The sequence below is a fragment of the Virgibacillus salexigens genome (genome assembly GCF_000723585.1).
Lineage (GTDB): Bacteria > Bacillota > Bacilli > Bacillales > Amphibacillaceae > Virgibacillus > Virgibacillus salexigens.
This window is the reverse complement of record NZ_CCDP010000001.1, coordinates 230,687-288,357: the sequence shown is the minus strand read 5'-3', so window position 1 is coordinate 288,357 and position 57,671 is coordinate 230,687. Positions and strand designations below refer to the sequence as shown.

General features: G+C 40.0%; 57 protein-coding genes and 1 pseudogene (2 of these 58 running past the window's edge). 31 read left to right on the top strand and 27 right to left on the bottom strand.

Translation table 11 applies throughout. The annotated features are described in order from the left end of the window. The 15 genes from BN990_RS01380 to BN990_RS01310 all read left to right on the top strand — a co-directional run. Positions 1-8: the 3' portion of a class I SAM-dependent methyltransferase gene (locus tag BN990_RS01380; protein WP_021290103.1), read on the top strand. The gene continues 640 nt to the left of window position 1, outside the view; only the last 8 of its 648 coding nucleotides appear in the window; the start codon falls outside the window, past its left edge; the stop codon is at positions 6-8. A 273-nt stretch (positions 9-281) separates the two neighbouring features. Next, on the top strand, positions 282-1,091 hold the full coding sequence (locus BN990_RS01375) for an AraC family transcriptional regulator (RefSeq protein ID WP_021290104.1): 810 nt from the start codon (positions 282-284) through the stop codon (positions 1,089-1,091). Positions 1,092-1,203: 112 nt separating this feature from the next. Then, positions 1,204-2,355, top strand: a complete 1,152-nt coding sequence (locus BN990_RS01370) for a Gfo/Idh/MocA family protein (protein WP_021290105.1) — start codon at positions 1,204-1,206, stop codon at positions 2,353-2,355. Between the two features lie 15 nt (positions 2,356-2,370). Continuing rightward, entirely contained in the window at positions 2,371-3,555 is a 1,185-nt protein-coding gene (locus BN990_RS01365; RefSeq protein WP_021290106.1) for a dihydrodipicolinate synthase family protein, read from the top strand. Beyond that, positions 3,552-4,373 (top strand): sugar phosphate isomerase/epimerase family protein, encoded by an 822-nt coding sequence (locus tag BN990_RS01360; protein WP_021290107.1) that lies wholly within the window; start codon positions 3,552-3,554, stop codon positions 4,371-4,373. The genes BN990_RS01365 and BN990_RS01360 overlap by 4 nt, the downstream gene beginning before the upstream one ends. A gap of 64 nt (positions 4,374-4,437) precedes the next feature. Next, positions 4,438-5,541 carry a Gfo/Idh/MocA family protein gene (locus BN990_RS01355; RefSeq protein ID WP_021290108.1) on the top strand — a complete coding sequence of 368 codons (1,104 nt, stop codon included), beginning with the start codon at positions 4,438-4,440 and terminating at the stop codon, positions 5,539-5,541. Next, a complete protein-coding gene (locus BN990_RS01350) occupies positions 5,538-6,728 on the top strand; it encodes a Gfo/Idh/MocA family protein (protein ID WP_038241829.1) in 1,191 nt (396 codons plus the stop codon). Before BN990_RS01355 ends, BN990_RS01350 begins: the two co-directional genes overlap by 4 nt. Before the next feature lie 631 nt (positions 6,729-7,359). Continuing rightward, positions 7,360-9,177 (top strand): rhamnogalacturonan lyase, encoded by a 1,818-nt coding sequence (locus BN990_RS01345; RefSeq protein WP_051170052.1) that lies wholly within the window; start codon positions 7,360-7,362, stop codon positions 9,175-9,177. Positions 9,178-9,229: 52 nt separating this feature from the next. After that, a complete protein-coding gene (locus BN990_RS01340; protein ID WP_021290112.1) occupies positions 9,230-9,862 on the top strand; it encodes a YesL family protein in 633 nt (210 codons plus the stop codon). A gap of 10 nt (positions 9,863-9,872) precedes the next feature. Then, positions 9,873-11,195 carry an ABC transporter substrate-binding protein gene (locus tag BN990_RS01335; RefSeq protein WP_038241826.1) on the top strand — a complete coding sequence of 441 codons (1,323 nt, stop codon included), beginning with the start codon at positions 9,873-9,875 and terminating at the stop codon, positions 11,193-11,195. A gap of 91 nt (positions 11,196-11,286) precedes the next feature. Further along, complete coding sequence (locus BN990_RS01330; RefSeq protein WP_031335258.1) at positions 11,287-12,168, top strand: carbohydrate ABC transporter permease; 882 nt, start codon at positions 11,287-11,289, stop codon at positions 12,166-12,168. After that, positions 12,165-12,992 (top strand): carbohydrate ABC transporter permease, encoded by an 828-nt coding sequence (locus BN990_RS01325; RefSeq protein ID WP_021290115.1) that lies wholly within the window; start codon positions 12,165-12,167, stop codon positions 12,990-12,992. Before BN990_RS01330 ends, BN990_RS01325 begins: the two co-directional genes overlap by 4 nt. 188 nt (positions 12,993-13,180) lie before the next feature. Further along, on the top strand, positions 13,181-14,215 hold the full coding sequence (locus BN990_RS01320; RefSeq protein WP_021290116.1) for a TRAP transporter substrate-binding protein: 1,035 nt from the start codon (positions 13,181-13,183) through the stop codon (positions 14,213-14,215). Positions 14,216-14,237: 22 nt separating this feature from the next. Then, a complete protein-coding gene (locus tag BN990_RS01315; protein ID WP_021290117.1) occupies positions 14,238-14,744 on the top strand; it encodes a TRAP transporter small permease in 507 nt (168 codons plus the stop codon). Continuing rightward, positions 14,735-16,042 (top strand): TRAP transporter large permease, encoded by a 1,308-nt coding sequence (locus BN990_RS01310; protein ID WP_021290118.1) that lies wholly within the window; start codon positions 14,735-14,737, stop codon positions 16,040-16,042. The genes BN990_RS01315 and BN990_RS01310 overlap by 10 nt, the downstream gene beginning before the upstream one ends. Positions 16,043-16,188: 146 nt before the next feature. Here BN990_RS01310 and BN990_RS01305 read toward each other — a convergent pair whose 3' ends face one another. The 4 genes from BN990_RS01305 to BN990_RS01290 form a co-directional block, all read right to left on the bottom strand. Next, the gene (locus tag BN990_RS01305; RefSeq protein WP_038244724.1) at positions 16,189-16,674 is read right to left on the bottom strand and encodes a methylated-DNA--[protein]-cysteine S-methyltransferase; all 486 of its coding nucleotides are present in this window, start codon (positions 16,672-16,674) and stop codon (positions 16,189-16,191) included. After that, complete coding sequence (locus BN990_RS01300) at positions 16,661-17,575, bottom strand: DNA-3-methyladenine glycosylase family protein (RefSeq protein WP_021290120.1); 915 nt, start codon at positions 17,573-17,575, stop codon at positions 16,661-16,663. The genes BN990_RS01305 and BN990_RS01300 overlap by 14 nt, the downstream gene beginning before the upstream one ends. After that, on the bottom strand, positions 17,572-18,150 hold the full coding sequence (locus BN990_RS01295) for a bifunctional transcriptional activator/DNA repair enzyme AdaA (protein ID WP_021290121.1): 579 nt from the start codon (positions 18,148-18,150) through the stop codon (positions 17,572-17,574). Before BN990_RS01295 ends, BN990_RS01300 begins: the two co-directional genes overlap by 4 nt. A 212-nt stretch (positions 18,151-18,362) precedes the next feature. Then, positions 18,363-18,923 (bottom strand): HAD-IA family hydrolase, encoded by a 561-nt coding sequence (locus BN990_RS01290; protein ID WP_021290122.1) that lies wholly within the window; start codon positions 18,921-18,923, stop codon positions 18,363-18,365. Between the two features lie 177 nt (positions 18,924-19,100). Between BN990_RS01290 and bioA the strand changes: the two genes are divergently transcribed. Genes bioA through bioB form a run of 4 tightly spaced genes read left to right on the top strand, consistent with a single transcriptional unit; the run spans position 19,101 to position 22,862 of the window. After that, positions 19,101-20,477: an adenosylmethionine--8-amino-7-oxononanoate transaminase gene (gene bioA / locus BN990_RS01285; protein WP_021290123.1), complete on the top strand. Its 1,377-nt coding sequence runs from the start codon at positions 19,101-19,103 to the stop codon at positions 20,475-20,477. A 17-nt stretch (positions 20,478-20,494) separates the two neighbouring features. Continuing rightward, positions 20,495-21,217 carry a dethiobiotin synthase gene (gene bioD / locus BN990_RS01280; protein ID WP_021290124.1) on the top strand — a complete coding sequence of 241 codons (723 nt, stop codon included), beginning with the start codon at positions 20,495-20,497 and terminating at the stop codon, positions 21,215-21,217. After that, on the top strand, positions 21,214-21,825 hold the full coding sequence (locus tag BN990_RS01275) for a biotin transporter BioY (protein WP_051170027.1): 612 nt from the start codon (positions 21,214-21,216) through the stop codon (positions 21,823-21,825). Before bioD ends, BN990_RS01275 begins: the two co-directional genes overlap by 4 nt. 44 nt (positions 21,826-21,869) lie before the next feature. Continuing rightward, positions 21,870-22,862: a biotin synthase BioB gene (gene bioB, locus BN990_RS01270; protein WP_038241823.1), complete on the top strand. Its 993-nt coding sequence runs from the start codon at positions 21,870-21,872 to the stop codon at positions 22,860-22,862. A gap of 91 nt (positions 22,863-22,953) precedes the next feature. Here bioB and BN990_RS01265 read toward each other — a convergent pair whose 3' ends face one another. The 7 genes from BN990_RS01265 to BN990_RS23075 all read right to left on the bottom strand — a co-directional run bounded on the left by BN990_RS01265 (position 22,954) and on the right by BN990_RS23075 (position 27,772). Beyond that, positions 22,954-23,916 (bottom strand): D-2-hydroxyacid dehydrogenase, encoded by a 963-nt coding sequence (locus BN990_RS01265; protein ID WP_038241821.1) that lies wholly within the window; start codon positions 23,914-23,916, stop codon positions 22,954-22,956. A 31-nt stretch (positions 23,917-23,947) separates the two neighbouring features. Further along, positions 23,948-24,319, bottom strand: coding sequence for an SLAP domain-containing protein (locus tag BN990_RS01260; RefSeq protein WP_038241819.1), 372 nt, complete (start codon positions 24,317-24,319; stop codon positions 23,948-23,950). A 90-nt stretch (positions 24,320-24,409) separates the two neighbouring features. Further along, the gene (locus BN990_RS01255) at positions 24,410-25,894 is read right to left on the bottom strand and encodes a glycine betaine uptake BCCT transporter (RefSeq protein WP_021290129.1); all 1,485 of its coding nucleotides are present in this window, start codon (positions 25,892-25,894) and stop codon (positions 24,410-24,412) included. 165 nt (positions 25,895-26,059) lie between these two features. Further along, on the bottom strand, positions 26,060-26,404 hold the full coding sequence (locus BN990_RS01250; RefSeq protein WP_021290130.1) for a hypothetical protein: 345 nt from the start codon (positions 26,402-26,404) through the stop codon (positions 26,060-26,062). 21 nt (positions 26,405-26,425) lie between these two features. Further along, positions 26,426-26,971 carry a carboxylesterase family protein gene (locus tag BN990_RS23085; RefSeq protein ID WP_337588254.1) on the bottom strand — a complete coding sequence of 182 codons (546 nt, stop codon included), beginning with the start codon at positions 26,969-26,971 and terminating at the stop codon, positions 26,426-26,428. Further along, complete coding sequence (locus tag BN990_RS23080) at positions 26,899-27,069, bottom strand: hypothetical protein (protein WP_021290131.1); 171 nt, start codon at positions 27,067-27,069, stop codon at positions 26,899-26,901. The genes BN990_RS23085 and BN990_RS23080 overlap by 73 nt, the downstream gene beginning before the upstream one ends. 121 nt (positions 27,070-27,190) lie before the next feature. Next, a complete protein-coding gene (locus BN990_RS23075) occupies positions 27,191-27,772 on the bottom strand; it encodes a carboxylesterase family protein (RefSeq protein ID WP_051738992.1) in 582 nt (193 codons plus the stop codon). 136 nt (positions 27,773-27,908) lie between these two features. Between BN990_RS23075 and BN990_RS01240 the strand changes: the two genes are divergently transcribed. Continuing rightward, positions 27,909-28,538, top strand: coding sequence for a LysE family transporter (locus tag BN990_RS01240; RefSeq protein WP_038241816.1), 630 nt, complete (start codon positions 27,909-27,911; stop codon positions 28,536-28,538). 79 nt (positions 28,539-28,617) lie between these two features. Then, positions 28,618-29,376, top strand: coding sequence for a YqcI/YcgG family protein (locus BN990_RS01235; RefSeq protein WP_021290135.1), 759 nt, complete (start codon positions 28,618-28,620; stop codon positions 29,374-29,376). Here BN990_RS01235 and BN990_RS01230 read toward each other — a convergent pair. Together BN990_RS01230 and BN990_RS01225 are read right to left on the bottom strand one after the other, a co-directional pair. After that, entirely contained in the window at positions 29,369-30,676 is a 1,308-nt protein-coding gene (locus tag BN990_RS01230; RefSeq protein ID WP_021290136.1) for an amino acid permease, read from the bottom strand. The genes BN990_RS01235 and BN990_RS01230 overlap by 8 nt on opposite strands. A 14-nt stretch (positions 30,677-30,690) precedes the next feature. Next, positions 30,691-31,632: an arginine deiminase family protein gene (locus BN990_RS01225; protein ID WP_038241814.1), complete on the bottom strand. Its 942-nt coding sequence runs from the start codon at positions 31,630-31,632 to the stop codon at positions 30,691-30,693. A 156-nt stretch (positions 31,633-31,788) separates the two neighbouring features. On the opposite strand from BN990_RS01225, the gene BN990_RS01220 reads away from it, so the two are divergent. Then, positions 31,789-32,418 carry a spore coat protein gene (locus tag BN990_RS01220; RefSeq protein ID WP_021290138.1) on the top strand — a complete coding sequence of 210 codons (630 nt, stop codon included), beginning with the start codon at positions 31,789-31,791 and terminating at the stop codon, positions 32,416-32,418. A 231-nt stretch (positions 32,419-32,649) separates the two neighbouring features. After that, positions 32,650-32,850, top strand: a complete 201-nt coding sequence (locus tag BN990_RS01215) for a cold-shock protein (protein WP_021290139.1) — start codon at positions 32,650-32,652, stop codon at positions 32,848-32,850. Between the two features lie 84 nt (positions 32,851-32,934). Here BN990_RS01215 and BN990_RS01210 read toward each other — a convergent pair whose 3' ends face one another. Both BN990_RS01210 and BN990_RS01205 read right to left on the bottom strand, forming a co-directional pair. Further along, positions 32,935-33,462, bottom strand: coding sequence for a VanZ family protein (locus BN990_RS01210; protein ID WP_021290140.1), 528 nt, complete (start codon positions 33,460-33,462; stop codon positions 32,935-32,937). A gap of 80 nt (positions 33,463-33,542) precedes the next feature. After that, complete coding sequence (locus BN990_RS01205) at positions 33,543-36,707, bottom strand: DEAD/DEAH box helicase (protein WP_021290141.1); 3,165 nt, start codon at positions 36,705-36,707, stop codon at positions 33,543-33,545. Between the two features lie 289 nt (positions 36,708-36,996). On the opposite strand from BN990_RS01205, the gene BN990_RS01200 reads away from it, so the two are divergent. From BN990_RS01200 to BN990_RS01185, 4 genes are read left to right on the top strand one after another with little or no spacing between them, the layout of a single operon-like run. Beyond that, the gene (locus BN990_RS01200) at positions 36,997-37,353 is read left to right on the top strand and encodes a PadR family transcriptional regulator (RefSeq protein ID WP_021290142.1); all 357 of its coding nucleotides are present in this window, start codon (positions 36,997-36,999) and stop codon (positions 37,351-37,353) included. Continuing rightward, complete coding sequence (locus BN990_RS01195; RefSeq protein ID WP_021290143.1) at positions 37,346-38,068, top strand: pentapeptide repeat-containing protein; 723 nt, start codon at positions 37,346-37,348, stop codon at positions 38,066-38,068. Before BN990_RS01200 ends, BN990_RS01195 begins: the two co-directional genes overlap by 8 nt. Positions 38,069-38,096: 28 nt before the next feature. Continuing rightward, on the top strand, positions 38,097-39,050 hold the full coding sequence (locus BN990_RS01190; RefSeq protein WP_021290144.1) for a daunorubicin resistance protein DrrA family ABC transporter ATP-binding protein: 954 nt from the start codon (positions 38,097-38,099) through the stop codon (positions 39,048-39,050). Next, entirely contained in the window at positions 39,044-39,811 is a 768-nt protein-coding gene (locus BN990_RS01185) for an ABC transporter permease (protein WP_021290145.1), read from the top strand. The genes BN990_RS01190 and BN990_RS01185 overlap by 7 nt, the downstream gene beginning before the upstream one ends. Positions 39,812-40,746: 935 nt before the next feature. On the opposite strand, the gene BN990_RS01180 is transcribed toward BN990_RS01185, so the two are convergent. From BN990_RS01180 to BN990_RS01165, 4 genes are all read right to left on the bottom strand, one after another. After that, positions 40,747-40,953, bottom strand: coding sequence for a hypothetical protein (locus tag BN990_RS01180; RefSeq protein WP_148530673.1), 207 nt, complete (start codon positions 40,951-40,953; stop codon positions 40,747-40,749). A gap of 231 nt (positions 40,954-41,184) precedes the next feature. Continuing rightward, on the bottom strand, positions 41,185-41,607 hold the full coding sequence (locus BN990_RS01175; protein WP_021290147.1) for an SMI1/KNR4 family protein: 423 nt from the start codon (positions 41,605-41,607) through the stop codon (positions 41,185-41,187). Between the two features lie 11 nt (positions 41,608-41,618). After that, positions 41,619-43,718, bottom strand: a complete 2,100-nt coding sequence (locus BN990_RS22185; protein WP_081856094.1) for a T7SS effector LXG polymorphic toxin — start codon at positions 43,716-43,718, stop codon at positions 41,619-41,621. Between the two features lie 105 nt (positions 43,719-43,823). Beyond that, on the bottom strand, positions 43,824-44,708 hold the full coding sequence (locus BN990_RS01165) for a plastocyanin/azurin family copper-binding protein (RefSeq protein WP_021290149.1): 885 nt from the start codon (positions 44,706-44,708) through the stop codon (positions 43,824-43,826). A gap of 162 nt (positions 44,709-44,870) precedes the next feature. Here BN990_RS01165 and BN990_RS01160 point away from each other — a divergent pair, with 162 nt between their 5' ends. After that, on the top strand, positions 44,871-46,406 hold the full coding sequence (locus BN990_RS01160; RefSeq protein ID WP_038241807.1) for a multicopper oxidase family protein: 1,536 nt from the start codon (positions 44,871-44,873) through the stop codon (positions 46,404-46,406). A gap of 368 nt (positions 46,407-46,774) precedes the next feature. Here BN990_RS01160 and BN990_RS01155 read toward each other — a convergent pair whose 3' ends face one another. The 4 genes from BN990_RS01155 to BN990_RS01140 all read right to left on the bottom strand — a co-directional run bounded on the left by BN990_RS01155 (position 46,775) and on the right by BN990_RS01140 (position 50,637). Further along, positions 46,775-47,323, bottom strand: a complete 549-nt coding sequence (locus BN990_RS01155) for a GNAT family N-acetyltransferase (protein WP_038241804.1) — start codon at positions 47,321-47,323, stop codon at positions 46,775-46,777. Between the two features lie 169 nt (positions 47,324-47,492). Next, a complete protein-coding gene (locus tag BN990_RS01150) occupies positions 47,493-48,572 on the bottom strand; it encodes a hypothetical protein (protein ID WP_038241803.1) in 1,080 nt (359 codons plus the stop codon). Between the two features lie 210 nt (positions 48,573-48,782). Next, a complete protein-coding gene (locus BN990_RS01145; RefSeq protein ID WP_038241801.1) occupies positions 48,783-49,409 on the bottom strand; it encodes a flavodoxin family protein in 627 nt (208 codons plus the stop codon). Positions 49,410-49,530: 121 nt separating this feature from the next. Next, positions 49,531-50,637 carry a YkvI family membrane protein gene (locus tag BN990_RS01140; RefSeq protein ID WP_038241791.1) on the bottom strand — a complete coding sequence of 369 codons (1,107 nt, stop codon included), beginning with the start codon at positions 50,635-50,637 and terminating at the stop codon, positions 49,531-49,533. Between the two features lie 129 nt (positions 50,638-50,766). On the opposite strand from BN990_RS01140, the gene BN990_RS01135 reads away from it, so the two are divergent. From BN990_RS01135 to alr, 3 genes and pseudogenes are all read left to right on the top strand, one after another. Continuing rightward, a complete protein-coding gene (locus BN990_RS01135; RefSeq protein ID WP_038241788.1) occupies positions 50,767-52,011 on the top strand; it encodes a PucR family transcriptional regulator in 1,245 nt (414 codons plus the stop codon). A 112-nt stretch (positions 52,012-52,123) separates the two neighbouring features. Then, positions 52,124-53,245 carry an alanine dehydrogenase gene (gene ald, locus BN990_RS01130; RefSeq protein WP_038241786.1) on the top strand — a complete coding sequence of 374 codons (1,122 nt, stop codon included), beginning with the start codon at positions 52,124-52,126 and terminating at the stop codon, positions 53,243-53,245. A 105-nt stretch (positions 53,246-53,350) separates the two neighbouring features. Continuing rightward, a pseudogene (gene alr, locus BN990_RS01125) lies at positions 53,351-54,532 on the top strand (alanine racemase). Between the two features lie 189 nt (positions 54,533-54,721). Here the strand turns inward: alr and BN990_RS01120 are convergent. From BN990_RS01120 to BN990_RS01105, 4 genes are all read right to left on the bottom strand, one after another. After that, entirely contained in the window at positions 54,722-55,738 is a 1,017-nt protein-coding gene (locus BN990_RS01120) for an oxidoreductase (protein WP_038241784.1), read from the bottom strand. Between the two features lie 130 nt (positions 55,739-55,868). After that, positions 55,869-56,780, bottom strand: a complete 912-nt coding sequence (locus tag BN990_RS01115) for a PTS system mannose/fructose/sorbose family transporter subunit IID (protein WP_021290159.1) — start codon at positions 56,778-56,780, stop codon at positions 55,869-55,871. Positions 56,781-56,797: 17 nt separating this feature from the next. After that, positions 56,798-57,598: a PTS mannose/fructose/sorbose transporter subunit IIC gene (locus BN990_RS01110; RefSeq protein ID WP_286191272.1), complete on the bottom strand. Its 801-nt coding sequence runs from the start codon at positions 57,596-57,598 to the stop codon at positions 56,798-56,800. Between the two features lie 42 nt (positions 57,599-57,640). Then, positions 57,641-57,671 carry the final stretch of a mannose/fructose/sorbose PTS transporter subunit IIA gene (locus BN990_RS01105; protein ID WP_038241781.1) on the bottom strand. The gene runs 938 nt beyond the window's last position, so the window shows 31 of its 969 coding nt (coding positions 939-969); the start codon falls outside the window, past its right edge; its stop codon occupies positions 57,641-57,643.

The window sequence follows — 57,671 nt, the reverse complement described above, 5'->3', positions numbered from 1 at the left end:
AGATTTGATCGGCTAAATTTGAATAATCGATTCATTCGTTACACCACAACCTGAAATATCGCATACTTCCAATAGAGAGATTCAGAACTGTGTTGTTCTCGGCGGAGTCATGCTATTTCAGCTGTTTGGTTTCATGGACAAGCCTATCCATTCATGTCTTATCTAAAATCTTGACAAAATTTATCCAAAACAAATAAAAAGACTAATAATTAAAAACAAACAAAAACATGATATACTTCAATTAAAGACAAATAAAGATTATTTGGATGGGGGTATTCTTCTTGAAGGCGAATGGCGAGCGTCAAACATTTATCTCTTTATATGAAAGTAAACATAATGAAAAAGGAATGGTCCAATCTCATTATCATGAAACCTATCAACTATTATACACACTGGAGGGAAAAGGAATTTGTACTTTAAATCATCAAGCGTATTCAATTGTACAAGATAGTTTTATTATTATTCCTCCATTAACGGAACACTCCATTGCTGCAACATCAAAAATGACTGTCTTAGTGCTTGAATTCGAAACAACCGTATTAAGTCCTGATGTCCGAATCGAACTGATACCTGAAGTATTTCGAACAGCACGTGTACAAAAACTCAGTGCATTTGATAGTAGCGAGATTCGTCAACTACTTCGAAAAATGCTTTATGAACAATCCCATGGGGATAGATTATGGGAGACAGGCCTCAAAATCTATATGGCAGAATTATTTTTTACCATTGCGCGTTCTACCCATGAATCTACCCAAACGGATATAAACACATTGCGTGTCGAGCAACTAAAGCACTATATTGATACACGTTATTTTGATATAAAACATGCGGAAGATATTGCCGATCGAATGGGTATCAGCAAACGATATATTCAAAGTATTTTCAAAGATTATTACAATAGTACACCAATGCAATACCTGACAGAAGTACGACTAGGATTAGTAAAACAAATGCTAGCAGAAACAGACAAAGACATTGTGTCCATCTGTTTTGAAGTAGGATTTGAATCTCTATCTACCTTTTACCGATTATTTAAGAGAAACGTTGGTATACCACCAAATATGTATCGGCTAACGCAAAGAAAACATTGATGTTTATAGTAATGAATTGAGTTCCAAAATTGAGAATCTGTTTCCCCTTCTAATAAGACACTTCATTACCATTATGTTTACACTTAACGTAATGAGCTTAGGAGGGAAACGAATGAGTACAAAAAAGATTGGTATCATTATGAATGGTGTCACCGGGCGTATGGGAACAAGGCAACATTTAATACGATCAATTATTGCAATTAGAGAACAAGGAGGAGTCCCACTAGCAAACGGGGATTATCTCATGCCAGACCCTATACTTGTAGGTCGTAATAAAAACAAACTGAAAGCGCTTGCCGAAAATTATAACATCGATCGGTGGACGACCAACCTTGATGATGCTTTGACCGATGAAAACAACATCATTTACTTCGATTCTCAAACGACTTCACTTCGGGAAAAAGCGATTAAGCAGGCTATTGAAGCAAATAAGCATATTTATTGTGAAAAGCCAACATCCACTTCCTTGGAAGGGTCGTTAAAACTTGCAAAACTTGCGAAAGAAGCTGGCGTTAAAAATGGCGTCGTACAAGATAAATTGTTTCTTCCAGGTGTTATGAAGCTAAAGCGACTAATAGATGCTGGATTCTTTGGAAATATTCTCTCTGTTCGTATGGAGTTTGGTTATTGGGTATTCGAAGGAGACTGGCAGGAATGTCAACGACCTTCTTGGAATTACAAAAAAGAAGAAGGTGGAGGAATTATCGTTGACATGTTCCCCCATTGGCGGTATGTATTAGACCATTTATTTGGTTCTGTGCAAGCACTGTCTGCAGTGGCTACAACACATATTACTGAACGTATGGATGAAGCAGGAAATACGTACAAGGCGACGGCTGATGATGCTGCATATGCAACCTTTGAATTAGAAAATGGCGTTATTGCCAGTGTCAATTCCTCTTGGGCGGTCCGTGTAAATCGCGATGATTTATTAACGATACAGGTAGATGGAACGGAAGGAAGTGCGGTAGCCGGCTTACGTGACTGTAAAACCCAGCATCGCGTGAATACGCCAAAACCTGTTTGGAATCCGGATATAGAAAATACCATCGATTTTCAGGATCAATGGGAAGAAGTACCAGATAACCAACTATTTGAGAATGCATTCAAAATTCAATGGGAAATGTTTTTAAAGCATGTATATCAAAACGACTCTTTTCCATGGGATTTGTTAGAAGGTGCTAAAGGGACGCAGCTTGCAGATCTTGGCCTTCAATCTTCGGAAGAACGCCGTTGGCTTGAAGTACCAAGCTTGAATGTCTAAGGGGAGGAAACGATGATGAATCAACTTATCTATTTACCTCATACTGATGGATCCATCTACCCATATGAATTATCTCATAGCGAAGCTTTATCCCAACCTTCAAAGGGTTCCTTTCATTCCCGTGTTGCCTATTCAGCTGCACATGTGGTAGCTCATCCATTTGGCAGTAGTGATCCAGTACGGGAACCTGCAATAGATTGGGATCTCACTATGCAATACCGTCATTATCTTTGGTCACTTGGTATGTCCGTGGCCGAAGCAATGGACACTGCACAACGCGGGATGGGTCTCGATTGGGAACACGCGAAAGAATTAATTACTCGTTCTGTAAAGGAAGCGAAAAGTGTTGGTGGAAATATTGCCAGTGGTGCCGGCACTGACCACCTTCCCCCGAGTCCATATGTTAGTTTAGAAGATGTGATAAACGCTTATGAAGAACAAGTATCGTATGTCGAAGGAGCAGGTAGTAAAGTTATTCTTATGGCTAGTCGTGCTCTCGCGGCATGTGCTACATCTGCAGCAGATTATGAATATGTTTACGATCGAATTCTTAGCCAGGTCTCGCAACCCGTTATCCTACATTGGTTAGGCGATATGTTTGATCCTAATTTAACAGGGTATTGGGGGCATGAGAATTTAGATGAAGCGATGGAAGTATGTCTTCGAATTATCCATTCTCACGCAGACAAGATTGAAGGTATCAAGCTCTCGTTATTAGATGACCAAAAAGAAATTACCATGCGGAGACAATTGCCAGACAATGTACGAATGTACACAGGAGACGACTTTAACTATACTTCACTCATTGAGGGAGATAACCAGGGATACAGTGATGCGTTGTTAGGTATTTTTGATGCTATTGCTCCGGCTGCCGCATCTGCTTTCCAAGATTTAGATCAAGGCAATCTCAATGCCTATCGAGATAAATTAAACCGGACGACGCCTTTAGCTCGCCATATCTTTCAAAAACCAACATTTGCCTATAAAACTGGCATCGTCTTTCTAGCTTATCTTAATGGACATCAACCTCATTTTCGTATGATAGCCGGAGCAGAAAGCGCACGGTCTATTTTGCACTTCACCAAGCTATTCGAGCTGGCAGATCAAGCGAATGTGCTCACAGATCCGGAACTTGCAATTACCCGTATGCGACCGATGCTAGATTTAGCTGGGGTACAGCAAATGGAGGCGAGAACATGAGTAAAAAATTGGATATACAGCGTTTAAGTCTTAACCAAATAACAACAGAAAACTGGTCCTTGCAGGAAGCAATTCAAGGTTGTACGGATCATCAAATACCTGTAATTTCAGTATGGCGTCATAAGATTGCTGAAGTAGGACTACTCGAAGCCAAAAAGCTAATTGCCGCATCAGGATTAGAGGTATCCAGTGTTTGTCGAGGGGGAATGTTTCCTGCGCTTACTGCTTCCGAGCGAAAGGAACGGATTGATGATAATAAATACGCGATTGAAGAAGCAGCAGAATTAGGGGCGGATGTTCTTGTACTTGTTTGTGGCCCATCACCGCATAAGGATTTAGCTGAGAGCAGAAAATGGGTCCAACAAGGTATTGAAGAAATAATCCCGTTTGCGGAACAACATGGTGTAAAACTAGGTATTGAGCCGCTCCACCCGATGTTTGCTGCCGATCGTTCCGTCATTACCACGTTAGGAGAAGCGAATGCCTTGCAACAATCCTTAGGATCTTCGCAAGTTGGAGTCATTATAGATGCTTTTCACGTTTGGTGGGATCCTGATTTATATAGTGAAATAGAAAAAGCAGCAGGAAAAATACTAGGATATCATGTATCAGATTGGAAAGTGCCACTCCCCGATATTTTTAAAGGGCGTTCCATGATGGGAGATGGCGTCATTGACTTACCCCGTATTCGTCGCGCAGTTGAAGCGAACGGCTATCACGGACCAATTGAAGTAGAAATTATTAACCAAGCAATTTGGGATATGCCTGGAAAAGAAAGCTTAGAGCTAATCAAACAACGTTTTTTATCTTGTGTTTAGACGAGGAAACAACGGAGCACATACTGCCCCGTTGTTTCACATTTTTAAAGGAGCGATCAATGCTATGGAGACATCATATCATCCAACGCAGCATACGGAATTTGAACCAATCCATCATCAGGAAACACCGGTTGAACATGATACATTATTAATCGCTGCTTGTGGGCTGGAGCATGGGCATATTTATAGTATGTGCGAGGGCATGAAGAAGGCTGGTGCTGTAATTCATTGGGTGTGGGATGAAGATCCTGATAAGGTAGAAGCTTTTCAGCAAGCATTTCCTGAAGTTAGGACTGCCTCCTCCCTTGACCAAATCTTACAGGATAAACGAATCCAAATGGTTGCCTCTGCCGCCATCCCTTCCGAGCGTTGCGACATCGGATTACGTGTATTAGACGCAGGCAAACATTTCTTTTCTGCCAAAACACCTTTTACATCACTCAAACAGCTATATGCAGCAAAGAAAAAGGTTAAAGAAACAGGACTACACTGGGCAATTTTTTATAGTGAGCGATTACAAGTTGAGTGTAGCGGTTTTGCTGAACAATTAATTCAACAAGGAGCGATTGGGGATGTTATTCAGGTTCTTGGTTTAGGCCCTCATCGTTTAAATATCAATGACAGACCGGCATGGTTTTTTAAAAAAGCTACCTATGGAGGAATTATCTGTGACATTGGCAGCCACCAAATTGAACAATTTCTATCGTTTGCTCATGCACAGGACGCAACAATACAAAGCAGTATCGCTCTCAATATTGCACATCCTGATCATCCAGAGTTTGAAGACTATGGAGATGCTCATTTAATTGGCGATAATGGCACCCTCCTCTATTTCCGTGTCGACTGGTTCACGCCGAACGGTTTAACCAATTGGGGTGATGGACGTACGACTATCTTGGGCACAGATGGTTATATTGAATTACGGAAATATGTAGATATAACGAATAATTCAATTGGCGAGCGTTTATATTTAGTAAATCATGGCGGTGAAAGACAATACGATGTGAAAGGAAAGGTTGGATACCCTTATTTTTATCGACTTGCACATGATGTTATCGAAAACACTTCCACTGCGATGCATCAGGAACATGCCTTTAAAGCGGCAGAGCTCTGTCTTTTAGCACAACAACAAGCAGACAATCTAAAGAAAGAAGGTGCGATTCGGTGAACCGTACATGTGATATTGTCTTAGTAGGGATCGCTGGTTATGGCGAAATTTACTTAAATGCACTAGAAGAAAAAGGATACCTTTCCTGGATTAAAGGGGTTGTTGATATAAATCCAGAACGAAGTAACTATTATACCAAGCTACAAGAAATGGGTATCCCTTGTTTCGCCTCACTAGAGTTATTTTATCAAACAGCTGCTGCTGACTTAGCTATCATTTCCAGCCCGATTCATTTTCACGCCGAGCAGACTATTACTGCAATGGAGAATGGTAGTCATGTTCTTTGTGAGAAGCCAATTGCTGGTTCTGTAGAAGAAGTCGAACGAATGCGTCAAACAAGAGATAAAACAGGAAGATTCTTAGCTATCGGATTTAATTGGTCATTTAGTACGTCTGTTCATTTGTTAAAAGAAGATATACAACAGGGTCTTTTTGGAAAGCCATTACGAGGCCAAAGCCTTGTTCTCTGGCCAAGAACAAAACACTATTATCAACGTTCCAATTGGGCTGGAAAACGTCTTGGTCCAAAAGGAGAGCCTATATACGATAGCATTGCCAATAATGCTGCTTCCCACTTTCTTCACCATCTCGTCTATGTATTAGGGAAAACAAAGGAACATAGTGCAAAAATAAATACTTTAGAAGTAGAGGTCTATCGGGCAAATCCGATTGAAACCTTCGATACATGTGCATTACGAGCAAAAACAGATCAGTCAGTAGAGCTGCTGTACCTCGCTTCTCATGCAGTGAATCATCAAATTGGACCTAATATAACGTTAGAGTGTGAACATGCCACTATTACCTATGAAGCTGGGGAAGACATGCGAGCAACTTGGGAAGATGGCACCATTAAAAGCTATGGAGATCCCGAAACAGAACATACCCATAAATTAGATGTCTGTATTCAGGCTGCGTTGAATGAAGAAACGACTATTCCTTGTAGTATAGAAGCTGCTTATTCTCATTTACTTAGCATTGAACAAATACACCATACCATATCAACAATTGCTCGTTTTCCGGACCATACAATAAAACAAGATCCAGATACGCAATTGACGTATGTTCCTCCATTAGCGGAGACACTTTTGTCCTGTTATCAAGCACATAGGCTCCCAAGTGAAATAGATGCTGGTTGGGCGCAAAAACCAACGACTATCAGAATCCCTGAACAAAGCTACCCTTACTAATATAGGGAATCAAGAGCGGAACAAACTTCAAGTACAGCTACACAAAGCAGAATAAAGCGTCCTTTATATCCGAAAAGAATAGGTTATTCCTATAATAATCCGAACGATTCCATGCAAATCCGTTCGGATTATTTATCTTTCGTTAAGATTTATAACCAAAATCAGTGAACCTTAGTAAATAAAACAGGCATGATTCTTGCGGGAACAACGCGGTCTGAAGACAGCGTTCACCCTTACCCGATTTAGCTGAAGCCGTGCCCATGAAAACGCACCCTATTTTAGTTCACGATTTACCATTGTAAGTACTCATTCGGATTTAGATTTTAGTTGAAAATGCAAAGGGTTCCGATATTGGGATTTTTATTCCAAATTTAATAAGACGCTGTATCCACCAACTGTTACCATAATATTCAAACTAGAGGGAAAATAGTAAAGGAGCGTGGCGAATGTAACAGCTATTTTGTAAGGGATTTCAATCATTACATAGGATTATAGAAAGGAGATCGCGGCGATGACCAAGTGCAATAAATGGATTCGAAAACCATTTCTGTTATTATTTTGCATGATTGTTATTTTTTCCTTTTATCCAGGCAAACAGGATGCCAATCAGGTAAGTGCCCATAAAGAAAGTATGCATGATTCCCCTCGTCAAATGGAAAAGCTCGACCGCGGGCTAGTTGCAATTAAGACAGCTGATGGGGTATTTATTAGCTGGCGAATGTTAGGTACAGATAGGACAAACATATCCTTCAATTTGTATCGCAACGGCAAAAAGATAAATCAATCTCCTATAAAGAAAAGCACCAATTTTCTTGATTCAGAGGGTACTGCGAATGACACATATATGATTGAACCAATTGAAAAAGGAAAAAAACAACCAAGATCTGAGGCGGTAACGGTTTGGTCCGATGCTTCCTATAATGTCCCATTACAAAAACCACAAGGCGGTACAACAAAAGATGGCGTAGAATATGCTTACCAAGCGAATGATGCTAGTGTAGGTGACATTGATGGAGACGGCAAATATGAGATCATTCTTAAATGGGATCCTACCAATTCAAAAGATAATTCACACACTGGATTTACTGGGAATGTATACATCGATGCGTACGAGTTAGATGGTACCCATTTATGGCGAATTGATCTTGGCAAGAATATCCGAGCAGGAGCTCATTACACACAGTTTATGGTGTATGACTTAGATGGGGATGGAAAATCAGAAATAGCAATGAAAACGGCAGACGGATCGGTAGACGGTACGGGGGCGATAATAGGTGATGCAAACGCGGATTACCGTAATGAAGAAGGACGAATCATAAACGGACCAGAATATCTCACTATATTTGACGGACAAACTGGGAAAGCATTAGAGACCACGAATTATTCTCCTGCTAGAGGAGACATTTGTGATTGGGGGGATTGCTATGGAAACCGTGGCGACCGATTCCTAGCAGGTATTGCTTACCTTGACGGCACTAAACCATCGCTGATTATGGCTCGGGGTTACTATGAAAAAACAATGTTAACAGCATACAATTATCGAAATGGTAAATTAGAAAAACAGTGGACATTTGATAGTGATGAACCTAGTAATGAAGGGTATGCTAGTCAAGGAAATCATAATCTCAGTATTGCAGATGTAGATGATGACAATAAAGACGAAATTATTTATGGAAGTATGGCGATTGATGATAATGGTACGGGGTTATATACCACTGGATTAGGACATGGAGATGCCATGCATGTAGGAGATCTTGATCCTGAACGCTCTGGATTAGAAGTCTTTCAAGTACATGAATCTTTTCCAAATGAGGCTGGTATGGAATTTCGTGATGCCGATTCAGGTGAATTAATTTGGGGTATCCCTACCGATTATGATGTTGGTCGTGGATTATCAGGAGATATTGATCCGAGATTTAAAGGGGAAGAAAGCTGGGCAGTTGATGGTGCCTGGAATAGTACAACTGGCGGCCTTTACACATCAAAAGGCGATAAAATCTCAACAGCCATTCCACCTGCTAACTTTTCCATCTGGTGGGACGGTGATTTATCAAGAGAACTCCTCGATCATCGTTGGAATGAAGACCAGAGTGTTGGAGTAGGCACTATTGCAAAATGGGACTATGAAAATAGCAAAACAAGAACATTATTAACTGCTGATGGAACTTATTCCAATAACGGCACAAAAGGAAACCCTTCCTTACAAGCAGATATTATCGGGGACTGGCGTGAAGAAGCCGTATGGCGAACCGAGGATAGTGAAGCATTAACGATTTATACAACGACAGCGTTAACCAATCACCGAATCTATACATTAATGCATGACCCAGTATATCGATTGGGAATTGCTTGGCAAAACGTTGCTTATAATCAACCGCCACATACAAGTTTTTATTTAGGTAACGATATGCAAAATCCACCCCCTCCAAGTATTTACGTTGTTGATTAATATGAAGCAGTATTCCAATAGGGGTACTGCTTAGATAAAGGATGAAAGTTCGATGTTCGATACGATACGAAGCCTTTGCATTTGGATCATTCGCTTAAGTTATGTCAATATTCTATGGCTGCTATTTATGGTTATCGGTGGAGTTATTTTTGGTTTTATGCCTGCTACCATCTCCTTACTTACCATTATAAAAAAATGGGTAAACAAGGAGGACGTCCATTCGGTTTTATGCTTATTTATTCATACCTATATTCAAGCGTTTCTTAAAGGAAATGGGTATGGACTGTTATTTCTTTTGATTGGCAGCATATTTTATGCCAATATCACCATTCTACTGCCAAATCAGAACTTGCTTACCACGATCTTTCTATATAGCAACATTACCCTATTTATCGTGTATGGGCTGGGTGTTGTTACATTTTTTCCGGTATATGTTCATTTTCAATTAACGATGAAAAATTGTATCAAGCTAACCTTCTTATTTGCTTTATCTCGCTTTCCTATCTCATTCTCGATCCTCCTTACCCTGATTATCTGGCTGTATGTCATTCGATGGTATCCAGGGTTGTCCCTATTTTTTAGTGGAAGCATGGTATGCTTCATCATGGAATGGATCAGTCGAAAGCCTCTATCAGCGTTAACGTCCGTTTCAAATCAAGATGTTTATTTAATAAAAAATGCTTAGGATGATGCATGTGAAAATAAAATGGAACGTTTTTATATTGACCTTGATCATATTATCCTTCCAAGCTGCCTGTGAAGCTACAGAGAGTACAACGGAAGTAAATATCCCTCGTGACCCAGAACAGATATCTGGTGACATTACTGTTTGGGCATGGGCATTAGAAGCAGATTTTTTAGAATCAATTGTTCCTCAATTTCAAGAAAAATATCCAAATGTCAATGTAACGATTAATAAGCAAGGACCTGACCAAGTATATCAACGTCTCATTACTGGTTTAGCAGCAAACCAAGGGGAACAACTCCCGGATTTAGTCCAAGTCGAAGAAACACAGCTACTATCCTATAAAGAAAATTTCCCTGATCGTTTTACAAATTTATCTGAGTTAGGCTACGGCAAATATGAGGGTCAATTTGCCCCAGCCAAAGAGGAAGCAGTGAAGGATGAGAATGGCGATTTCCTAGCAATGCCAAGGGATTTGGGGCCAGTTGGAATCTTTTATCGAAAAGATATCTTTCACCAAGCGGGCGTTGAACCAGCTTCTATCGAAACATGGGAAGATTATATAGATGCCGGTGAAGTAATTCAAACAAAAACAGGAGTGAATATGCTCGGTTTAACCTTAAACGAAACCGTCCCCCTCTACAAATATATGCTGCATCAACAAGGGGCATTTTATTTCGATTCTAGTGGAAATATTGATGTGCATTCAAGTGAATCGATACGAGCACTAGAAACGATACAGCGAATGCAGGATAAGAAGCTGATCACGAACGTAACGAATTGGGATGGTAGAGTATCTGCCCTTAAAAATGGGCATGTCGCGACTTTACCTGGAGCTATTTGGTGGACGGGTACCATGAAAGATCAAATGCCTGAATTATCCGGAAAATGGGGTGCCATGCCACTTCCTAGCTTTAACGAAAAACAAGGCCAAGGGGCTAATGGTGGCGGTTCTAATTTAGTCATCCCCAAAGCATCTACCAATAAAGAAGCAGCTTATGTCTTCGGAGAATTTGCGACAACGGAAGTGAACTTATTAATCGGTGGTTTAAAAAATCAGGGATTATTCCCTTCCTTGTTAGCTACATACGAAGAAAAAGAATTTCAGGAAAGACAAGCGTATTTTGATAATGAAGCGGTTTATAATGTTTTTGCCTCGATTGCAAAAGAAACACCTGTAGTTAATTACACAAGTGACTACGCAAGAGCCAATGACATCGTAAACGATGAAATTGTGTCGATGCTATTAAATGGTAAACCATTGGATCAGGTGGTCGGTGACATCGCTAACACCCTGGGTCCAAGTACTGGTAGAGAAGTAAATAAACCATAGAAAACAACTAAATTTCTGTGAAAGGTGGATATGAATGAGTATTCCTTCTTCGGTGCAATACAATGAAGATCCGTCTCCTCCGCAACCTAAAATGAATGCAAAGAAAAAAAGAAGTTTTATTACTGTGAAGCGGGCACCCTATCTATTCTTATTACCTGCTATTGTTCTATTTATAATCTTTACGGTCTATCCAATCATCTATTCCTTTCTATTAAGCTTTCAAACCAATGCAGAAGCTGGTCGTGTCTTTGTAGGGCTGGACAATTATATTCGCTTATTCCAAGATCGGCTATTCTATGAATCTTTAGCAAATACGTTTATTATCTTAATCTTTCAACTCCCTATCATGTTAGGTTTGGCTGTTGTATTAGCAACTATATTGAACGCTGGATTCATAAAATTAAAAGGATTCTTCCGTGTGTCTTTTTTCGCCCCAGCGGTTACCTCTTTAGTTGCGGCTTCGATTATTTTCTTGCTGTTACTAAATAGGGACTACGGCATTGTCAATTATTTATTGTCCATGATTGGCATGGATGCCATCGGCTGGTTAAGTGATCCCTTTTGGGCAAAGGTATCACTTATTTTAGTAACTACCTGGCGATGGACTGGGTATAATATGGTTATTATATTAGCTGGATTACAGAATATCCCAAGCAATCTTTATGAAGCAGCGAGTATTGATGGTGCGAATAAAATCAGACAGTTTTTTTCAATAACGATCCCTCAGCTAAAGCCGGTTATCCTATTCGCTGCCATTGTTTCTACCATTGGTACCTTACAACTATTTGACGAACCATATACGTTGACAAATGGTGGACCAATTAATGCCACCACTACTATTACTATGTATCTTTATCGTAATGGTTTTGAGTATTTTGATTTTGGTTATGGTTCAGCAATTGCTTATGTCATCGTTATATTAATAGCACTATTATCTTTTATACAATTTAAGTGGGCAGGTGTTACAAAATGATAAACCAGCGAATGGTGAGACAAATCTTGCTTTATAGCCTTTTAATTATTGGGGTCATCGTAACCATTGGTCCCTTGTATTGGACCATTGTTGGCGCTACAAATCCTTCCGGCGAAACATTACGAATACCGCCCAACTTCGTACCAGGCACCCACTTAATTGATAACTTACAAAACCTACTGGCCTCTGTTGATATCTGGCAATCGTTAATTAATTCTATAATAATCACGGTTATTTACACGCTTTTAGCTGGATTTATTAGCACAGCAGCAGGTTTTGCCTTTGCAAAGTATACATTTAAAGGCAAAGAAGCCATTTTCCTTATGTTTCTTATATCTATGATGGTGCCATATCAGGCTTTAGTCATACCGCAGTTCGAACTATTTGCTAATCTAGGGCTGTTAGATACATATAGTGCTATTATCCTTCCACAGCTTGCTTATCCTTTTGCCATTTTTTTAATGAGACAAAACATGCAATCTATTCCTGATTCTTTAATTGAAGCAGCGAGAATAGATGGAGCTAGTGAATTCTATATTTTTATCAAAATCGGCTTGCCAACGATGGTTCCAGCTATTGCCGCGGTATCAATCTTTTTATTTACACATCAATGGAATAACTTCTTATGGCCATTGATCGCATTGATTTCAGAAGAAAAATATACGCTACCTGTCGCTTTAGCAACCATTGCTGGTCAACGTTCCATTGATTACGGGCAATTAATGCTAGGAGCCGTCATATCCATCTTACCTATTTTTTTAATGTTTCTCTTTCTGCAACGTTATTTTATATCAGGAATTATTGGTGGTGCAGTAAAAGAATAAGTCATGTTGATAATTTTGTAAACAAGTGCGTTTCCCTTGTAGTAAGCTTTTCATTTGCTTTATTTCTGAAATTGAGAGAATAATTCTTATATTAATAAGACACCGCTTTTGAAAGCGCTTAAGATATAATTATCTGAAAAATAAATCCGTTTCTATTCCTTATAAACAATAATGGAAGGAGGAAGGACATGAAACCTCTTTTTCGTAAACGTATTGTAGTTAGTACTTTGTTCTTAGGGTTACTTGTTCTAGGCGCTTGTTCCCCTGCAGAACAGGTAGCATCTGGGCAAGGCAATGCGTCAGAGGCAGGAACGAAAACATTAACCTTAGCCCATATCCATAATGATGCAAGTCCTGTATACCAAAGCTTAGAAGAATTCGCTGAAAAAGTAGAAGAGAAAACAAATGGCAGTGTAAATATCAAGATCTATGCAGAAGGAGTTTTAGGTGGCGAGACAAAAGTAATGGAACTTGTACAAAATGGAGTCATCGATATGACCAAAGTGAATGGTGGTGTTGTATCTCAATTTGAACAGACATTTTCTGTGTTCAGCCTCCCTTATGTCTTCCGTAATGATGAGCATTTTCGTAAATTCATGGAAACGGATACAGTCAAACAAATGTATAAGGATCTAAAAGATGTACAATTAAGAGGAGTCACGTATTATGATGCAGGAGCACGCAGTTTTTATACCGGAGAGACAAAGGTAGAGACTCCTGAAGACCTTGAAGGGCTCAAAATTCGCGTGATGAATAACGTTACTGCGATACAAATGGTAGAAATGTTAGGCGCTGCTCCGACACCAATGTCAGCGACAGAGGTGTATACAAGCTTGCAGCAAGGAATTATCGATGGTGCCGAGAGCAGTCCCATTGCCTTAACTGACGCCAATCATGGCGAAGTTGCAAAACAATTCTCCTTTGATGAACATACAAGGATTCCAGACTTCCTCATTATGAGTAATGCATCATGGAACAAATTAAATAAATCGGAACAACAGGCCCTTATAGAAGCTGGTGAGGAAACAACAAAAACACATAATGAAAGATGGGATCAGATGATTGAAGCCAGTATCGATCAAGCAAGAGAAGAAATGGGAGTGGAGTTTTCAAATCCTGATCAAGCACCATTTCGAGAATTAGTGGAACCACTTTTACAGGATCGTCGAAAAGAAAATCCGGCGATTGATACACTGCTTAAAAAAATAGAAGCTATACAATAAAGAAGGTTTGGAGGGGGTTCATTTGAAGAAAGTAAAACGCTGGATAGACTTGGTACTGCTAACCATTGGCAGTATATTAATTATATTTTTAGTTGTTGCCGCAATTTGGCAAGTATTCACCAGATTTGTGCTAGAAGACCCAAGTATAGTTACCCAGGAGATTTTACGATTTTCTTTGATTTGGGTAGCTCTGATTGGTGCAGCTTATGCATTTGGCCAGGATGAACATTTATCACTTACGTTTCTGAGGGATAAGATTACCGGGCAAGCTCATAAACGGCTACGTTGGTTCATTGATATGCTCGTTATTGTATTTGCGTTATTTGTATTCGTAATTGGTGGATATAACATATCCCAAGCAACGATGGCAGAATTATCACCTATCCTGAACATGCCCATGGGATTGGTCTATGGTATCTTACCAATCTGTGGAACCATTATCATATTCTATCAATTGATACATATATCAGAACGTCGTGAGATTGAACGTACCGGTTCGTTTGAAAAGGGTGAACATACATGGATGTAACCGTTTGGACTGCAATCATACTTTTTGGATTGTTTTTTTTACTCTTATTTATTGGTGTACCTATCGCAGTAAGTATCGCCATTGCTTCCTTTGTGTCCATTTTGATGCTGTTACCAATGGCACCTTCCCTATTAGCCGTGTCTCAACAAATCATTACTGGTTTGGATAGTACTGTATTATTAGCCTTGGTTTTCTTTATGTTGGCTGGAAGTATTATGAATAATGGTGGAATTGCAGATAGACTCATCAATTTAGCAAAATTAATTGGTGGGAGAATGTCAGGATCATTGGCGCACACGAATATTATTGGAAATACACTGTTCGGTGCCATATCTGGGTCAGCCATTGCAGCAGCTGCAACCATGGGGCGAATTATGCATCCCCAAGAAAAAAAGGCGGGTTATGATCCTTCGTATGCAGCAGCTGTAAATATTGCCTCAGCACCAACAGGTTTAATTATTCCACCAAGCGGGATGCCAATTATATATTCCCTGCTAAGTGGTGGTACATCAATCGGCGCTTTATTTATCGCTGGTTATCTACCTGGGATTCTAATGATTTTATTACTCATGATTGTGGCATATATCTTGGCTAAGAAAGCGAACTACCCTGTAGTTAAACCAGTCAGCGGTGGAGAATCCATAAAAGTAATGATGCAAGCCATTCCTAGCTTATTACTAATTATCATTGTAATCGGAGGAATTGCCGGAGGAATCTTTACAGCGACAGAAGGAGCAGCAGTTGCTGTCTTATACGCAGCATTACTTAGTTTACTATACCGTCAGTTAAAAATAGCAGATATTCCTAAAATACTTAAAGAAACCATTATCTATTCTGGTATCATTATGTTATTAATTGGAACATCGACAGCCATGTCATGGGTGCTTGCTTATGCTGGTATACCTCAGGCAATTACGAGTAGTCTATTAAGCATTACCGATAACACGATTATTCTATTGTTAATTATGCTATTCATCTTATTAGTGGTTGGCACTTTCATGGATATTGCACCAGCTTTATTAATATTTACACCGATCTTTTTTCCAGTAGCAACGCAAATGGGGATCGATCCTGTTCACTTTGGAATGATTATGGCAATCGCCCTTGCAATTGGGGTGACAACGCCTCCCATCGGAACAGTCTTATTTATTGGAAGTAGTGTCAGTGGCGTAAAAATAGAAAAGATCATACCTAAGCTAATTATTTTCTATATCCCATTAATCATAGCACTTTTACTCGTTGCGTTTATTCCAGAAATAAGCTTATTCTTGCCACGATTATTTGGTTTAGTAGATTAAACAAGAGGCAGAGATAAATTCATAGATTTAAAGATACCTCATCTACCGCTTTTTGCCGGCAAAACCATAGTATAAAGCGGGTAAGCAAGAATAGCTTACCCGCGTAGAAATTCGGATGTCTTCATGACCTTGGTTGCCCTGCCTGTTTATTTATTAGCAGCCGCTATACGCGCTTCATGCTCAAGCAGCCATTTTTTTCGCCATAAACCACCTGCATAGCCTGTTAGTTTTCCATTGGAACCAATGATTCGATGGCAGGGGACGGCGATACTTATCTGATTCTTGCTATTAGCACTTCCCACTGCTCGAATCGCTTTATGATTATCAATCGCTTTAGCAATATCTAGGTAACTCGCTGTTTGCGCAAAGGGGATTGTCGTTAAAGCAGTCCACACGTCCTTCTGAAAGGCTGTTCCTTTTACTTCATATGGAAAGCGAAATGATTGAAGGTTCCCTGCAAAGTATGCCTCAAACTGCTGATAACACATCTTCATAAACTCTGGGAAATCCTCGTAAAAACCGTATTCCACTTTCTCTCGATCCGCAAATAAAACAGAAGTAATCACTTTCTCCGTACCGGTTATTTCAATAATCCCAATAGGCGATTGATAATCTATTTTATACTTGTTCATCATATAACGACCTCCATAGATAAAAGGTGGCATAGGCTTGCCAACCTTCCCATTTTGTTGCCATCATTTCAATTTGTTTCAATGCTGGTTTTTCGTGTAAACCCAATTGCACCTTTATCGCATTATGCAGCCCGACATCCGCAATAGGAAAAGCCTCTGATCGACCAAGGCATTTCATTAGCACATAATCGGCAGTCCAATTCCCTATTCCTCTTATAGCTACGAGTGATTTCTTTACACTGTCATACATTCGCTTACCCAGTTCAGCTTTAGTCAATTGTCCATCGCGGATTAATGCAGCAACATAAATGATGTATTCTGCTTTTCTCCGGGAGAGTTGTAATCCCCTTAATTCATCAACAGTAAGTTCAGCAATGCTTGCTGGATCTGGAAACAGCCAATACCTTTTATCGCGAAATGTCCTATGTTCGCCATACATTTCGGTCAAGCGTTTCTTCAGTTTATATGCAAACGTTAAATTGACCTGTTGACCAATGATAGCCCATGTCAGCGCCTCAAATAAATCAGGTATTCTAATCATGCGTAAGCCTTGATACCGAACTACTAATTTATGAAGTATTTCATCCTGGCTAGCTAAATGATAAAATGCTGTCAAATCTCTATCCAAGTCAAGCCATTCACTGATAAAGCTAACCACTTCTTGTTTAACAGCAAAGGTTGGTACTTCATTAGAAAACTGCACATGAAGGACATTTTCTTTGTGGGTTATATCACATAAAATAAATGCGGTGTCTATTTTTAAAAGCTTATACAAATGCCCTTCATTAATCGTATAAACCAATTCTTGGTCCGACCGGCCTAGAAACCGTAGACATTCTTGGAAACTGAAGTCAGCTGGAAGCGCAATCTCAACATGTGTATGGTGATCCTCCCACTTCATGCTTTCACCTCTCTCCTTTGCTGTTTATCCGTAACGTCACGAAATTCAGTTGGAGAACAATGGTGATATTTACGAAACACTTTATAGAAATTAGACGGGCTATGAAACCCAATACGATTACATATTTCTAAATTCGTCAGATCAGAGCTCTTTAATAAATACACCGCCTTGTCCATCCGAATTTTCTCTAAGTAGATCCGCGGCGTTTCGCCTGTTTCTTCTTTAAAAACACGTTCTAAATAATAGGAGCTGATACCAATATGATCGGAAATGTCCCGCAATTGCAACCGTTCTTTATAATGCTGTAACAAATAAGCAATAACACTTCGAACAAGCATGATATGAGGGGAATGCTCTATCTCCGGCTGACATCTTTTACAAGGTCTGTATCCGGCAGCTTCCACTTGCCCGATGTCCTGATAAAATTCCACATTGCTTTTTTTCGGTTTGCGTGAACGGCAAGAAGGCCGGCAATAAATTTTCGTTGTTTTTACAGCTGTAAAGAATTGTCCATCATACGTACGATCACATGCGAGAATACACTCCCACATCTCATCAAAGGAAAGATCTGTCATGGCTATCTCACTCCTTGATTATCTTTTTATGGATACCATTAGTTTAACAAAAAATTCTTCTTTTTATCGTCCTTATTCTTGCGGTTATGGTCAGATGATTACACACGCTTCGTCTTAATATTAGGATGTTCATGTTATAGAAGACTTCTTCTATGAAGATCATTCGATTCGTCTTTACCAGATTACTCATCTCCCGTTCTCCTTTAAACAAGTTATTTCACAACCTCAAAAAACTCCAAATAGCTATCAATATGATAATCGGCATCGACTTGAGAATTCTGGAAACTACATGTTTGTATGCCTAATTTCTTCGCTGGTATTAAGTCAATAGCGCGATCGCCTACTGCTAAATCTAGGTTGTGTCGATCATGTAAATACGCATACGAAGCAGTATCCGGTTTACGTGGGAAGCCATCATCGATTGTTACCACATCCTTAAAGTATTGATCCAACCCATGCCGTTTTAAAATGCGCAGTAAATTTCTCCGATCCTTATGGGTCATAATCACATTTGTATCAGCAACACGTAGTACTTGCTCTATTCCTTCAAACGGAAGCAATTCAGCAGGTGAAATCCTATCTACAAGGTTGCGAACTTCTCTTTCTTGTGCTTCTGTCATTTGAAAATAACTTACGGTATGGGAAAAAGAGATCTTTAATTGCTCATAAATCGTCTGCTTATCTACGCTATTAGGCAGTACTTGTTGGAATTGCCTTGCATAACTAGGATATGTATTGATTAACGTCCCGTCAAAATCCCATAATACCTTCATTCGATTCACTCCTGTGATAATTACTCTACTTACTTAAAATAGATGCTTTAAAGCCCAAAAGTCAACAAAAGGGCCCTTTCATTCTTAAAGGCTATTGACCTCTTTATAGATATATGATTTCATTATTGTTAACCTAAATAATATTAGGTTAACAATAATTTTTAGGGAGGTTTAACAATGACAAACATCGACGAACTAGTAGAGATGAGCAAACAACATCTCTGGCTGCCGTTTACCCAAATGAAAGATTATGATGAAAATCCACTCATAATAAAAAGTGGTGAAGGGATCATGCTCAAGGATATTCAAGGTAATACATACTATGATGGTTTCTCATCCGTATGGCTTAATGTCCATGGCCATCGAAAGGAAGAATTAGACCGTGCCATTCGTGAACAATTGAATCAAATCGCTCATTCTACACTACTGGGTATGACTAATCTACCAGCAACGGAATTAGCGAGGAAATTGGTAGAGATAACTCCCCCTAGCCTAACTAGAGTGTTCTATTCTGATAGTGGTGCGGAAGCCGTTGAAATAGCTCTCAAAATGGCTTTTCAATATTGGAAAAACAAAGGGATAAACGGAAAAACAAAGTTTGTCACGATGAAAGATGGCTATCATGGGGATACAATTGGTGCTGTTAGTGTAGGTGCCGTTGACATTTTTCACCGTATTTATCAGTCACTTACTTTTGATAGCTTTCACATTCCCTTCCCTTATGTGTATCGACATTCAAGTGGAGATCCAGATGCTTGCAAAGATGAAAGTTTATTAGAACTAGAAAATCTATTCTATCATCATCATCAAGAGATTGCGGGTATTACAGTAGAGTCTATGATGCAAGGGGCAGGCGGAATGCGGCTCATGCCTTCCGGGTACCTAGCCGGTGTAAAGGCATTATGTAAAAAATATAATGTTCTGCTAATTCTTGATGAAGTTGCAACTGGCTTTGGTAGAACAGGAGAAATGTTTGCCTGCAACCATGAAAATGTAGATCCAGATATTATGACGGTTGGAAAAGGAATAACAGGAGGGTATTTACCAATTGCTGCCACCATTTCAACAGAAGAAATATATTCCGCATTCTACGATGATTATACAAAATTAAAAACGCTATTTCATGGACATTCTTACACTGGTAATCAATTAGGATGCGCGGTCGCTCTGGCTAATATTGATCTGTTCGATAAACAAAAAACCATTGATCATGTCAAAGAAAATACGACTTTCATACAGAATAAGCTCACTACACTATCTAAATTAAAGCATGTTGGCGATATTAGGCAGCTTGGCTTCATGACGGGAATTGAAATCGTACAAGATAAAACGACTAAGAAACCTTTCCCTTGGGACCAAAGAGTTGGTTATGCTATCTCCTTAAAAATGCGTAAGCTTGGTATGTTAACAAGGCCAGTGGGCGATACGATCGTGTTCATGCCTCCACTCGCTAGTACAAAACAAGAACTACATGAAATGATAGAGATTATGACGGAATCGATCGATATAGTAACAAATCGAATAAATGTCGGACTAGCATCTACTAAAAAATAATAAAGTGAGGGTAGGAGATGAATAGAAAAGGTTTTTTTATTACTGGAACTGATACGGGAATTGGTAAAACCTTTGTTGGTGCCGGAATAGCAGGTGCATTAAAGCAGCAAGGGTTAGATGTTGGAGTTTTTAAGCCAATGTTAAGTGGAGAAAAAAGAGAAGATCCGATGAGTGACACATCCATTTTAAAAGCATTCTCCGGAGATGCGAATTCACTTGAACAGATTACGCCGTTTCAATTTGCTGAACCTTTAGCTCCATATGTAGCAGCAAAACGAGAAGGTCGCTTGATTACACTTGAAAAGCTCGTCCAAGCTTGGGAAAAGATTCAACACACACATGATTTTTTCATTATAGAAGGCGCTGGCGGCCTTGCCGTTCCTTTCGGCAGAGAATATTCTGCTGCACACGTAGCAAAGGCCATTGGAATGCCATTGTTATTGGTTGCGAGAGTGGGGCTAGGTACGGTAAACCATATATGGTTAACCATTGCATACGCAAAACAGCTGGGAATTGAAATAGCCGGAATTATATTAAATGGACTAGATGATAAAAATCAAGGAGTCGCTGAACAAACGAATCCGGAATTTATTGAAGAATTAACAGGTATTCCTGTTCTAGCTGTACTACCGTGGATAGCGTCATTTCATGCGAAGGATGTTGCTGAGTTACTAAATAAATCCTTACCGCTTAAAAGTTTGTTAGATTACAAATGTGGGGAAGGCTGGAAGGGGGCATGATCTTGAGACAGCCGAAACAGCTTTCTGTTACTGATCTTAGCCTGATAGCCATGTTTGTTGCATTTATGAGCATTGGTGCAAATATAACCGCCTGGGCACCTTTCCTGCAAATTGGTGGTGTACCAATTACTTTACAAACATTTTTTTGTTTTTTATCAGGAGCTTTGCTCGGCGGTCGACGAGGAGCTATTGCTATGGTTGTTTATGTTCTTATTGGACTAACAGGCATGCCCGTGTTTGCAGGATTAAAAGGTGGTCTTAGCACCCTTCTTAGTCCAACATTTGGGTTCATTCTTTCATTTATTTTTACCGCCTATATAACAGGAAAAGTAATCGAATATAAGCAACAACCAACGATGAAACGATTTATCGCTGCATCCATAATTGGGCTGCTCTTTAATTACCTCATTGGAACCAATTATATGTATCTTTCTTTCGCCTATTTTATGGATGCAAATCAGAGTATTACCTATGTGGATGCATGGTTGATAATGCTGGCATACTTACCTATTGACCTATTAACAATTTTTGTTGCAGCAATGATCGCACCACGTATTTATTTGATCATCCATCAATCAGCACGAATGCGATTGGATACAAGCGCTTAAAAAAGAAATATATTGTTATAGATGACGTGAAGGAGGAATAGAATATGATTCATTTTCAATCGTTAGCAGAAGATGTACTAGCAGGCTATACCATTACGGAAGGGGAAGCAATGCAGATTTTAGAATGCCCAGATGACCGTATTCTGGAATTACTACATAGTGCCTATCGTATTCGAAAAAAATATTATGGAAACAGAGTGAAGTTGAACATGATTATAAATACAAAATCAGGAGCATGCCCTGAAAATTGCGGATACTGTGCACAATCTAGAGACTCTACCAATCCGATTGAAAAATATCGGATGATGCAAAAGGATACGATCGTACAGGGTGCTGAAAAAGCACATCAACTTCATTCTGGCACCTACTGCATTGTTGCTAGCGGGCGTGGGCCGACCAATCGTGAGTTGAATCAGGTAACAAGCGCAGTCAAAGAAATTAAAGAGAAATATGATTTAAAAATTTGTGCATGCCTTGGTATCCTCAAGCCAGGACAGGCTGAACAGCTGAAGGAGGCCGGGGTAGACCGTTATAATCATAATATCAACACATCGGAAAACCATCATGATAATATTACGACAAGCCACACGTATCAGGATAGGGTGGCTACCGTTAATTACGCAAAACGGGTAGGCATTTCCCCTTGTTCTGGCGTTATCGTTGGAATGAAAGAGACAAAACAAGATGTAATCCAGATGGCAACAGCCTTGAAATTATTAGACGCCGATTCGATTCCGGTTAACTTCCTTCATGCCATGGAAGGAACATTATTAGAAGGAACCGATGAGCTGAATCCGTTATATTGTTTGAAAGTATTATGCTTATTCCGATTTATTAACCCAACTAAAGAAATTCGTATATCTGGGGGCCGTGAAGTAAACTTACGCAGTCTCCAGCCACTTGGATTGTATCCTGCAAACTCTATTTTTATAGGAGATTATTTAACAACTGCAGGGCAAGAAGGAACAAAAGATCACCAAATGTTAGAGGATTTAGGGTTTGAGGTTGATTATGAAGGGGATCAACTCCCTGTTTAATGAAGCATGCTTAAGAAAGGGAGTATCGATATGAAAGCAAACGTCGCTCCCTCACCTAGATGGACTCAACGAAAGGTGGGAGCGACGTTCATTAATACCCTTTTTCGAAATTCACGAGATTCTTATTGGGCGTTTCTCCTTGGATATAATGTTCAAGGTTCGGGAGAAAAATATCCTCTATGACCCGGGTGGCATAATATTCTGTAGCGCCCGCTGTATGCGGGGTAATAATGACATTATCCATTTCCCAAAGCGGACTATCCTCCGGTAATGGTTCTGTAGCAAAAACATCTAACCCAACACCAGCAATTTCCTTCTGTTCCAAAGCTTCAATTAAGTCTTCTTCTTGAATAATCGGACCTCTACCTATATTGATAAGTAGCGCGGAATCCTTCATTCGCTTAAATTGAGGAGCAGCAAACATATGGGTTGTCTCAGTCGTTAACGGAAGGGTAATAACCACATAATCACATTGCGGCAGCATCTCATCCAGTTGTTCTGGCTGAAACATTTGATCAACATCGTCGGCCGGATTACCAGAATGACGTACGCCAAGAACTTTCATCTTAAATGCCTTGGCTATTTTGGCGGTTTCCTTACCAATTGCACCCACACCTATGATGCCAATGGTTTTCTTGTGTATTTCCCCACTAAGATGCGCATGATGCCATGTTTTCACTTGCTGCTGGCGCACATAGGTATGTATTTTTCGGGTAAAGCCAAGCATTAAGGCAAAAATAGTCTCGGAAATGGGGTACGCATGCACACCATTTGCACTGGTTACACAAACCCCCCTTGCTTGCAGTGCTTCCAGAGGCAGATTATTGACACCAGCACTCCATGTTTGGATCCATTTTAACCTCGTATTTTCTTCTAGGATGGTTGGAGCAATAGCCTTTTTCCAGTGCAAAATAATTTCTGCTTCCTTTAAGTAATGTTCGAGATGATCTGGGTCATTATCTGCTACCACTTCCCAATTTGGCAGCATTTGCTTTAATCTTTCTATTTGTACGAGTTCGGGTTTTAAATTGATTACAAGTATTCGTTTCTCCATCTTATCCTTCCTCCAATATAAAGATCATTTGTTATTCTTTCAGATACCCATTTATGAAGCTTGGTTCTTGTTGGATAACGGTCTTGGGGAAAATAAACGTCCAAGGCATGCTGCATTTCGCATCTAATATCAAACGTGGATCAGAAAACGTATGCGTAGCAACGCAATTTTCGTTTTCATAATAAGTTAATGTGATCGGATCAAGCGTCCATTGTTCACTCGTATAATTTTGAATTATTACCATGATCAGTAAATCGCCACGATGATTACGTGCTTGCTGTAATGGAACAAAGCTTTGGTTTGTTTCCGATGCATTTGCCTCTGCAAACACCTGTTCAATCGTACGACGATCATTGGGATCAATTGTTTTAGCCCATGCTTGTTCAAAGATTAGACGTTGCATCTTCTCTGGCTCACCTCTCTTAGCATAAGTATAACATCAAATGGACAAATAAAGCCCCTGATTAATCCATCAGGAGCTGTTACAATGAAGTTATTTGGATAGTTGCTTCTTATCTTTCTTCAATGCCTTATAAAACGAGACAATCATCAGCAGCATGATAATGGAAAACGGAAAAGCTGCAGATATCAACGCATTTTGCAATGCTTGAAGTCCTCCGGTATATAAAAGGACAGCAGCTATCGCCGATTGGGCAAACCCCCAGACGAACTTCACAGGGGTGGATGGAGATAATGATCCATTTGTCGTCTGCATTCCAAGAACAAAGGTTGCAGAATCAGCTGATGTAATAAAAAAAGTGCTTATTAATAGGAGAGCCAAGATGGAAAGTACAACACTAAACGGCAAGTTGGAAAACATTCCAAATAATGCTTGCTCATCCGGAAGGCCTGCGATATCCACGCCGCTATTTTGCGCCTGAATCCCGGCCATCCCAAAGGCTGAAAACCATAAGAACCCAACTACCGATGGTACGATGAGCACACCGGATAGGAATTCACGAATCGTCCTCCCTCTGGATATCCGTGCAATAAAGATACCCACAAAGGGAGACCAGGCAATCCACCACGCCCAGAAAAAGACCGTCCAATCGATAATCCATTGTTGTTCATCTGAATCATTGGGCGCTATACGAAAACTCTCGATTGGCAAGCTTTGAATATAGGTTCCAATCGTATTCGTAAATGAATTTACAATGTACATGGTTGGTCCAAGTATCAAAACTGCCAGAAATAACAATGCTGCTAGAACCAAATTCGTATTACTTAAATACTTGATCCCTTTACTAAGCCCTGTATAGGTAGACAACATAAATAGCACAGTTACTACTAGAATAATTACGAGTTGTACCCAGAACGCATTATCAATTCCAAGCAGATAAGAAAGCCCGCCATTAATTTGCGCAGCACCAAACCCTAACGTGGTTGCCACACCAACAATCGTAGCGAATACCGCAATTACATCAACCGTTTTTCCCCAGACACCTTCCATTGCATTTCCAAACAACGGTTCTAATGCTGCACTGATTAACCCAGGCTTGTCATGACGAAAGGTAAAATAAGCAAGTACCAATGCAATTACTGCATAGATCGCCCATGCATGAACACCATAATGGAAAAAGGTAAGACGTAGCGCATCCTCAAGCGCCTTAACCGTACCAGGTTCAGCTACTGGAGGTGTTTTTATGTAATGTGAGACAGGGGAGGCAACACCATAAAACACTAATCCAATCCCCATTCCTGCACTAAACAACATTGCAAACCAAGTCGGATAGCTAAATTCTGGTTTATCATCGTGCTTCCCCAGTTTAATCTTTCCGTATGGACTAAAAATTAAATACAGACAAAAAATCACGAAGAAAGAGACAATAATTAAATAAAACCAGCCAAAATGTCCCGAAATAAAATCCATGACGGTTACCGAACTATCCTCAAATTGTGACGGAGCTATCGAGCCCCAAATAGATAAAGCTAATGTAATCCCTAATGTAATCCAAAATACACTTGTCACCTTTTTCATCTCTATCTTGTCCTTTCTAGACGGTTATTGATGAAGGTTACATGATTTGATTACATTAGTATTTCTTTATTCCGTAGATCTATGCATAAGCAGGTTGTGATAAAAATGGATATCCTTCTCCCTATGATCCATATAGACTCGTAGAATACCGATAGAAGAACTTAATTAATTATTCTCTAATGCCACCCTATGTGCATCGTCCACGGATAACCGATAAAAATCTGGTAACTGTGACTCATTTGTTGCTTTAACAGCATAGATCTGATTTGTGTATTTTCCTAGATCATAATTAAAGTGGCGAATATTATCCCAACCCCTTTCTGCCATCTGATGGTCTCCAGGAAATGGCACCGGATGCCAACTTTGATATAGCTCCAAGTAAACCTGCCCATTGTCTTTTCTTCTTACATAATGAGCATTTCCGCCTTTCCATTGAATCATATCGCCAACACAAATAACCTTATCCTGATCTGACAGGTTATTTACTCCTTTTTTAAACTTGTCCTGCATGTTGGTTTCCTCCCCTTAAAGTTAATGAATGGTAAAAATCTTCCGCTTTTCCCTATATGGGTCTTCAACAACCTTCATTGGATTATCGAAGATCAAAGTTTGACGATCGTTCAAATGATAAGTTGGCCATGCTAATTTTTCTGTATTATTTGGATTACCCGTCTTTGCAAACGACACCCATGCTTGCTGCGATAATGCTAGCATCGAAGGATCTATTTGAACCTCAAATGGGGTAAAATAGAATAAATTTTGAAACACAAACGGTATTTCAAGTGCATGCGCTGCCTTGTTAAGTTGTGGATGAGAAGGGATATGCCAATCAAACCGATACATCCAGACGGAGGCATGATCAGCTTGAGCCTCCGCTAATTCAATAGACGGCTTCCAGAATACAAAATCGGTCATCAATTGTGATTGCCCTTCCAGTGACGGTGAATAAAGGCCGCTCACCTGTTTAGCAGCTGGTTTTCCAATAACCTTTTCAATCATCGCTGTCATCGCTTCTTCAGAGGCGATTGGTGATTCAGGTGTAAAGAAGAAAGCTCCTTCATCATGATTTGTACCAATGATAATTGGAATATGTGCAGCAAGCCCATCCCATTGCGAAATGCGTCAACTGGTTCTTCAAGTAATGTATACCCATCAATTGTTGGTTGGAAAGGCATCGGTAATACCCATTCTTTCCCTTGGCCAACACGTTCACTAGCAGCTAGGATTTCTGAGGTTGCGATATCCTTTAATTGATCTACTTGATGGATATCGAGCCCAAGTTCTTGTATAAACGCTTCAGCTATTGCGGCAGCCTGCTCTTTCGGTAATGCTATTCTCTTTCACCCATTTCAGTGCTGCGATCTGATCTAATAAGCCAATGTTTCCCGTGAAACGTTCATCCAACCCAGCAAGATATAAAAATCCAAGTGGACCCAATCGATAATTGATGGTGACGACAACCACATTTCCCTGTGCAGATAAGGTTGCTCCATTATACAAGGGGCTATTACCCGCACCAGCTCGAAAAGCTCCCCCATGAATCCATACCATGACAGGAAGTTTAGCGGCATCTTTCGTTGGTGCCCATACATTTAAGTTCAAACAATTTTCTGACATCGAGGCCCCGGTTGCCCCAATCGATGCTGCTACCTCTGGATTTTGCGGGCTCGGACCATATTCAGTGGCGTCTAGTTCCCCCTCCCAATGATTTAACGGTGCTGGGGGGGCGAAACCGTAATTCCCCGACTGGGGGCTTTGCATAAGGTATCCCTTTCCAAACTCTTGTACCTTGCTCAACTTATCCTCGAAGCTTCCCTGACTTTGTTTCAATTCGAACTTTTGCCATTTCCAATCCTCCCTTCCACTATCTCTTTCCATTCTTTATACATATTCATTATCTACATTTTTTATCGTATCAAGCAAATCATTGAGCCTCCCGTTGTTTTCCGGTTGTACAGGGTGATGTTTTGAATATACTAGTACAAGCACTTTTAAAATGGAGGTTTTCCCGTTCATGAATACCTTTTTCAGTTATGTTTTATTAGGTCTTTCCCTATCTGCTCCAGTTGGCCCGATTAATGCTGCTCAATTGAATCGGGGTATTCATTATGGATTTCTTCATGCATGGCTTGTAGGTCTGGGGGCAATGATTGGTGACCTTTTGTTTATGCTGCTGATTTACTTTGGCGTTGCTCAATTCTTAACCACACCTTTAATGAAAACTTTTCTTTGGCTGTTTGGCTTTTTTATCCTTGTCTATACAGGGATCGAGAGTATTGCAGGTGCGAAGAAAACATTACATGCAAATGCTGCCGTTCCAGCAACGACAAAGGGAAAATCCTTTCGAAACGGTTTCTGGATGGCCATTTCAAACCCGCTTAATATTGTTTTTTGGTTAGGTATTTATGGCGCAGTGCTGGCAAAAACAAGTGATATGTATAGCAATCAGCAACTTCTGATCTATAGCAGCGGAATCTTTATCGGAATTATTCTATGGGATGTGTTTATGGCAGGTGTTGCAACTAGCTTTCGACGATTTTTTAAGTCACGTGCATTATATGTGATCGCCATTATTGCTGGTATAACATTAATTGGCTTTGGAATTTACTTTGGATACGAGGCCTTGCTGTTATTAATGGAATAACGTAAGCTTCCTTCATTTTATTAGGCATGCACCTATTTGGTTCTCCGTTAATACGTTATTGTAAAAGGAGGAGAGCTACATGGGAATACTCGTAGAAAAAACATGGCTCGATGAACATATGGAATCATTGCCCTTATGGCAACAGAAAGTTTATCGTTCCTTCTCTTCCATGCTCGCTGATACAAACACGTATCCATGTGTTCCAGCGCGACAAGGCTTCTTAAGTAATCAACTTCGATTCACGTTTGTCAGTGACCCAAGAAAAGAAGATGCAGCGAAACAACTTGCCACCGCATTAAGGGAATACGGGAATGGTTCTCGTGAAACAGGTAAGTATACGTCATTGGTTGTTTTTTTTGAAACACCTGCTGTCATAAAAGCGAATTATACGATATCGGATTACCGCGAATTATTCTGGTCCGTATTAAATCATGTTACGGCATATGATGAACAAGAGTGGCCAGCAGACATCCCAACAGACCCCATGCACCATACATGGGAATTCTGCTTCCATGGTGAGCCTTACTTTGCTTTCTGCGCAACACCGGAACATTGCTTGCGGAAAAGCAGGCAATTTCCAGCCTTTTTCATCGCTTTTCAGCCAAGGTGGGTTTTTGAGGATTTAAATGACCATACCCGTTTTGGGCGTAAAATGAAAAAGGTAATACGCCAGCGCCTTGCTAATTACGATGAAATTGCAGCACATCCTGACCTTAAATGGTATGGAAAAGCGGATAATCATGAATGGAAGCAGTATTTCTTAAGTGATGATACATCCAGCCCTTCTAGTTGCCCATTTATGCGCATGAAAAGTAAGCTCACCAGCTTTCTCAAATAGTGCTTCGGTTCCTTTTATCGTTTACTTTTGCAACAGTCCCAATAATGGCAAGAAAGAGCAGGCTTACGTAAAACCCTAGTCTGCTTGTTTGCTGCATTGTCGTACCAGCTACTGTAATGACAATGAGCAGCGCCCCAAGCAAAACTTTCCCTTTCTCCCAACTCGACGTATTCTCAAGCTTTGTAAATGCAGCCAAGATGAACAACCAATTATAGATAAGCATTAAACCCGCAGCCGTTGTCATATATTCAAAGATCTTCTCTGGTAACAATAAAGCAATGATTATGGAAAAGAAAAGAACAGCAGCTGTAAATAAAAAAGCTGGCATCGGAACCTTGAATTTCCCCTGTTTTGCTAATATAGCTGGGGCGTCCTTATCCTCCGCAAGTGATGTTACTAATGTTATAACAGCATAAAGCGCAGCTACCATGGTCGAAAATCCAGCAACAATTAAAATGCCAGTAAATAGATCAATGATTAATGGGAGTTGATACAGCTCGAGTGCAGTAATAAATGGACTTTCATCTGGGTTCACCATTGTCCAAGGAACTAATGCTAATACGAGCGCTATCGAAATCAGATAAATTACAGTAAGTAGGATAAGCATTACCTTCCCTGCTTTGGGTGCTGTCCTGGGATCTTTCAAATCGATGACTACTAGTCCCATTACCTCAATACCGCCAAAGGCATAAACTGCATACAATAAGGCTTGCCAGATGCCAGTAATACCTTGTGTAAAGAAATGCTGACCATCCATTAGATAGGGCATTGTTCCAGACGAATTTCCATTTAATCCTCTGATTAATAGGATAATGGAAACAAAGATAAATATTAGAATGGCAGCCAATTTCACGATACCGAATCCATTTTCAATCTTCTCAAAGCCTTGCATGCCTGCTAATAATACGAGCAAGCCCAAGCCCCCATATATTGCTGCAAGCATCCATAATGGCAGCTCAGGAAACCAAAATTGTGTAAAGATCCCTAATGCGATCAGCTGACTACCCATTATCAATACCTCAGATAAACAGTATATCCAGCCATTACTGAAACCCGCCCACCTTCCGAACGCCTTTTTCGCATAGGAGCGGAATGATCCTTTATCAGGATCATTTACCGAAAGCTTCGCCAATGCATCGTAAACAATATATGTGCCAATAGCTGCTAATAAAAATGCAATTAAAACCGCATTGCCTCCGCTTTGAATTGCGATGCTAGATCCAAGGAAAAAACCTGTACCAATCGTACATCCAATACCAAGCAATGACAGCTGCCACCACTTCATCTGTCCTTTATTCATTCTTCTGCCACATCCTACTTTAAACGAACGAGAGGAAGGGTCATACAACGAATCCCGCCACCTGCTTTCTCTAATTCAGTGACATCAACTTCAATAATCTTTTTCTTGTCCATTTTTGGATGCTTTTTCAGCATCTGTTTATGTGCCTGTTTACTAATTAATATCGTTTCCGGGTCCAAATTAAGAAAGTTGATATCTGGTATCGTATTGTATTGTTCTAACCAGTAAACCGCGAAACCGTGGCGCTCTAAGAATTGCTTCGGCATTTCATAATGCGATCCTTGCTCTGTCCATACATGGATTGGAAAATGGCGAACAAACTGCTTCGCAACCATAAGCTCTCCTCCAGCTACATTGCAATTCATATCTAAATGCAGGGTATCCGATCGCCTCGGTAAGCTAAGGATACCTATCTCAGAAAAACCTGCTTGAAAGATACGATCCTTTACTTCTTCCACACTTTCCAAGCTTGTTCGCATCCCTACATTAATCCAAACAACGTCTTGATTAAGAATTAATACATCACCAAACTCCAGAGCTTTCAAATGATTAGTTGCCTCCATACGAAACGCTTGTGGAAACCATGTATTCATTAGTTGATGGACCTGGACATATTCTGGCCGTCTCATAAAGGTTCCCGCTGCCCCAGGCAGCATCGTCTTTCCAAATACACAGGCAAGATCTCTAACAAAAAACCGATTGATCAACTGACTACTTAGCTGCTGCCCTTGGGAATCCAAGTATTGCGAGTAATCGATTACTTCCACTCCCGCATCTTCTAAAGCTGTTTTAAAGGAAGCAAAATTTGCTTGTGCCGTTTCATGATGAACTGGTGCACTCCATTGCACATCCTCTGCCGTTTTTAGATCAGGGATGCTTATTTGTGATGGTGAACATACGAATACCACCTTTAATTCCCCATGTTCTGACCAGCAGCCAGGCTCCCATGTCCCCATGCTACCTCCTACCTTCCATTATGTATTGACCTTAGCGTTACCATTTCAGAGAAGGATTATGAATAGGTTATGGTTGAAATCTTACCAATTTATACATGAAACGAAGAAAACAGGAAAATATAAACTGCGATGAATAATTAATAGGAGGAATGTAAGATGCAAAATATGAATCAACCTGGAAATCAACAGCAGCCAAGCAATATGCCACAAAATCAACCCATGCAAAACCATGGCGGTCATGAATTATTTGATGCGCACGAGGTGATTGCAGGGATTATTAGTATGCTGGATCAATACCAAATGTATGATCAGCATATTCAAGATCCGGAATTAAAGGATATCCTAACGCGCCAATCGGCGTTTGTTACCCAAACATACAATACGATTGTTCAGACTTTCCAGACAGGTCAAGACCCGCAAGTACCTACAGGACAATATGAAATGATTCAAGATAACAATACGGTCTATGGAATCAAATCTGGACAACCAAAAAAACCAAATGCTTCAATTAACGAACTGTCCGACCAAGGATTATCTGCCTATATGTTAGGACAGACAAAATCCTTAACTTCACTACTAGCAATGACAGCTGTAGAGATGACAAACCCTGTATTACGTCGGGTTATTGCAGATACCGTTCCTAACTTTATTGAGTTAAGCTATGAAATTTTTCTTTATCAAAATAAACACGGTTACTATCAAGTTCCACAATTAATGCAGCAGGATATGACACAAATGTTAAACAGCTATACTACCGTGCCACAACAAGGAAATCAGTTACAATAGATAGACAAAAAGAGGTCAGGGATAGGCTCTCTAGATCGTGGCCTCTTTTTTGTAATTTATTTTAGAGCAATCTCTAAATAAACTTGCATTTCATCAAATCACATGATATTATTAAAGTTAATTATTTTTGTTCGGTGTAAAGGATAGCATGAGTAACTACTTTTCGTCTTGAGATTCGCTTTGGGCAAGGATAGTAATATAATGTGCGAGAACGCACGAGGAGGCAACAAAATGGAACAAGGTACAGTTAAATGGTTTAATGCAGATAAAGGATTTGGATTTATCGAACGTGAAGGTAACGACGATGTATTCGTACACTTCTCTGCAATTCAAAGCGAAGGCTTCAAGACTTTAGACGAAGGTCAAAAAGTAACATTTGACGTAGAACAAGGTAATCGTGGACCACAAGCAGCTAACGTTCAAAAAGCATAATAAAAAACAGGCACTAAACGATAGGGCCTGCTAGCTTCATTGGCTTGTAAAGAAACTTTCTGTTTCTTTACAAGCTTTTTTATTTTAACGATTAAAAGCAAAGAGGATGATTACAAGGATAAACAATGGAATACCAATTGCAGTGGATGTAATAGCAACTATTTTTTTCGCTTTTTCCGTGGACTTTACAAATAACATAATTAGGTAAAATAGAATGATGCCAAGCAATCCGCCGAAGCTATTTAATATAACATCATCAATATCGGTCGCACCAATCGCAAATGTATACTGAATAATTTCTACAGCAACACTCATCACAATGATGGTTAAAAAAACACCTAAGGTCGAACGCGTTTTACGCAAAAGCATAAAGTAAATTCCAGCTGGGATAAAGATGAGGATATTCCCCCAAACATTTACATCAACCAACCTCGTTTGTATTCCGTCATCGACTTGGATATAATCGTTTATCGAAGCGAAGGGGATAAAGTTCACACTACGGAAGTCAGCATCCCCTCGCATAAATAGTAATTGAATTAATAAACCTACATAAAAGAGCAACATCGCCCAAAACATAATTGATGATAGTTGTATTTTTCGCACGTCTTCCATACCTCTTCTGATAGATGATTTTTCTACTATAAACGATATCATAAAGGGTAGATAGCAAGCTATACGTCTGAAGATTTATTCTATAATTGTAATATTTCTCGAATATCTTCCTCTGTAAGCGAGGAGGCTTTGTTATCATGAGGGTCAATGATCTGTTCAATAAGATCTCGTTTTTTTTCTTGTAACGCATTCATTTTTTCTTCAATGGTTCCTTTTGAGATTAACTTGATTACCTGTACGTCATTTTTCTGTCCAATCCGATGGGCGCGATCGGCTGCTTGCTCTTCGACTGCCGGGTTCCACCACATGTCGTAAAGGATAACCGTATCCGCACCGGTTAAATTCAGCCCCGTTCCACCTGCTTTCATAGAAATAAGAAAGAAATCACGTTCTCCCGAGTTGAAGCGATGACAACGATTCACTCGCTCTGCAGAAGGTGTCTCGCCATCCAAGTAAAAATACGGAATACCTTGCACCGTTAATTCCTTACCAATCAAACCTAGCATGTTGGTAAATTGTGAGAAAATCAATACCCTTCGCCCTGCATGCCTTGACTCCTCAACCAAACCTTTTACCTGTTCAAATTTTGCAGAAGTTCCTTTGTAGCCGTCTACAAATAAGCTTGGATGACAACAAATCTGACGTAATCGCGTGAGTCCAGCCAGAATCTTAATCCGATTTTTCCGGATGGTATCCCTATCTAAATGCTTCAACGTATCATGTCGCAGCTTTGCCAAATAAGCAGCATAGAGCTTTTTCTGTGCAGGGAATAATTCTACCGATTCACTAACTTCTATTTTTTTCGGAAGCTCGTTCAGGACATCCACTTTTAGCCGGCGAAGCAGAAATGGACGCATCCTCCTGGAGATCTGCTTTCTCGTCAAATTACTGTACGCCTTTATGCCTTGGAATAATTCTGGGAAGACCACGTGAAAAATCGACCACAATTCTTCTAATGCATTCTCCATTGGTGTCCCTGTAAGGGCAAAGCGATTGTACGCCTGTAATTTCTTTACGGATCTTGCCGTTTGTGTGACAGGGTTCTTAAAGGCTTGTGCTTCATCAAAAAAGACCGTATGGAAGACTTGCTTTTCAAACCAGTTTATCTCTCTACGCAGTAACGGGTAAGAAATAATCACAACATCCTTTTCCATTATGTTCTTTTGGATTTGCGTTCGCGCTGCTCGATTGCCATCAATCAGGCCTGCCCGAATTTCAGGCGTAAACCGCTTCAATTCCTCTAACCAATTATAGGTTAGTGAAGATGGACAAACGATCAGCACTGGCAGCTGTTGCTTCCGAATTTCATCCAGCTCCGCCATGATAAACGCGATACTTTGAATCGTTTTTCCGAGACCCATATCATCTGCTAAAATGCCGCCAAAACCATAATCAGCTAGGGTTTTCATCCAACGAAAACCATGTTTTTGATAGTCATGCAATACAGACTGTAACGCATCTGGAACCGGATAGCGATCAGGATTTGGATGCTGGATGCGTTTTAAAAACTGTAGAAAGGATGCTTCTAAGGTGAAGACTGCGTCATCCGCAGCATCCAACAGCTGAAATCCCTTCGTAACAGGAACATGCACACCTATTTCTAAATCATCATCCTGCGTTGGAACGGCTTTTAAGAACCGCTGGATTTCCTCAAATTCTTTTGTCTCTAGTGTCAGTAAGGAACCATCTCGCAGTCGATAATACTTGCGTTTTTCCTCCAACGCTGCTAATACTTCGCGAATATCTTGCTCAGGAAATCCTTCCATTTCAAACTTGAATTCCAGCCAGTTGATGCGATCCTTCTGTGCCTTCACCTTAATTCTTGGTGGAACAGCGCTTTTTGTAACACGAGCACGGACCGCCGTCGTCGCATAGACGTTCACAAGCGCATGAAGTTTTGGGAGCATATGATATAAAAATTCATACTCAAGCTCCTCATTATGCAAGAAGTACCCTTCATCGGTTACCGCAAATTGACTATCTTCCATCAATTTCAAAATAGTATCTTCCTTCTCGACGTCTCGAATAATGAGTGATCCTGTTTGAATGGGCTGATGTGACAATGGATGGATCACGATATTTTCATAATGAAACTCTACACTGGCAAGCAGCCGATTTTTCACCCGATCCAAGTATAGCTTAGCTTGAAGCGGGATTTTTGCAACTTGATTCGTTACCTTATTCGATAGATGGACTGATCCTAATCGCCGTAATCTAGGAACCATATTTTCCATAAATAATGGGAATCGTTCCTGTGGGATCGTTATAGGTTCGGTTTTAGCAGCCTGCAGCATCTGCTTCAAATCCATCAGATACTTCATATCTTTTTGTTCTAGAGACAGGATCACCCCATCATACAGAACTAAGTTATACGCCGAAAATACACTGACACGATCAAACCCTGTCACTTCAAGCAGGTACCCATTGCCATCCTTTGCTTCCATAACGGAAAACTGCATCGGCAAACGATCCTCAGCTAAACGAATCCCGGCATAAACATGTCCACCATATTCAAGATTTACATTAGACACATCTGTAAGTAATGGCATGATTCGTTGCCAAGCAGACGTTGGAATGAACAGTAACGGATTGGGGCTTTCCGCCTTTGAATGTACATATATATGCTCATCAATCACCACTTGGATCAGCTCATGGACAACGGCATCTGTATCCGTGTCAAAATAATGCAGTTCTGGGTCATAACCGCTCGCTGCATAAGGCACCCCTTCTCTGACGGCTGTCAGGAAGGTACGAATATCCCATACATCTGATGTGCCTAACTTTAGTGCAATGCCAAACATATTCTCTCCGGAATCCAAGGTGAGCTGTTTTACGGAAAATAGCACAGAAAGCCCTTGCCTATTTTCAAAGTGACGCTGTTTCCCGCTTGGCCGTTCAGTGCACCGGTCCAACATAGCTATCATTCCATTTGCTAGCTCCGCATCCGCAACGTGTTGTTCTTGTTTCTGGCGATCATGTATCGCAAGCAACACCGCAGCAATATGCTGACAATCCTTTTTCACAGATGCTAATGCCGGACAACTGCACCGCGTTTGTACCACCTTACCTACATTCATCTCTACTGTCACATAAAAATTCTCTTTTCCACTGACAGTAGCTTCACAATAAGCATCCGTAAACTTGGTGAAGGTTACCTTATTTGCCCGATAAAAAGAGCCTCCTTTTTTGAAGGAGGATGTGCCGCACATTTCTTCAATTTTTTTGTGAGTTAGTTTTATATTCAAACGTCTCGCCCGCTTCTATACATTTCCTAATTGTTAATATGATTGTACCATACGAGGTTCAAGAGACAAATGGATTGGCTTTTGCAGGATGGAAGGCGTTGATAGTATATAATTTTTTCTGATCTTTTGGGATATTTTAACTCATCGTACTCGATTACCAGCAAATAACTCCTAACAAGGATAAGCATAAAACAAAGGTGCAATACTAACCAAAGTATAACGATGATAAAATTACATTGACGATCACAGTAATATGTTGTATGATATACATGTGAAAAGGAGTGACACAATGGGAAATAATAAAAGCTCATCAGACTTACTCAGAGGACATACAGATACGATTATTCTGAAGTTATTGATGGGTGGCGACAAATATGGATATGAAATATCGAAGTTGATCCTTTCCAACTCCAATGGGGAGTATGAATTGAAGGAAGCCACGATGTATTCAAGCTTAAAGAGACTTGAGAAAGATGGACGCATTACTTCATATTGGGGTGATGGGAGCCAAGGGGGAAGGAGAAAGTATTATCGGATTACTGAAATCGGAAAAAAGACTTTTTTTGAAAACAAACAGAACTGGGAGTTTGCAAAACGCGTTCTGGACCAATTATTAAAAGAGGAAGGTGGTAATAACAATGAATAAGAAATTAATGACGTATTTAGATGAAGTATTCTCACCCTATGAGGACTTGCATGTAGTCAGAGAATTAAAGGAGGAGTTGTCCAGTGATTTGCAGGAAAAATGGAGTGACTTGAAAAATCAAGGTTATAATGACGAAACGGCTTACAGCATGACCGTCGACTCTATAGGAGATATTTCGGAGATCATCGAAAGTATTTCTTCAAAAACAATAGAGTTAAAACAAATGGTAGGCAGGGATTTCTCAAAAATCGACCTACGAGACTCCGATCTAAAGCAGGTAGAAGTGCATGAAGGAAAATTCAACAAAAGCGCCATGGATGGATCGGACTTCAGCGGTTCCGACTTAACAAATAGTTCTTTTCAATCCAGTGATTTGAGAAATATTACATTCGATGGCTCTAATCTGACTGGAGCAAAACTCATTAAATCTGCCTTGTCAGGTGCAAGCTTTCAAAGATGTGTCTTAAATTATACGGACTTCAGCTATTCCGATTTATCTGGCATATGTTTTGCTAATCACACATTTGAGGGAACTATTTTTGATAAAGCAGGGTTAAAAGGAACATCTTTTAAAAATGCAGTTTTTAGAAATGTTTCTTTTAGACACTCCTATGACGTGAAAAAGGCTGATTTTGACGGAGCTACAATGGATAAGTTAACCTATGCCGTTTTGAAAGGAAGTAAAGCAAACTTGAAGAATGTAACCGTAATATAACCATATTTTTTAAAAATGGGGGATACAAATGATTCAAACTAATACAGCTATTGCTGTCAAAGGCCTTAAGAAGTCCTACAAGAATCTGAACGTACTGAAGGACATTGATTTTACTGTACAAAAGGGTAGTATTTTCGCTCTCCTTGGCTCCAATGGTGCGGGGAAAACAACAACAGTCAAAATTCTAACGACTTTGCTTCTTCCAGATAAAGGGAGCCCAGAGATTTGCGGTTTTGACGTCATCCGGCAGCCGGATCAAGTTCGTGAAAAAATCAGCCTGACGGGCCAATCCACCGCAGTTGATCCTGTGTTGACCGGGAGAGAGAATTTACGTATGATTGGCAAATTACGTCATCTGCCCGATGCAAATCGTCAGGCGGATGAATTGCTTGAACAGGTGCAGTTGCTTGACGCCGCTGACCAGAAAGTCGCCACTTATTCCGGCGGTATGCAGAGACGGCTCGACCTGGCAATGGGTTTGATCGGGGGCCCATCTGTTATATTCCTCGACGAGCCGACCACCGGCTTGGATCCGCAAAGCCGTAAAGCTTTGTGGCAAATCATTAAAGACCTTGCTGATTCAGGCATCACCGTGTTTTTAACGACCCAGTATTTAGAGGAGGCAGACCAGCTTGCCGACCATATCGCTATTCTTAATGATGGGGAAATTATAGCGGAAGGAACTGCAGCAGAACTAAAAAAACTACTTCCCCATGGGCATATTGAACTTAAATTTAGTGATGAAAAAGAATTACAATTAGCACGTAATCTGCTTATTCAATATAATATAAGCCTAAGCAAGGAGAACCCTACGATGACGATTACCACCGATGGGAGCATCCAACAGATGACGGCGATTTTAAGCCAGCTTGACCACGCAGACATAACGGTGACTGAATTTTCTCAAAAGAAACCGACACTCGAGGATGTTTTCCTCGCGATGATCGGTGAAAACCATGGAGAGGAAAATGCTTTATGTTAACTGCTAGAGTTAAGAATAAAATTAGCGAGACGATGGTTTTGACAAGGCGCTCCATGCGCCATTCATTAAACATCGATACCCTGCTTACTGCAATTGCAACACCGATTATGATGATGCTGATGTTTGTTTATGTGTTTGGCGGCGCGATGGATACGGGAGCCATAGACCATATCAATTATATGGTTCCAGGCATCCTTCTTATGGGCATCGTCAGCGGCGCCATTTACACTTCTGTACGAGTAAACAACGATATGACCAGTGGTATTATTGATCGGTTTCATTCTATGCCAATTGCAAGATCATCGATATTGACGGGGCATGTCATGACATCCGTTGTATTCAATGCTTTTTCAACTTTATTGGTCCTGTTGGTAGCCCTGTTTATGGGGTTCAGGACGGATGCCAGCATTACCGCATGGCTCCTTGTTATTGGAATCCTATTGCTGTTTACCCTTGCAATGACTTGGGTCTCGGCATTCTTCGGTCTTTTAGCAAACAGTGTTGAAGGCGCCAGCGCTTTCAGCTATCCTGTGATATTTCTGCTGTTTATAAGCTCAGCCTTTGTGCCAACTGATACTATGCCTGGGGTGGTTCGAGCCTTTGCTGAGTTTCAGCCCATGACACCACTTATTGAAACCGTACGTTCCCTGCTGATGACTGAATCTGCTGGAGATAGCGTTTTGATTACTATTTTATGGTGGTTTGGTATTCTCATTGCCTTCTCTATTGCCGCCATTCAAGTTTATAAGCGTAAGACGTGATAAATTAATTTAAACAAATATCTGAATCAAACATTTATCTAAAAAGCACTTGCTGCCTCTAAGTCAGCAAGTGCTTTGTTAGTTAAAACCTTGATAGTTTTTCACCATTAAGGTTTGAAATTGAGGTTTTTATGTTCATACCTTTTATAATTCTTTTAATAATTTCTACACTTTATGTATTTCTTCTAAATAACGGATTTTCATAGTCACTATAAATATCCATATAAGCCCTTATACCACCAGTGATATGAATACCTTCAATATCTTTATTATTTTCTAACTCCAATGTTTTATATCATTTATATATAAGTTGCAAGACACCACTTTTTATTTCACTATTAAAATCTTTTCCAAGATTACTTAGCACTAATCTTATATGTTGAATTAATTGCTTCTTTTTTCCCATTTGTAACCTATCACTCTATATAGCTTTCTACTAAAAGACACATTCCTTAGAAATTCTATATCTATTCTATCAACTCCTCTTACCTCACCATTCCTCCCCCACAATTGTGGATAGTCAGTAAAATAAATACTCATCTTCATCATAAACAACTATTCCAACATCAATGAAATCTTATTGCAAAAACCCTCTTAAATAATATTCATAACCTGAATCAATTCGTTCTAGTTCTTTCCTAAATTCTTTAATTTCCTGAATTTTTAACGCATTTAAAATTGTAAATCTATTGATACAGGATAGCTTTTACCTTCTTCAATTTTATAAGGGAATACAAAAGCAAAACCTGTAAATTTAATACCCTCGATGACAATTGTTCCTTCCTCTTCAATTTGAGAATTTAGTTTTTTTACAAAGCCATTACTCAGCTGGATTAACTATGGAATGTTTTCTCCATTAATAGTTTTCCAAAATTTCTTTCCACTCTGTGTATGATATGTAGTAATATCACCTTTGTTATTAGTCCATACAAATGCTAACTTTGCTTTACCATTTTTATTATTTCCCATAAATTTAGCATACCGGTTCGTGTTTTCCCACTTGGTCCTAAATCATTAGACTTCGGTTTGGTAAAAGCTGCTTTGCCACCAACCGCGATGGAAAATAGACCAAAGCTGGAAAGCAAATGCCCCTTTGAAAGCGCCTCATCGTAATGCTCCCTTTGCTGCATCCACTCCGCCAAGAGTTAGCCAGTTAACGAAATCAGACGGTGTGTTCAGCGTATTTTCGGCCCGGCTACTCAGTCCATTAAAAAAGTCTTTCCCTGCATCGAATGCACCGAGTGTTATATAATTACCAAAATCATACCATGAATCAAGACTTTTATCTCCACTTTAAAAAGCACTTGTTGCCATATGCAACAAAGTGCTTTATTCGAACTAGATTAATTAATTTGTTATTATAAAGTAAGTAATTAATCACAGTTATCTATTGCCTCTTGAAAGCTATCTTCCAAATAATCATCAAATGTCGAGTACCTTTCTATTTCCAGTTTACTTACATCGTCCCAACGCACAACATTATATTTATCCACTGTATTTAAACAATAGACAAATTCATCCACCTCTTCAATGACCAAATAATTTTTTGGTAACCCCGACTTTCTATTTCTCTCGGTACTTTCAACTACAGAAGCATATTCTTCCCCTTCTACCCCTAAAACATCAACACCACAAATACCACCAGAACCTAGTTCTTTAACAAATTCTTTATATTCCAAAGGGAATTTAACTTCCAATCTCATTTGTGCCTTTTTTATATATTGTTCAGAAATTTCTCCAATAAAATCGCCTTTTTCCCTATACTCTTTTATCATCTCTAACAATTTATTATTCAAAACAAGTCACCTCATTCCGTATAAGTTGAGCGCCATTTCCAATACTTCTTTCTGAAATTGTTGAATTGCTTATCAAGTACAGTATCATTTCTAAAACTATCTCCATTTTTTATTAACCCATGTAATATTTTTTTATAATCATCATGAGTAGTTGCCACGATTTCTACCATATTACCGGATTCTTTCTGAATTAAATGATGCAACTCAATTTGTACTTCTTTACCATCTTTATCAATTACATATGGCGGTCTACCTTTTTCTGCAAGTTCTTTATTTGAAAGTCCTCTAGCTTTTGGATGCTTCGGAGTATAATCCCAATTTATATCATTCATTTGATAAACTCGCCTAGAGATATCCAAATCTTTCCCAGCAACTTTTACTGTACCCTTAATCTCTATGGCTCTATAATTATCCCCTAACCAATCTAATTTAACTTCCTTTCCATAAAAACTTGATGGTTTAGTAGATATACTGCTTGTTCCCTTACTTCCTCCACCTTCTCCTTGCTTCACTGCAAAGTGGTATCCACCAGTTGTATCGCTTACTACTGTAACCTCTGGCAAATGCGTTCGATACCATTCTTTGATATTGGTTAGTGTAGGAAGTTTGGACGGTGTTGCGGTTGATACACGATTTTCACTACTAGTTGATTCCACTTTCTTATGATTCGATTTCCCACTTGGTCCTAAATCATTAGACTTCGGTTTGGTAAAAGCTGCTTCGCCACCAACCGCGATGGAAAATAGACCAAAGCTGGAAAGCAAATGCTCCTTTGAAAGCGCCTCATCGGGATGTAATGCTCCCTGTGCTACATCCACTCCACCCATAGTTATCCAATTCACGAAATCGGACGGCGTGTTCAGCATATTTTCTGCACGGCTGCTCAGTCCATTAGAAAAGTCTTTCCCGGCATCAAATGCACCGAGTGTCATATAATTACCAAAATCATACCATGAATCAAGGCTCTTATCCTTTCGTTCTTCCATCTCCTGCCATAGATCGGAACCAATCTCTTGGATGCTTTGGCCTGTTTTTTGAAATAGATTCTGTTCTCTATTCTCCGGAATGGCTGAGACAAATTCATAACATACTGTGCCTTCAGCGTTTTCAAATGCTCGAATCTTTCTATCATCCGCTAGTGTATAATAAACACCCTGCCACTCTCCTTTGTAATCTGTAATTTCCACATCTGAAACGATCTGATCCTTTAATGTAACGAATTCCCCTTTGGTCAATACATCTCCTGAGGCAGCAGTAATAGCACGTATTGCACGCATGCTATAATCGAGTGTCTTTACATCAAAAGCTTGCTGAAGGTACGTCCCAACGACCTCCGCTAAAGGCGTAAATTGGGACAAAAGCTGTTTTCCAACTATACCCATAAGTACTTCTGGTGCTATGGCACTTGTTTCTGCCTTTTTTCTCAAATCGCTTAGTAATTCCAAGTGAAAGTTATATCTAGTAATACTCCTGGCGCGATAGGTTGGAATCGAAATCTCCCCATGAATAACTACCTGATTCAATTTACTTACATAGCGTTGCATGGATTGGAGATCCTTTTCAACAATAGCAAGCTTCGATGTGTTCTGATGATCAAAGGTATGTAAGTTTTCTAATGCCTCATTCGCCATTTTCTTAGAATGCTGAACCGTATCGAAGAACGAACGATCATCTACCATCGGAAGTTCTACAATATCTTGAATCGATTGAATAACGCGATTTGCATCATCTGTTAAAGACATTGTAACATTTTCGATCATGTTTAAGCCGCGTTGTATATCTTGGTCAATAAAATCCTCGCGAATAACACCATTTTCATCTGGTTCCAGCGTGCGTAACAGTCGTTTCATGCCATCAAGTGTATCCGAATACGTTGTAAGGAAACCTTCTAAAAAAACGAGCAAAGGAACATGACATTCCTGATAGAAAGATCGGATGGATGCTGCCGTCCTACCTGTAAAAGAATTCTCCAACGATAAAACCGCTTCGATTCGTTGTTGGATCGTCTGGACCTGTTTATGTAACGCTGCTAGATGAACTTTGGTGTCATCGATATAACTGTGTATGTCTTTTGCATGGATTGCTTTTATATTCCTCCACCTCACATTCACAATTGGAAAATAATGATAATTACCTAGCTTAATAGAATTATACTAAAAGAACTAGATTTTGAGAATGTTTGGTACGCACAACTAGCAAGCTTTTATGACTTTCACTTATAACGTTACCTCGATCTCCCCCTCCATTCCAGCTTCTTTATGACCAGGAATGGTACAGATATAACGATAGGTTCCTGGTACAAGCGGAATAAATGTAATTCCCTGCTTTTCACCAGCATTACTATGAATTTGAATTTGACCACTTATTTGTTGATGGTGTTGGGATGAAGGCAATTCCCTGGCTTCCAAACCTATGAATTCTAAAATATGCTCAGACTCTCCCATATTATTTAATTCAAGCTTTATCGTCTCTCCAGTCTCCACCTGTATCCGATTCGGACGAAAGGCGTATTCGTCTGCTTCAATCGATAAATTTTTTACATTCACATGAGGGTTATCATGGCCGATTTCATTTGAAGGAGGAGGGATAAGAGGTTCTAATTGATTATATCCCATAATAAAAAGCAGAAATCCAAACACCATAACGACAGGATGGTGTAACCAATCTCTCTTGTTTGTAACCGGCTGCTTTAGAATTTGAAATAGCAAAAGGATCGTAGCAATAAATAATACAACCATGATTCTAATCATTGGATCTTGAAATTCCGGAGCAATCATCTCTCCAAGCATTGCGCCCATCATACCGCCCATGACACCTGCTAAAGTACCATCTAAGACAGCTAGGATGCTTACTGGTATTCCTGCTAAATAACCAGTAACCATTCCAATAATCATCGCCATAACAGTGGAGTAGAATAAATTTCCGGATAATAAAATCCCTATCATCACACCCGTTACAAGTCCAACACTCATCCCCAGTGCCATCGCCACCATCATACCAGTCATGGTAGTAATCCTTTTTCGGCAGACAAAGGTTTGCCATATTATAATGGAGGTTAATATGCATATGCCTATTAACGTTATATATAACGGAATCGCCATCTTTACCTCTCCTTACTAACTTGTCCTATTGCTTCATTATATGATTGGTCGAAGAGTTCATTCATTTGAAATCAACAAACCTTTTAATGTCACAGAAAATTACGCTTTCATGCATGGTTTCTTCACATCTTCTCGATAGACTTTTGAGAAGGAGGAGATGCAATGAAGAAGGTATTCTTATTAACTTTAATCGGATTAATGAGCGTTATCATAGCAGCATGCTCACAACAATCTGCTGAAACCATCACGAATGAGAACCAACAAGACGCTGTAGAAGTCAAAGCAGAAGATATGGCAGGAAAGAAAGTGAATGAATTTGACCTAACTGCAAAAGAGACCTCATGGAAACTAAGCGCTGAACATACCATAAATGCTTGGACTTATAATGGAACTGTCCCGGGCGAGCAGATACGTGTCACAGAAGGAGAGGTCGTCAAAGTTAATCTGACGAATCAGCTAGAAAAGCCCGTATCTATTCACTGGCACGGCATTCCAGTTCCAAATACGGAGGATGGAATCCCTGGTGTAACACAGGATGCTGTAAAACCTGGGGAAACCTATACGTATGCATTTGTTGCCAGCGATCCAGGCACCTATTGGTACCATTCCCATCAGAATGGGGTCGAACAGCTCGATAAAGGATTATATGGAACAATTATCGTGGAACCAAAAAATGAAACTAATCGTGATCGGGATTATACGTTAGTGCTTGATGAATGGGAATCTGAAAAACATCAGGAAAAGGATACGGAAGCTATGAATCACTCCAGCATGAGCATGGATAGCATGAATGAATTGAACCAAAAAGGGGCTATGAAGGGCCATGACATGTCTTCTTATGACATCTTTACCATTAACGGAAAAACATATGAAGGGAATAAAACGTTAAAGGTCAAAAAAGGCGATCTTGTTAAGCTTCGGTTCATTAATGCTGGATACATGGCTCATCAAATTCATATTCCAATAGACTATCAGATTACCCATGTCGACGGGCAAAAGGTAAATTCACCGCAAACCATGAAAGGATCTATGTTTGAGGTTGCCCCAGGAGAACGGGTCGATGTTGAATTTCGCGCAGATGGTAGTAAGGACTTTTCGATTGATCGTCACGGTGAAATGGAAGCATCCCAAGATATGAAAATAGATATTGCTTATGAGGAAGGGAATGGACAAAAATTAAAGCACCTTTCATCGCCGGGTAAAATAGATATTACAAAGCTTGGCGAGCAAACGGAATCACAGTTCAAAACAGACGATGAGTTTGATGTGGAATATGAGCTGGATTTAGGTACAAGAATGGACATGGATACTGAAATGGGGATGGTGTGGACGATTAATGGTAAGACATATCCTAATGCACCACCTCTAAATATTGATAAAGGAGATAGGGTAAAGGTCACCCTGAAAAATAACAGTATGGATAACTCCTCACACCCTATGCATCTACACGGTCATTTTTTTCAGGTCCTCAGCAAGAACGGAAAAGCCCTTAGCGCTTCCCCGATTAGGAAAGACACATTAAATGTCAAGCCGGGCGAAACCTACGAAGTAGCATTTCTAGCAGATAACCCGGGAAATTGGCTCTTCCATTGTCATGATCTGCACCATGCCTCAAACGGAATGGTAACATTGGTTAAATATAATAGCTTTAACCAATTCTACAAAGATACAGGAGAAGTAGATAACCAGCCGGAGTAGAGATAGTCACTAAAATGACCATTTTGATTCATCCTTGTTAACAACGATACTTATGAGACCATCATGCATATCGTTGTTAACATAATAAGCATAATTAATATACAAAACAATATTATATTCTTCTTTTCTTTATGAATGTATGAATTGTAAAGCAAGTAGATGGCTAATCCTAAAAAGATAAAATGAAAGATAATAGCCCAAGCAGTTTCGGTAATCCCCCAGATAGTGATGAGTAGAAAGATAACTCATGATAAAGAGCGTCGTAAATAACCATAAAAAGATAAGCATAGTGAGCTCCCTTAATCCTATTTTAATAGACTAAACCCTCTTGAAGATCATAACCCATTAATCAAGGATAACGTAAGTATCTAACCCAGCTCAAACTCCGCTTTCAGCATGGAATACATATACAAATCATCAAACTTTCCACATGTATATTCATAATGTCTTAATATACCTTCTTTTGTAAATCCTTGCTTTTCTACTAATCGTTGCGATGCACTATTCAGAGGTTCAATTAGAGCCTCGATCCGTTCCAATTCAAAATGCTTATATCCATAGCTCATGACAGCATTTAATGCTTCTTTAGCAATTCCTTTTCCCCAATATAGCTTACTGAGTTCAAATCCAATTTCCGTGCGGTAATGTCTCGGCTGCATATTCAGAAAGCCACAGCTTCCGATAACCACATCCTTACCTTTCAGGGTAATCCCCCATCGAATCCCAGTTCCTTCTTTCCTAATGGATTGATACCAATTAATTTCCTCTAACACATCCGTTGATGTTTGATACGGCTCCAAGCCCATATGTTTCACTACTTCCTTATCGGATAGGTAAGAATACATATCATCCGCATCCTTACACGTTGCCTCTCTTAAAATCAGTCTCTCTGTTTCAATGATTGGAAATGTATTCATGTCTGTTTCTCCCTTGTTTGTTTTCCTAGCGGTATATCCTAATTCTTTGCTGGTTTATCTAATGAAGTAATTCCTACTACTACAAATTATATTAAAAAATAACTAGAATGCGAACATTCAAATGTACAAACCTCCACAAGAATGAATCTTGTGGAGGTTTTGGGTTAGTCTAATTCAAAAAGTTAATCGTTGGGATTGGTTCAACTCCGCTTGCATAATAATAATTAAGGACACTAAAGAAATCAATTGTCTCCCCACTGTTAACGTCCAATACTAAAATATGGTCACCATAGTTAGTTAAATCGTCTGTATCTAATCTTCTTGGTGTTGTTTTACCTAACGTATCAACAAAGGAGCTGCTATATTGTGTTGGAGGTCCTGAACGATAAGATGACTCATGATACGTAAATAATGTCTCTTCATCTAAGTAGATTAATAGCGCATTACTAGAGCTAGCATATGACGAACTATAATTTACTGGTCCTGAAATAGACTTAATATGGACATCCGAGATATTGTGATCACGTTGATTATAGTTACCATCCCATGCGAAATAATATTCACGCTCCCAATCTAAATGCGCATTGTCGCCGTCAATCGTAGCGACATAATTTCCATTTGAATATATCTCCCCGCTTGGATAACTTAGTACAGCATATAGCAAGGTGGAAGATGTAGAAATAACACTTGCTGCTCCCGATGGATTGGTAGCATTCATTTTTACGGTATAACTGTCTTCCAATGTGTCCGTTGAATAGACGCGTAATGCCCAATCACCAGCGGGCAATTGATTATTGGCAATTAGATCTCCGTCATATCCACCAATAGATGTTGGATACGCTGTTCCAGTGTCCCAATCAACTTGGTAAAGTTCAACAATATAATTAGGATTGTCTGTTTGTAGCTCAAATAGAATACTTCTATCACTATCTACACTAAAGAACCAAAAATCGTCCAGGTCATCGGCAGTTAGCGAATCCTCAAAATTCATGCGATCACCAGTAACATCAAAATTCGATTGGATTGAAGGAGCTTGATGCACCGGGGTACCATTGTTCTTATTTGCTTCTGGCAGCTTAGAATCAAAATCAATTTGCTTGTTATTGGAAGATGCTTTTACATTAAATTCCTGTAACTCATGATCATCTAGCTTCGCAGCCCCATAAGCGGTAGATGATAAGGCAAAAACACTAACTAGTAAAGTAACCATAAAAGCCAGGATAACACTTACACCATGTTTACGATTCATACAAAATTCCCCTCCATTGATATAATTTGTCTTCTATATTTATATCGGTTTTCTATTGGGAATTTTAATATAAAAAACAAAACATTGATAAATATCAAAAAAATAATCACATAAAAAAAGACTGCCTATTGTGATTCCCCCTTAAAGCATAAATTTTCTTAGACTTTAAGCGGCGGAATATAGACAGCCTTTCATAAAATAAATAGATTTTTAAGCCATTACATTTCCTTTAGCAGGTATCGGATTTTCTTTGAGAAGTTTTGCGAGATACATGGTATTGTAAGCAAGCATCCTTACATGACTTTGTGTGAATTCATTTTCTTCTCCATTTGCTTCAATAAAGGAAGGTCCTGGGCCTGCCTCACCAACCCAATACGCATCAACATTTGGTGGGACTACAAAGCCGATATGCGATAGACCGTATAGAAGCGATGTTGCTGCATTCTTCGCACCGTCCTCATTCCCCGTTATGACAACGCCAGCGACCTTATTATAATAAATGGATTGCCCCTTATTATTAGTTAAACTGCTTCCGCCATATAAACGTTCCATGGCAACCGTAGCTAAACTACTCTTCTCTCCGAGCCAAATCGGTGATCCAATGATTAGGATATCTGCCTTTTTCACTTTTTCTAAAATCAGCGGCCACTCATCACCATCTCCAAGATCATCGCTAATACCAACAGGGATGTGATAATCGGCGAGCCGAATGGTTTCACTTTCGACATCCTCTTGCTGGTAGATCCGTTTGACTTCTTCATATAATGCGTCGGTGTTTGAAATCTCATTACTATCCTTTAATGACGTATTTAAAAAAATTGCTTTTACATCTGTCATTGTATCTCTCCTTTTACATAACGGTACCCGGAATCGGAGGAGGATAATCACATGCTCTAAGCATCTTGCTATTTCGACAGCGGCTAACTTTCCTTCACATCTAAACAAGCGATGCACCTAATCATGCATCGCTTGCCCAATTTCTTCTTGTACTTGCTGTTTGTTTTACTTCTCTTTTAAGTTTTATCGGTGCGTAAATCAAACCTAGAATCAACACAAGACCCATATATCCAATGGTGGGATAGAATAAGGAAACCAAATCGGTGAAGCCGACAAAGCTGGCGGCAAATCCGACGATTAAGGTAATCGTATAAAAGATTCTAAACTTGCTTGTCTCTACCTCCGTAAAGCGCGCCGCAAACGAATAAAACATGCTTAACGCGGTATTAAAGATCATAGCCAAGATTACAATCGCCATCATCGTACCTAATAACGGCGAGATATCGTTGACAATCGCAAGCATTGGCATATCCATGCTGCCAACTTCCTCAATTTTAGAGAAGATAGCCAAATGACTTAGGATAATCAGCAATCCTAGCACGAATCCACCAACTAGTCCTCCAATGGCAGCTACCTTTCTATCCTTTTCAGCACCGCCCATTACCAATGCCATCGATGCACCTACTGCTGTGTTAAAGGATGCATAATTTACTCCTGCAATGAACCAGTTCGGCAATGTCGTCGGCTGTTGATTCGCTAAGCTGTTCAAGGAACTAAACGATCCATCCATCGTAAAAAAGCTATAGATTGATATGATCACGATAAATAGGATTAAGAATGGAGTAATTCCTCCAATGACAGAAACCACCTTGTCCACATTCATCATCCCAAGTACCAACACGAGTATCGTCATGAGAATCGTACCTATGATTTCTGGCAGGCCAAATTGCTGAGCTAAGTTAGAACCTGCTCCTGCCAGCATCACAACACCAACACCAAACAAGGTAAAGATAAGAATATAATCAATAACCGTCCCTATAAAGCGACCAACAGTGGTTCTCCCACTTATTTTATATATTACATCTTTATGTGAATTCGTTTTCATTCTACTGCCGACCCAAACAAGCGTCATGCCAACATACGCAAATAAAGCGGTTGCAATAATGCCCCCAATAATTCCCATTAAGCCAAAGCTTGTAAAGTATTGCAGTACTTCTTGTCCAGAAGCGAAACCTGCACCTACAATCACGCCGATAAAAGCGCTTCCAATTAATAGGATCTTTTTCATTGTGTTTCCTCCCATCATGATGCATGATTACTATAACATCTTCACTATGAAATCGATTTGTGTATATACTAAAATGAGAGAATAAGCTTTTGTTTATTTGTTCACACCATATACGGAGGAAAAAGGTCTATGTCCCAAAAGAAAGATGTTCTGAATAGTTTAAATGAAAAGATGACATCCCTCGATCAGCTTGCAGACCAAATTGCAGATATCTTCGGATGTCCCATTACCATAGAAGATTCCAATCATCATGTCGTATCCTACAGCAAGCATAAAGACGACATCGACCAAGTTCGCATATCTACGATTATCAATCGGAAGGTACCAGATAAGGTGATTAATGGTTTATGGAAAAAAGGCGTGATGCCAAAATTAATCGATAGCGATGATCCTGTCAGTATTCCCAAGATCAACGAAGTTGGCCTCGGCAATCGCGTCGCTATTTCCGTACGCAAACATAATGAAATATTAGGATTTGTCTGGGCGCATACTTCCGACAAAACCTTCACGGAGGAAGAATTAGTTCTCTTTAAGGAAGCTGCTGCTTATGTAAAGAAATTTTTCCTGAAAGACCTGCAACGCCATCGCAAATTAGAAGAAGGTTATCGAGACTTCTTTTGGCAGCTGTTACGAGGGGATTTACAAGAAACGGATGCAATCAAACAACGGGAAAAGAAATACAATATGCATTTGGAAGGGAATAAGGCAATTGTTGTGATCCGCTTTACCGATGAAGTAACCGAACAAATGGAAAAGCATGCCTTTTATCTATCCGAATCCCAGGTCAAACTTCATGTGATTACCAGCTTGTTTGACGATAATGATTTTATAATGCTCGTCCATCTAAAGGAAGCATTCGATTATAAACAAACGTTGTATGCTTTTATGGATCAATTCATTACTCGAATTAGCCAGCAATTAGACTTGGCCAACGTGTTTGGCGCAGCAGGTCTAGCTTATCAAGCCGCACAACAGATCCAAAACTCCCATCAACAGGCTAGAGAAGTGTTGAAACTACAGGAAAAATTGCCTGACACCATCGATCCGGTCAAACTCTATGAAGATTTAGGTGTGTATCAATTTATTGAGCAATTGGCAGAAACTCGCAAGGCGGATCAATACCAGAACCCCTTTATGGAGAAGCTTCGTGCGTATGACCAACAGCACGGAACCTCCCTGCTAGCGTCATTGGAAGTATATTTGCAATGTGATAGCAATGTCTATAACGCAGCCAAACGATTATTCATCCATCCGAATACAATGAATTATCGCCTCAAGCGAATGAGGGAAGTGAGTGGCATCGACTTAAAAGATCCGAATCAAAAAGCGAATATCTACCTTGACTTAATTATAGAAAACATCCAACAAACATGATTTGTGCATTTACACAAATCATGTTTTTTTCTTTTAGATTTTTTCATAATGAAACCGTTTCACAGAAGCGATATGATACAAGGAGAGATTGATTGAGAAGGAGTTGGATAAGATGATTATTGGTGTACCAAAGGAAATTAAAAACAACGAGAATCGCGTCGCTATGACACCTGCTGGTGTGATTCATTTAATAAATGCTGGCCATACCGTTTATATCGAAAAAGATGCAGGAATGGGAAGTAACTTTACCGATGCAGAATACCAAGCAGCTGGAGCAGAAATTATCGTTACCGCCGCAGATGTTTGGGAAAAAGCAGATATGATTATGAAAGTAAAAGAACCACTTGCTGCAGAATACAAATACTTCCGCAAAGGACTTATTTTATTCACATACCTTCATCTAGCTGCAGAACCTGAGCTAGCAAAAGCATTGGTTGAAAATGAAGTCACTGCGATTGCTTATGAAACCATTACAGCAAACGGCACATTGCCATTGTTGACTCCAATGAGTGAAGTTGCTGGGCGGATGGCTACACAAATTGGGGCACAATATCTAGAAAAATCCGAGGGCGGCAAAGGGATTCTACTTGGCGGCATTCCAGGCGTAAAACGTGGAAAAGTAACGGTCATCGGTGGTGGCGTTGTTGGAACAAACGCTGCAAAAATCGCACTTGGTTTTGGTGCAGAAGTGACGATGATTGACTTGAACCCCGTACGCCTTCGTCAATTAGACGATATCTTTGGTTCAAGCATTCAAACATTAATGTCGAATCCATTCAATATCGCACAAGCTGTCAAAGAATCGGATCTTGTGATCGGATCTGTACTCATCCCAGGAAGGAAAGCCCCTAAACTCGTATCCGATGAAATGGTTCAATCCATGCAGCCTGGATCTGTGATCGTTGATGTTGCCATCGACCAAGGTGGTAACTTCGAAACAGTCGATCACCCAACCACCCATGATGATCCAATCTATGTAAAACACGATGTGCTTCATTATGCGGTTGCTAATATCCCTGGTTCTGTGCCACGTACGTCTACGGTTGGTTTGACAAACGTAACGGTACCATATGCGGTACAAATTGCATCTAAAGGTGCTGCGAAAGCAATTCAAGATAACCCGGCAATCCTGTCTGGTGTCAATGTGATGAACGGAAAAGTAACCTACGAAGCAGTAGCAGCTGATCTAGGATACGATTTCGTATCACCAGAAGATCTATTGAAAGACGTATAAGTGAAATATCTTCAACGTGCCCTTCTACCTCGGTAAGAAGGGTACTTTTATATCACGACTATTCAAAAAGCACATGATCAGCAGTCGCCTAAGGAGAGATGCAAAATGAAGCTTGGAAGTTATCGGGATACATGGGCAGAAGTTTCGTTAGATGCGCTTCACCATAATGTAATCGCCTTCAGAAGGCATATTGGCAACCAAACTAAACTGATGGCCGTCGTTAAGGCAGATGGCTATGGACACGGAGCCCTCGAAGTGGCAAACGAAGCGATGGCAGCCGGCGCTGACTACCTCGCTGTCGCTTTATTAGATGAAGCCATACAATTGCGAGAAGCAGGAATCGACTTCCCTATCCTCGTACTTGGATACACCCGTGCAGACGGCGTGAGAACAGCGATTTAAAACCATATTACCTTAACGGTTTTTACCGAAGAAGCAGCAACGAAAGTGAAGATGGAAGCAGAAACACTGCAAAAAACTGCCCGAATCCACTTGAAAATTGAAACTGGCATGAATCGTATCGGTGTGACCAGCAAAGAAGAAGCACTTCAAGTGGCCGAAGCAGCTACATCTGATTATGTCATACTGGAAGGTGCTTTCACCCATTTTGCCGATGCAGATAATACCGATCCAACATATACCGAAAAACAATTTCATCAATTTAGAAAGGTCGTTTCGTTTCTCAAGCAGCACCGTCATATACCAATTATTCACTGCTGTAATACGGCAGGAACAATTGCCTATCCAGACATGCATCTAGATATGGTACGTGTCGGCATTGGGCTCTATGGCTTATATCCGGAAGAACATCTGAAGGATATCATTAACTTAACCCAAGCCATGAGCTTCAAAACCAAACCCATCCATATCAAGACATTAGCTGCCGATGAACGAATTAGTTATGGACTAACCTATCAGACATCAAGGGAAAGCATCATTGCAACCATCCCCGTAGGCTATGCCGACGGCCTCTCCCGCCTATTATCCAATCACGGCAATGTAACTGTCCACGGAAAGCGCGCACCCATTGTCGGCAGAATTTGTATGGACCAATCGATGATGGATATTACCGACATTGGGGATGTCGGATTGGATGATGTGGTTACCATCTTCGGTGAATCTAGCGAGGGCTATGTCGCGATGGAAGAAGTTGCTGCTTTAATGGGAACCATTCATTATGAAACAGCCTGCCTGATAGGGAAACGCGTTCCTCGAGTATATGTGAAGAAGGGTGAGATTATAGAATATAGAGGTTTGGTTGAGGAAGGATTTATTGCTGGAGGTTGAACGGTGGTTTAGGTGTCAATTTTTAAACAAGGATAATTCATCATCCCTGATGAATTATCCTTGATTTGTATATAACGTGAATATGTTCTTTGATAAAAAAGCAGCTGAATAGGCGTTAAGGGAACAAACAACGATTGCACTTGTACAGAATGCGGAAGTGCAATCGTTTTTGGGTTGGTTTCACCCGTTTTATTTTAAGTTTTTAACTCCTGTTTCTAGTATTTCCATTTGCAGCAGTGTCTGCTCGTCGGTAATGGTTTTAGCTTTACCATTTATAATAGCTTCATATAAATCATCATATACGATTCCATAATCGCCATTTACGGATGTCACTTTTTCCTCGTGGATGGTACCTTCGTCATCGATATATGACAGTACACCATAATGCTTGATTGTATCTATACCAAAGTCCTTATTATCAGGCATGTAAAATAGCTTTAAATGTTCTTCCTGACGATCTTTGGTTTCTTTTACAAAGCAGCCGTTTTTTCCATGAACGACGAAGCTTGGTCTTTCTTTCAGTCTAAAATAACTCGATTTCACAGATACTTTTAACGTGCCATAATATAAATCCAAATCAAAATAATCATTCATTCTTCCTTGTCCTAATAATTGCCTCACATCATAATGGATATGATCCGGCTTGCCAAAATAGCTGATGACCTGATCGAGGGTATGACAGCCATGTCCATATAAGAATGATGAAGCTGGGTCAAAAGAATCGGCAGACTCAGGTACTTCGGGACGATAATAATCATAATGCATTTCCACTTCCAGAAGCTCTCCGACTTTCCCTTCCTCCATAACCTTTTGAACGGTTAAGAAATCACTGTCAAACCGTCGGTTTTGATACGCTTGGATAATCAACCCTTTCTCTTTGGCCAATGCAAATATTTCTTTTGCCTGTTCGGAGGTTTCCATAAATGGCTTTTCAACCAAACAGTGTTTATTATGTTCCAATACAAGTTTTGCGTATTCATAATGGCTGTCATGCTTTGTGCACACCACGATGAGCTGAATGTCCTCGTCATGTAATAATTCATTTAAATCCGAAGTATAATTTACTCCTGCAATCCTCCCCCAGCTATCACGATCCGGATTTCTTCGATATATTGTTTTTACCTTTATGTTCTCTCTTTGCAGTACGAATGGCAGATGGTATCGATTCGTGCTTTTCCCATTGCCAATATAACCTATTGTCAGCATGGTCATCCTCCTAAATTCATTCTTCGTAAAAGTCTTGTATGAAAAAGCACCTCCTTAGGGTCTATCATACCAGGAGGTACTTCTCTATTTTATATAGACGTCTTAAAAAGATCTAGCTTGTCTATATTTCTTACATCAAGCCTATAGCGTGGAAGATGATACCAACCACGAACAATCCAAGAATCATAATGATTGGAGAAACTTTTTTCCTAAGCAGCCACATACAAAGAAGTGTGATTAACAATCCAGCTAAACCAGGAATTAAGCTATCTAAGTTGTCCTGTAAGGTCGTTACATCCGTCTGGGTCAGTGATCGACCTTCTTCTTGCTGAATCAGTGCGGTTCGAATCCCTTCTGCCCCAGCAGGCAAATTATCCCAATCTATATAAGCACCTTCGTCCAGTTGAACTTCGGATACCGTCGGAGCAAATGAGACAGCTACCCACCTATTTACTAGTGAACCGAGGATGAACATACCGAGTATCGAGGCGCCTTTGGTAATGTCCTGGAGTAATCCACCAGATAAGTCGTCGGTAATTTTGGAACCAGCTTTGTAACCAAGTTCTTGCGAATACCACATGAACCCCATACGAATAAGATTCCATAAAACAAAGTAAAGAATCGGGCCGAGGATGTTACCGGACATAGCAAGAGAAGCTGCTAATGCACCAAGGATTGGCTTAACCGTGAACCAGAAAGTGGGATCGCCGATACCTGCTAGAGGCCCCATCATACCGACTTTAACCCCTTGAATAGCCTTATCGTCAACCGGCGCACCATTTGAACGTTCTTCTTCAAGCGCTAACGTCACACCAAGAATCGGAGAAGCTACATATGGATGTGTATTAAAAAATTCTAAGTGACGCTGGAGTGCCGCTGCACGATCTTCTTTTCTTTTATATAATCTTTTGATGGCAGGAATCATCGAAAACGCCCAACCACCGTTTTGCATCCGTTCATAGTTCCAAGAACCTTGAATAAAAGTGGATCGCCACCAAATCGCAATGCGATCTCTTTTTGTTAATTTCAATTCTTTATCCATTTTTAGTCCCCCTCCTTTTAGTAGTTATCAATAATATCGCCTAACGGATCACCAGTGTTCCCGTTTCCGCCATTACCCGAACCGCCTTGTTTCGTAAGCGCTATATAGATAAGGGCAAGAGCCAGACCGATAGCACCAAGACCCAATAGTGTGATAGATGGTATCGTCGCTAATACAAAACCAATTGCAAAGAATGGCCATACCTCTTTTGTAGCCATCATGTTAATAACCATTGCATAACCAACGGCTACTACCATTCCTCCACCAACTGCTAAACCATCTGTCAGCCAAGATGGCATGGACTGAAGTAACTCTCTAACCGGGCCTGCACCAATAGCCAAGATTAATGCAGCTGGGATGGCAATACGTAACCCCTGCATGCAAATAGCGGCAATATGCCATAGTTCTATTTTCCTGATGTTTCCCTCTTTGGCTGCGGCATCCATTAAATGTACCAATCCGGTTGCAATCGTTCGGACAATGATTGTCAATAATAGACCTGCAACTGCAAGCGGTACTGCAATCGCGATTGCAGAAGATACACCAGCTTCGCCCTGACCACCTAATACGAGAATAATAGCAGATGCAACAGAGGCCAACGCAGCATCTGGTGCTACAGCAGCTCCAATGTTTGCCCAGCCTAAAGCAATTAATTGTAAGGTACCACCTAAGACAAGGCATGGTACTATTTCTCCTGTAACTAAGCCGATTAACGTACAGGCAATGATCGGCTGATGGAAGTGGAATTCATCCAAGATTCCTTCTACACCAGCTAAGAATGCTACGATAACAATTAATATTATTTGAATAATCGTCAATTCCATAATGATGACTCATCCTCCTTCTTTTGATAATTAGGATTATTTCTGTTTGCTGAGCTCTGCTTGAGCC

Bases quoted from the DNA above. Each gene is read 5' to 3' on its own strand.
- BN990_RS01370 (WP_021290105.1), top strand. From the start codon at position 1,204: ATGAGTACAAAAAAGATTGGTATCATTATGAATGGTGTCACCGGGCGT.
- BN990_RS01365 (WP_021290106.1), top strand. From the start codon at position 2,371: ATGAATCAACTTATCTATTTACCTCATACTGATGGATCCATCTACCCA.
- BN990_RS01360 (WP_021290107.1), top strand. From the start codon at position 3,552: ATGAGTAAAAAATTGGATATACAGCGTTTAAGTCTTAACCAAATAACA.
- BN990_RS01355 (WP_021290108.1), top strand. From the start codon at position 4,438: ATGGAGACATCATATCATCCAACGCAGCATACGGAATTTGAACCAATC.
- BN990_RS01345 (WP_051170052.1), top strand. From the start codon at position 7,360: ATGCATGATTCCCCTCGTCAAATGGAAAAGCTCGACCGCGGGCTAGTT.
- BN990_RS01340 (WP_021290112.1), top strand. From the start codon at position 9,230: ATGTTCGATACGATACGAAGCCTTTGCATTTGGATCATTCGCTTAAGT.
- BN990_RS01330 (WP_031335258.1), top strand. From the start codon at position 11,287: ATGAATGCAAAGAAAAAAAGAAGTTTTATTACTGTGAAGCGGGCACCC.
- BN990_RS01325 (WP_021290115.1), top strand. From the start codon at position 12,165: ATGATAAACCAGCGAATGGTGAGACAAATCTTGCTTTATAGCCTTTTA.
- BN990_RS01320 (WP_021290116.1), top strand. From the start codon at position 13,181: ATGAAACCTCTTTTTCGTAAACGTATTGTAGTTAGTACTTTGTTCTTA.
- BN990_RS01310 (WP_021290118.1), top strand. From the start codon at position 14,735: ATGGATGTAACCGTTTGGACTGCAATCATACTTTTTGGATTGTTTTTT.
- BN990_RS01305 (WP_038244724.1), bottom strand. From the start codon at position 16,674: ATGAACAAGTATAAAATAGATTATCAATCGCCTATTGGGATTATTGAA.
- BN990_RS01300 (WP_021290120.1), bottom strand. From the start codon at position 17,575: ATGAAGTGGGAGGATCACCATACACATGTTGAGATTGCGCTTCCAGCT.
- BN990_RS01295 (WP_021290121.1), bottom strand. From the start codon at position 18,150: ATGACAGATCTTTCCTTTGATGAGATGTGGGAGTGTATTCTCGCATGT.
- BN990_RS01290 (WP_021290122.1), bottom strand. From the start codon at position 18,923: ATGAAGGTATTATGGGATTTTGACGGGACGTTAATCAATACATATCCT.
- bioA (WP_021290123.1), top strand. From the start codon at position 19,101: ATGACAAACATCGACGAACTAGTAGAGATGAGCAAACAACATCTCTGG.
- bioD (WP_021290124.1), top strand. From the start codon at position 20,495: ATGAATAGAAAAGGTTTTTTTATTACTGGAACTGATACGGGAATTGGT.
- BN990_RS01275 (WP_051170027.1), top strand. From the start codon at position 21,214: ATGATCTTGAGACAGCCGAAACAGCTTTCTGTTACTGATCTTAGCCTG.
- bioB (WP_038241823.1), top strand. From the start codon at position 21,870: ATGATTCATTTTCAATCGTTAGCAGAAGATGTACTAGCAGGCTATACC.
- BN990_RS01265 (WP_038241821.1), bottom strand. From the start codon at position 23,916: ATGGAGAAACGAATACTTGTAATCAATTTAAAACCCGAACTCGTACAA.
- BN990_RS01260 (WP_038241819.1), bottom strand. From the start codon at position 24,319: ATGCAACGTCTAATCTTTGAACAAGCATGGGCTAAAACAATTGATCCC.
- BN990_RS01255 (WP_021290129.1), bottom strand. From the start codon at position 25,894: ATGAAAAAGGTGACAAGTGTATTTTGGATTACATTAGGGATTACATTA.
- BN990_RS01250 (WP_021290130.1), bottom strand. From the start codon at position 26,404: ATGCAGGACAAGTTTAAAAAAGGAGTAAATAACCTGTCAGATCAGGAT.
- BN990_RS23080 (WP_021290131.1), bottom strand. From the start codon at position 27,069: ATGCCTTTCCAACCAACAATTGATGGGTATACATTACTTGAAGAACCA.
- BN990_RS23075 (WP_051738992.1), bottom strand. From the start codon at position 27,772: ATGGAAAGAGATAGTGGAAGGGAGGATTGGAAATGGCAAAAGTTCGAA.
- BN990_RS01240 (WP_038241816.1), top strand. From the start codon at position 27,909: ATGAATACCTTTTTCAGTTATGTTTTATTAGGTCTTTCCCTATCTGCT.
- BN990_RS01235 (WP_021290135.1), top strand. From the start codon at position 28,618: ATGGGAATACTCGTAGAAAAAACATGGCTCGATGAACATATGGAATCA.
- BN990_RS01230 (WP_021290136.1), bottom strand. From the start codon at position 30,676: ATGAATAAAGGACAGATGAAGTGGTGGCAGCTGTCATTGCTTGGTATT.
- BN990_RS01225 (WP_038241814.1), bottom strand. From the start codon at position 31,632: ATGGGGACATGGGAGCCTGGCTGCTGGTCAGAACATGGGGAATTAAAG.
- BN990_RS01220 (WP_021290138.1), top strand. From the start codon at position 31,789: ATGCAAAATATGAATCAACCTGGAAATCAACAGCAGCCAAGCAATATG.
- BN990_RS01215 (WP_021290139.1), top strand. From the start codon at position 32,650: ATGGAACAAGGTACAGTTAAATGGTTTAATGCAGATAAAGGATTTGGA.
- BN990_RS01210 (WP_021290140.1), bottom strand. From the start codon at position 33,462: ATGGAAGACGTGCGAAAAATACAACTATCATCAATTATGTTTTGGGCG.
- BN990_RS01200 (WP_021290142.1), top strand. From the start codon at position 36,997: ATGGGAAATAATAAAAGCTCATCAGACTTACTCAGAGGACATACAGAT.
- BN990_RS01195 (WP_021290143.1), top strand. From the start codon at position 37,346: ATGAATAAGAAATTAATGACGTATTTAGATGAAGTATTCTCACCCTAT.
- BN990_RS01190 (WP_021290144.1), top strand. From the start codon at position 38,097: ATGATTCAAACTAATACAGCTATTGCTGTCAAAGGCCTTAAGAAGTCC.
- BN990_RS01185 (WP_021290145.1), top strand. From the start codon at position 39,044: ATGTTAACTGCTAGAGTTAAGAATAAAATTAGCGAGACGATGGTTTTG.
- BN990_RS01165 (WP_021290149.1), bottom strand. From the start codon at position 44,708: ATGGCGATTCCGTTATATATAACGTTAATAGGCATATGCATATTAACC.
- BN990_RS01160 (WP_038241807.1), top strand. From the start codon at position 44,871: ATGAAGAAGGTATTCTTATTAACTTTAATCGGATTAATGAGCGTTATC.
- BN990_RS01155 (WP_038241804.1), bottom strand. From the start codon at position 47,323: ATGAATACATTTCCAATCATTGAAACAGAGAGACTGATTTTAAGAGAG.
- BN990_RS01150 (WP_038241803.1), bottom strand. From the start codon at position 48,572: ATGAATCGTAAACATGGTGTAAGTGTTATCCTGGCTTTTATGGTTACT.
- BN990_RS01145 (WP_038241801.1), bottom strand. From the start codon at position 49,409: ATGACAGATGTAAAAGCAATTTTTTTAAATACGTCATTAAAGGATAGT.
- BN990_RS01140 (WP_038241791.1), bottom strand. From the start codon at position 50,637: ATGAAAAAGATCCTATTAATTGGAAGCGCTTTTATCGGCGTGATTGTA.
- BN990_RS01135 (WP_038241788.1), top strand. From the start codon at position 50,767: ATGTCCCAAAAGAAAGATGTTCTGAATAGTTTAAATGAAAAGATGACA.
- ald (WP_038241786.1), top strand. From the start codon at position 52,124: ATGATTATTGGTGTACCAAAGGAAATTAAAAACAACGAGAATCGCGTC.
- BN990_RS01120 (WP_038241784.1), bottom strand. From the start codon at position 55,738: ATGCTGACAATAGGTTATATTGGCAATGGGAAAAGCACGAATCGATAC.
- BN990_RS01115 (WP_021290159.1), bottom strand. From the start codon at position 56,780: ATGGATAAAGAATTGAAATTAACAAAAAGAGATCGCATTGCGATTTGG.